Genomic DNA, 55,413 nt, shown 5'->3' on the forward strand with positions numbered 1-55,413 from the left:
GCCTTGGCGAAGCTTCTTCCAGCCTATGAGGTCGCCCTCGGGAAGAATGCGAGTGCGAGCGACGGTTAGTTCTGCGTCCTTCGCACCAGACAGGTACGCACCAGACAGGTTCGCACCAGACAGGTACGCACCAGACAGGTTCGCACCAGACAGGTTCGCACCAGACAGGTACGCACCAGACAGGTGCGCCAGGGACAGGTTCGCACCAGACAGGTTCGCACCAGACAGGTACGCACCAGACAGGTTCGCACCAGACAGGTTCGCACCAGACAGGTACGCACCAGACAGGTACGCACCAGACAGGTCCGCACCGGACAGGTTCGCACCAGACAGGTACGCACCAGACAGGTCCGCCCGGGACTCAACAGCCTTCTTTACCGCAAAACCAAGCTGTAACGAGTACGACTTTCCCGCAAATTCCGCATCGATCTCGCAGGAGAACTGCACGGCACCGGTAAAGCGATTCTTGATTTCAAACTTCGCCATTGTCGTTTCCTTAGAAGTGGTGCCGTGGGCTCAGTGCCCCGTAGCAATCGCAATAAGCACAGCGGTTGCCACAAGGCCGAGGTACAGCCATTCGGCCTTGGTCATCGGCTTGCGGGCATTCGCGTGTGCGCGGACGCGGGCGATGTAGTCGTCGTAGTCGGGGGTCATGCGTTGTTGTCCTCGTCCAGCGAAACCCATGCGTCTCCGCCTGTCGCGTCGGCTATGGCGCGATTCATCTCTCGGTGAAGCTCGTCGTACTTGGCAACGCTCTCCGGACTCAGCATCCCGTACCCTTCCGGATTGACCACATCCCACAGGTGCCCATAGAGGTTGTTGAACTTGATGCACAACTCAAGAAGCCGTGGCGCCTGCGCGACGACTAACGCGTTATGCTTGCGAAGTGAGCCTGACGAAATGATTGTCTTGTCGCCCTCCACATCCTCAACATCAGCCTCGATGAGTGCGCACCAGCAATCCGGAGAAGCGCACTCAACGACATGCCAAGGTCCAGGGGTGTGTGCCATAGGCGGCATTCCGGCGCTCATGCTGCAACCCTCATCACCACGCGCCGCAGGCAGACAGACCAACCCGCAGGGCAGTCCTCCCAAGATCCGGGGATCGTGCGGTACTCCGTAATCCCGTTCACAACACGGCAGATGCGAATGCACGGGGCGGGGAACTGGATGACGTTGCTCATAGGCGACCCTCCTTCCTTGCTTGCTGGTAGTCTTTCTCGGCCCGCTCATTGATGAATGTCGGGAGCCATTCGTGCATGACGTTCATGGCCTGAACACGGTCGCCAGCGCGGTAGTACTTGGCGATCTGGAAGCGAGTGCGTGGGTCAGCCAGGGCGCCTGCGAGTTCTTCCAGCACGACGTCATCGTCAGCCAGCAACGCGCGCTCCCTGTTGTCAATCCATTCCATGCGGGCTTCTTTTTCGTCCTCAGCGTCGAGACGATCTCTCTCCAAAAAGTCGATGTAGTCAGGTAGCGCGGCCATCACAGAAGCCCTCCACACCAGCCAAGGAATCCGAGGAAAAGGAATGCGGTTGCGATTGAGAGAGTGGTTTTCACGACGCACCACCGACGCGGGCGAGGGCGGCAGGCTCGAACAAGTCGAACGGATGCCCACTGATATGCTCAAACCTGTCGCTACCGAGCTTCCGCGTGATCGTGTATCCGTTGTAAGCCTCGGTTTCCCAGCCGACCAGATAAACGACTTCACCCTTAAAGTGACGGTAAGCGATAGCGGAGCTACGTCCGAATGCGTCGCCATTTTCAAGGCTTGCTTTCAACGTAAGAGGCAGGCCAAAAGCCAGCACATCCACCTTCTGCGTCTCGGTGCTCATCGGGCCGTCTCCTTCGCGTTCTTCTCGCGAAGTGCGTCGAGGCCCGAAGCGATCGTCGCGACAAGCTCGGCGTCGCCCGGGGTCAGATCGAACTCCAGCGGCGCGTCCGGGGACTTCACCTGGACGATCTCGTGGCCGGTAATGAGGGGTGCGTGGTTCATGGTCTGCTCCCTGCCGGGGTGTTCCGGCGACAGGGACAGGTTACGAAATGTCGTAGCTCGTGTCAACGATATTTCGTAAATATTTTTCGCAGTGGATGGATTCCAGCCTGCGGGGCGGTCAGAAGGGCTGGGGAGGACGCCCTCTTATGGGGTTCGAACGTGCTCTGAGTTAACGATGTAAGCCGCCACCATCAATTGGTTGGCGAGCTGGTAGTTGTATTCTTGATAGGCTTTGTGGGCGGCCTGAATAGTGGTTTCGACGCCATCCCTTCTAGCCCGGTCAAGAATCGGTGCCTGTTCAGCGGAAATTCTATAGGAGGCGGCCAGATGGGTTGCTTCCGAGCCATCAAGTCCGGATGCCACCCAGATCTTGGACAGGGTGTCCTGCCACCAGGCTTGCGCTTCAATCGCTTGCAGTTCGGCCCGGTTAGCTCTGGCTGAAAGAATGGCATTTTGCAGCTCAGCCTCTTGAAGCGCTCCCTGCATCCACAATTGCTGACTTCGAGCATCCTGACCTCCACTAGCTGCTCGACCAATCGCGGCGCCGGCTTCACTCCATCCGGATCTAGTTTGTGCAGTCGCAGTAGCACATACAGTGAAGGCCAAAAGCAAAGCTATAGCAGGTCGCATGATCAACCCTCCCAGCTGCCGATCCAGCGGACCCTACCCACAATCGTGATCGGATTCCGCTTATTACTCATAGCCCTAGCGCTGCGCCAGTTATGGTCCCCCGCAGGATTATCAGCCCTGAAAAACACCATGTCATCCACGATCTCGCAGCGCTTCACGTTGTACTCCGTGTTTGCGGCGCCTTGGAGAGCGATCACGAAAAGGTCACCGTCCGAGGGGGTGGTGTCGCTGGTATCGAACAGGATGGCATCCCCCTCTCGGATGCGGGGGAGCATGGAATCCCCCTTGCCATAGAGCACGGCCAGCCTGTCAGGCCGTAGCCGCTTCCTGGCGAGCGAGTCGGCCCGAAACTTGAGGTTGTGGGTTTCGGCGTAATCCAGCGCCTCGCGGCCAGTACCCAAGCCTACCGCCATGGCATAACCCTTAATGTCCGCCCAGCCCTCGTCGCCTGACGCCGAGGTGGCCTCCTGCGGGCCTTTGCCCGATTCCAGGTACTCCGTCCTCACTCCGAGGCGAGAGGCTATCTTGTGCAGGACCGTGGTGGTCTTCGCTTTGCCGGATTCAAGGTCAGAGAGCGAGCTATAGGCAAGCCCAGCAGCCTTCGCTAGGTCTGCCCTAGATATGCGCTGTTCTTCGCGCAACCGCCTGATTCTGCCGCCAATCGTTTCCATACCAGGATGAGAACGAAATTTCGTTACGATATGTCGTTGACAAGGAGTTACGATATCTCGTAATCTTGGCTTATGAAGACAGCCTGGTCCCAGAAAATCAGCGAGCTGAACTCCCTCGGGATGACCTATGCCGATATCGGCGTCGCCTGTGGAGCACCCCCGTCCACCATTGGAAGTCTGGCTAGCGGTGCAGCTAAGTCCCCCCGTGGCGATCTTGCCATCCGGCTTCATGAGCTTCATGCCTCAAAGACCTCCGGCAAGCCCAAGCGGAAGGCGGCCTGATATGGACGAGAAGTCCTTCTGGCGTCTCTGGGATGCGCTTACGAGGCCGGAGGATCGGCTTCGTCGGCTGATGGACGCCCGTGCAGCACATGAAGCCAAGCTTGGGCTTGTTTCCGTAGACCCTCGGCCAGCCATTGAACTTGATGTTCTGGACGAGCTTTTTCGAATCCGTGATCTGCCGCAAGCGCAATCTGGCGCTCGATCAGACTTGAAAACACCACCCGGAAATACTCCGGGTTCGGATGCGTCGCTATGAAAGCCCTGACTACGCTGTCCAGGGCCATGCCCGTAAGCATCGTTTCCATCGTCGAACGCTCCAGTTCGTCGAGTCTCTGTTCCGTTTCCATGAAGCCCTCCGGTGAGTTTGCTGGTTGCTTGGCAGTGCCAGTTTGCCACCGGTAGGGCTTCGCCTACCTCAATTTTCTTCAATCCCACACGAGTACCCCTCAAAGGATCCACCGATGTACCTGGACCGTCGATTCAAACGGATTCGCGACCCCCTCTACCTCAACGACGTTGAGCTTGCCGATGGAAAGAAGCTGGCAAAGCTCATCGGTAAGGAGTGGGGCGAACTCAAGCGCGAACTGATTAACCAGGGTGTGCGCCGCTTGCTCCAAGAGCGCGGCGAAAAGATTACGTCGGAGTCCTATGCACTCTAAAGCGCCCAACCCGGCGCTGTTTGAGGCCCCTCTTAAGGCGGATGACCTTGGTGGATATGACGCGCTTGGCCGATTGGTCGCAGCAGCGAGTCTCCATGGTTGTTCACCGACTGAAATGGCCGAAAAGGCCGCTGTAGCCGAGCTTTCGTACCAGCTTGGCGTGACCGAACAATCTGCCCTGACGATTTTGAGGGGCCTCAAGAAGCACGGGGAGAGGTGATGAACGCAGTGCTCAACCAAGGCCGTACAGGCCGAGACGCAGGCATGGCTCGCGCTACTGCTCATGCTGACCACCGCAATGCCGGATGGTCCGACCGGGCCTATCTCAAGGCGCGCAAGTTCCTCCATCGGATCAAGCGGACCTTTACCGCCGAGCAGATCCGCGCCTGGGCCTACAGGAACGGTCTTGAAGAACCGACCGACGACCGCGCCTGGGGATCGATCCTGACGCGCCTGTCTCGCGAGGGGCACATCCGCAAGGTGAATTACACGCAAGCAGAGGGCAAGGCGTGCCACATGCACCCGGTCACGCTGTGGAAGGTCGTGGAGTAAGCATGGACTGGTTCCGCCTCTACGCCGAGTTCTCGACGGACCCTAAGGTCCAGATGATGAGCGAGGCCATGCAACGGCGTCTCGTGATGCTGTTTTGCCTAAGGACAGCAGGAATCATCCCCACGACAGACGACGCTGAGGTTGCGTTTGCGCTGCGTGTATCGGAGGAAGACCTCGCGAAGACGAAGGAGCTTTTCGTCTCTAAAGGCTTCATCGATGAGATCTGGGACCTGATGAACTGGGACAAGCGCCAGTTTTCCTCGGACTCAAGCAACGAGCGCGTCAAGAAGTACCGTGAGAAGCGTAAGGCAATGGGCCTTACTAGTAACGGTTACACGAAACACATTGAAACAGTGATGGTACGTGACGGTGGTTGCTGCGTGTACTGCGGGTCGGACAAGAACCTGTGTATCGATCACGCCTATCCGGTAGCCAGGGGTGGCAATGACGACATCGAGAACCTTGTCGCCGCATGCAAGTCGTGTAACAGCGGGAAGGCCGGCAGGACGCCATATGAAGCCGGAATGTCGTTCCTAAACAAGCGCACGGAGGCCATCTGGAACCACTGGATTAAGTGTAACGGTTTCAGTAACGCCCTAGAACAGATACAGAACAGAACAGATACAGAACAGAAAGAGCAAAAGCTTTCTGCTCGGCACGATTCTCGTGCCAAGCCAGTCGATGAGTCTCCTGTGGTGATTTCGATCCCGCTCAACGACTCCACCGAGTTCCCGATCACGGAGCGGCAGGTTGCCGAGTTCGAGGGCCTATATCCCGCAGTCGATGTGCGCCAGGAGTTCCGCGGCATGCGGGCTTGGTCGCTTAGCAACCCGACGAAGCGGAAGACCCGTAGCGGCGCCCTGAAGTTCGCGAATGCCTGGCTGTCGAAGGCGCAGAACGAGGCGCCGCAGCCTAGCCAACGAGGATCGCCGCCCCGTGGGCCAACCAGCAAGACCGGCGAGGCAGTGATGAAACTTCAAGGGGTAATCAATGGAAACCAACTGGATCGAAACCGAGATCGCCAAGGGCTTGCAGGGCCTGTTGTGCTTGAGCTTGGATCGCCAGCCGGCGCTTGAGCTGATCGAAGGCACGCTGGCGATGTGGTGCAAGGTTGTAACCAATGGCCGCATCTTTGACGAACGCCGTGATCCCCCTCGGTTCCGCGCTGCGTTCCTGACGCTGGCAGGACGTCGCACTTGGCCCGTACCCCAGGATTTCATCGAGGCGCTGCCTAGCAACGTCACGCCCATTCACAAGCCAAAACTTCTCGACGACGAGAGGACGAAGAAGGCGCGCCTTGTGGCCTTTGACGAAATCCGCAAGACGCTCGGCATCAAGAAGCCCGAAGGAGACGATGCCGCATGAGCCCGACAGCCACCACCATTTACACCATCTATTCCGCGCTTGAGCGCGGCCCGATGTCAGTGATGCAGCTTCGCGAGCTGACGGGTAAGGGAGACAACTACGTCCGCTCCTGTCTTTTGACCCTTTCGGACGAGGGCAAGGTGCGACGTGGCGAGAAGACCCGCGCTCGGCGCATGGGTCCGCCCACGTACCTGTGGGAACGCGTGTCGTGATCCTGTCCAACCTCCTAACCCGAGCCCTGATCTGCATCCGCCACGGCCACGAGTGGGCCAAGGCGCACCGCAAGGACGGCTCGTCCTATCTCCGCTGCTTGGGGTGCAATGAGGTGCGGTCATGAGCAGGTTCTACGTTGGGCAGAGGGTGCGGGTTATCCGCGTTCGAGACCCCGATCCCGAGTGCCAAGCCGTTTTAGGGGCCGAAGGTGTCGTTAATGCCTTGAATGTTGAAAATAAAATGGACGAATGGGGGAATGTGGGAGTGACCATCGATGGCGACTCCGGGTGGTGCTTCCTCCCGAGTGATCTTGAACCCGCCACCGACGCAAACGACAAGATCGAATGGAGTGAGTGCATCTGGCAACCGGAGCACGTGGGGGAAGGAGCATGACCGCCCAAGCCGTTGTCCTGCGCCCCGAGAATGCGCGCTCCCGCATGGCCTTCGTGTGGAAGAAGGCTTGCGAATACCTGCAACTGGACAAGCCGGTCATGGTGACCGTGGACGAGTTTAAGACACGGAGAAGTCTTGAACAGAACCGGAAGTTGAACGCCATGTGCGGTGACTTGGCCGAACAGGTCGAATGGCACGGGCAGATGCTTTCTAAGGACGACTGGCGGCACATGTTCGTCGCTGCGTACCGGAAAGAGCAGAGGGTGGTACCCGGCTTCGACGGAGGGTTCATCGTCCTCGGTGCCAGTTCCCGAGGGCTCACGGTGCCGGAGTGCATGGACGTGATCGAGATGATGTTCGCCTTTGGTGCTGAGCGACAAGTCAAGTGGAGCGATCCCAATGGTTGACGTAATCGTCTTGCTAATCGATGGCAGCATCCTCGGCTATGTCTTCGCCTCGTGGCATTGGGCGAAGCGAGTGGAGAAGGCGCATATGACTATCGCTGAACTTCGCGAGGATGTGGCTCGCGAGAAGTTACTACGCAGACTTCAGGGATCGGAGCAAGTATGACCACCGCAGCCGAACGCAAGCACATGGGCCGCGTGGCTCAACTCTCCTGCGGGCTGTGCGGAGCCCATGGTGTGGAAGTCCACCACATCCGGGCAGGGCAGGGCGGCGCACAGCGTGCCAGCCACTTCCTGACCGTTCCCGTCTGCCCGTCCTGCCACCGCGGGCCCCAAGGCATCCACGGCGACAAGACCATGCTGAAGATCAAGAAGTGGACGGAGCTTGATTTGCTCGCGGACACGCTGGCGAGGTTGGCTGCGTGACGTGGATGGACCGGCTAGTACACATGATCGTCAATTCGGCTCTAGCGAGCCATAACCGAGGAAACACCATGAACCTTGCAAACGCGAACGAAGCAATCCCGCAAATCACGCAGAATTCCCCGGCAGAATCCTCCCTGATTCGACTTTCGGGGATGCTGGAGAACGTCGAAGGCACCGTTGCTCGTCTGGAGCAGCGTCTTCTCCCCATCCTTTCGTCAGGGCTGAAGGGGGACGCGTCGGCCAAGCCCCAGGCGGTAGGAGCAAGCCCCATCGTCGATAACATCCTTCGGGCAGGTGACCGCGTGACGGATATCGACGAACGTATCGGCCAACTCCTTGACCGGCTGACGGTCTGATCCATGATCGTCGTCGAGCTTCCCATCAAGACGGTAGGCGGACTCAACGCCCGCGAGCATTGGCGTAAGCGAGCGGCTAGGGTGAAGGCCGAGCGTCATGCTGCATGGTTCATGCTTGGCCGCCTTGGTTCACCGCCAGTCCTGCCGGTAATTGTGACCATGACGAGGAAGTCAGCCGGGGTGCTCGACGACGACAACTTACAAGGCGCCATGAAGGCCATAAGGGATGGCATAGCTGACTACCTGTACGTGCCAGACAACGACCCTCGTATCCAGTGGCGCTACGCCCAGGAGCGGTGCAAGCGCGGCCAGTTCGGCGTCCGGATCGAAGTGGAGGCCATTTCATGAAATACGGGACCGCCCCCAACAAAGAAACCGGCGTTGAGGGTAAGCCGGATTCGGAACTCCATGACCTTGAGAAGTCCCTCGCCAGGGAGATCCCGGCAGCGCAGGGCCTGCTTGCCAGGGTGCGTAAGGAAATCAGACGGAGGAAGCGCCGTGGTTGAGTGGAGCACGCGGCCGATGAAGCTTCTATGCATTCTGCCCTCCCCATGCAAAGCGATGGAGAACGTAGGGGGCTTCCTCATCGTCAAGTGTGAGAACGGCCACGACTACATCGTGACGCCCCAAGGCGAATTCCGGGACATAACCGGAAGCGTTCGAACTTACCGGGAGATGGCCTGTGGATGACATCGAAGACCGCGAAGTAGAGGCCTACGTAGAGGCTTCGGTATGCCTTGAACGTACCTCCAAGGCCGCTATACGTCCTCATACGCGACCCAATCGAACGGTGCACCGCCAGTTTGAGCGCGGTTTCCGCCCGGTGGGTCAATTCAGCGAAGACGAAGGCGATATGACGGTACTGGCCCTATCCATCCTGAGGCGTATGCGGAAGAACCGGCACACGACGGGGGCGGGTAGCTATCTCTTGGGTGACGAAGACAAGCACGTCTATGTCGTCGCCGAAGGTAACAGCACCGGCATGGGCTTCGTGAACCGCCATGAGTCGTGGACGGTGGGCCGTTATTGCGCCGGCTTGCGCGGTGCCTTCCCCCTGGCCGAACAGCTTATCGGCGACCTTCAGGAGCATTTCCGCGGCTTCGTGGTCGCTAAACCGGAGATTGCGGCATGAATGGCATCACTAAGCATCCTCGATTCCATGATTCATGGCTCATCCCTGGCGCCTTGCCACCAACTGTTATTCGACCGGCCCCGGGTGGGCAATGGCTGGCCCAGGTGGAGGTGACCTCTGACTACAACATCGGGGCTATCGGCGACTCTCCAAAGGATGCATTTCTGAACATGCATGCCGCTTACTTCGATTGGCTTATGGAGCAGGGCGCTAACTCGGAGGCGGCATGAGCGGATCCATGGAATTCTTCTGGCGCGACATCCAGACCATCAAGGGCGCCGTCCGTGCTGCCCTGGCGTTGCCTCATGTGGACATCGGTGAGCTTCGGGAGGTAGAGCGTTCTCACGCGTACACCGTGCCGAATGACGACATGAGCGACCGTCTGCGCGAACACATGACCGCTCAGGCTGAGGCCGCTCCTAGGCTAACCATTAAGGACGCCCGAGCCATCCGTACCCAGCAGTGGCACGCAAAGCCGCCCAGCATCGCGGAACTGTTCGCGCTTCCCATTCTGTCGCAGGTGGCGATGTGAGCGCGGGCATGAGCTTGGCTGGCTGGCTTCTCGGGGCCGCCCTGAGCGGAAGGATGGAGGAGGAAGCAAAAGCCGCCTTGGATGCCAATGCCGCATTAGCCTCTTCATTCCCAACAGTTGATCAGGCCGACGCCATCGAAGGCTACCGGCAGGTGGGGCCGTGCTGATGTCCCCGCGCTGGTGGGAAAAAATCTTTGGGGCCATTGGCGAGGCTGTCATGGAGGCCAATGAGAGGCGTGATGTGTCAGTGAGCCTAGCCTGCCATCGCCAGGGCGCCCACGGGCCGCTCGATGGCAGGCAGCATTTCCGCTGGAGCCACGTAACTCAGGCTTGGAGGCAAGTCCCGTCTCCGCTGGATTGGTACTACATGAGCCTGGCTTACTGCCTATGACCGAGAAGAAGCCCAAGGGTCGCCCTCGTGAGTTCAAGCCCGAGTACATCGAGCAGGGCAGGAAACTTGCCGAAATGGGCGCCACTGATCGAGAGGTTGCCGATTTCTTCGGGGTGAGGGAGAGGACGATCTACCGGTGGCAGCACGACTTCCCTGAGTTTTGTCACGCCTTAAAGCTGGGCAAGGACGTGGCAGACGACCGGGTAGAGAAATCCCTATACCGACGCGCCATTGGCTATACGCACGATGCCGTGAAGATCCTCCAGTTCCAGGGGCAGGAGGTGATTGTCCCGTATGAGGAGCACCACGCCCCGGATACCACCGCCTGCATCTTCTGGCTGAAGAACCGCCGTCGTGCTGAGTGGCGGGATAAGGTTGATCACGAGCATTCGGGCGGCATCAAGGTATCCAAGACCGTCGAACTGACAGACGAGCAACTGGCCGCTATTGCCGCCAGCGGGGGCGCCAATGGCTGACGGCTCGACTATCACGCCGGCCGAGGCAGCGCGGGAACTCCTGCGCCGTCGTCGTGCTCGTGAGTCGCTGGTCGGATACAGCCAAGCCATCACGATTCCTGGTGCGCCGGTCAGTGACGATCCTGACGAATGGCTGTTTAAGCCCGTAGAGTCGTCGGTAGCGAAGCACCACATCGTGACCATGGAGGCCATCGATAGGTGCATTCGCACGGACTACGGCCGCCTGATGATCTTTGAGCCCCCGGGCTCGGCCAAATCCACCTATGCGAGCGTGGTGGGCACAACCTACGCCATGGGGAAGTACCCCGGCCTTCGCTGCCTGATGACGAGCTACGCGGCCACGCCGATCATTCGGCACAGCAAGCGGGCTCGGCAGATTGCCAGTAGCCCGGAATTCAGTGGCATCTTCGGTGCTCAGGTAGTGGGTGGCAGCAACGCCGCTGACGAATGGGAACTGACCAATGGCTCGGGCATGTTCGCCGCTGGCCTCATGGGCGGCCTGACGTCCAGCCGTTGCGACCTTGGCATCATCGATGACCCGGTAGCTGGCCGCGAGGAAGCCGAGTCCGAGACGATCCGGAAGAAGACCCGGGCGGCCTATGACGATGACTTTCTGACGCGTCTCAAGCCAAAGGCGTCCATCATCATCATCCAGACCCGCTGGGCTCAGGAAGACTTGGCCGGCAGCATCCTGCCTGAGGACTACGACGGCCGTAGCGGCCCCGTCGAATGCCGGGACGGGCAGGTATGGGAAGTCCTGAACATCCCCGCGCAGTGTGAGCGCCTGGACGATCCCGTGGGGCGCCAGATTGGTGAGTACCTGTGGCCTGAGTGGTTCAGTGAGCGCCACTGGAACATGTACAAGGCCAACGCCCGCACGTGGTCGTCCCTGTACCAGCAGCGACCCGTGCCGGACGAAGGCATCCACTTCAAGCGGGAGAACTTCAAGCGCTTCCGTGACAGCGAGACGCCGGAGAGCCTGCGCAAGTACCTGACGAGCGACTTTGCCACCAAGGAGAACGCAGGCGACTACACCGCCCACGTGGTCTTCGGTATGGACGAGGACGCCGATATATTCATCCTAAGCGGCTTCAACGAGCAGGTTGAGACGGACAAGGGCGTATCCGCGGCTATCGACCTCGTGAAGCTACACAAGCCGCAGCTATGGCTTGGCGAGTCCGGCGTGATTGAGTCGGCCATCGGGCCCGAGGTGAAGCGCCAGATGCGCCGCAGGCAGACCTACGCGGCCCGTGAACTTCTTCCAAGCATTGCCGACAAGGTAGCCCGCAGCCGTGGCTTCGCCGCCCGTGTGAGTGCTGGAACGGTGTGGGTCAAAGAGGGTGAGTTCGGCGACGTGCTCATCGAGCAACTGATCGCCTTCCCCGCCGGTCGCTATGACGACCTCGTTGACTGCTGCTCACTGATCGGCCGAGCCCTAGACCAACTCATGGACGCCGAGCCGCCGAAGAAAGACCGAGAGAAACCCGTCATCCCCTTTAGCCGCGAACACATCGAAGCGTCCGAGCGCCTGAGCGCCAGGGAAGCCCGCGAACGACAGAGGTACTACCGCCCATGAATGCCGACAAGCAAGCCGAACTCGTGAGTTTGACGACCACCCTTATGGTTGCCCAAAGCGCTGACAGAGAATCAGACAGGGCTATATCGCGTGCCATGCACCAAAAGGATGAAACGCGCGAAGCATTGCGACAGGCGGAATGGGCACTGTCCGCCTTCTATGCCGAGAACCGCCCATGAGCGTCACGACGAACGAAATGCAGGCGATGAGCCTTGGCATGGCTGCTGCCGAAGTGGGCGATCCTGCCGCGCAGAGCTATGCTCAGGAGGAGGCGGACGCCAAGGCTTGGCTGCGGCGTATCGAGGAAGCGCGGAAGTTCGACGAGGGAGCCCGCAAGCAATACGCGCTTGACCGGAAGTACGCCAAGCGGCGGAAGGGCGGGTTTGAGGTAGACGTACCCATCGCTGGTACCTACGTGGACATCATGAAGTCCTTCCTCTACGCCCGTGATCCGGATGTGGATGTGATGCCCGCTGAATCGACCGAGCCGCCGCCCGATGACGAGCTGGTCAGGATGGCGAAGCAGGCCATCGCGGACGACCCGATGACGGGTAGTCACGTCCAGCAAGCCGCCCAGGCTGCGTTCGACGAGTCGGCGCAGAAGAAAAACGCCATCGTGCAGGCTGTTGCTCCGGCCGCTGCCAAAGCGCTATCTGGCGGCTCCATCCCCAGCCAATTGCCTCAGCTTCCGGACATTGACCCCGACAAGGATGCCGAGGCGGCCGCGCGCGCCACCATGGACCAGCTTGTCCGCAAGAAGGTCAAGGAACTCGGTCAGCCTTACCAGCAGCGGCGTGACGACGCAAAGCAGTTCGGCCAGACGCTACAGATCGTCATTTCGAAGCTGTGGAAGAAGGGCAAGCTGAAGGCCAAGGCCAAGCCGAACGTGGGGTCTGGCCTGACCATCGGCATCGGCTGGCTTAAGGCGACGTGGCAGGAGCGCATGGGGAAAGACCCCATCGTCGAGGCTCAGATCAACGACCTCCAAGACAACCTGCAACGGCTCGCGGCATCGAAACAGGAATTGGACGAAGGCGCACCGAACCCAGATGAACTGAAGGCCGACATCCAGCGCCAGATCCTCGGGCTACAGGCCCAGGTCGAGGTGATGATCGCGCGGGGCTTCGCCATTGATTTCGTGCAGGGCGAGGATATTCAGGTCGCGCCGGAATGCGGGGCGATGACCTCCTATCTGGACTCGCCGTGGATCGCGCACCGCACCTTCAAGTCCATCAAGGAAGCCAAGGCCGAGTTTCCGAAGATCGCGGAGAAGATCAAATCCGCCGCGACGTATGGACAGGTGAAGCCCTGCGACCCGAACGTCACACCTGACCCGGCCAACACGACCGTATCAGCCAATGAGGCCGACTCCTTCCGCACGGGTGGCGGCGCTACGACCCAGGTGGCTGACGGTACGGCAGTGTGCATCTGGGAGGTTTGGGATAAGGACTCGAACACCATACTGACTCTCGTGGAGGGCGTGAACTGCTACGCCCGCGATCCCTATCCGCCGAACCCTGGCACGTCCCGGTTCTACCCCTTCTTCCAGTTCGTCATCGGGGAGGTGGATGGCGAGCGCCACCCGGAATCACTCATTAACCGCTCCGCGCCGCTGCTGGACGAGTACGACCGTGTTCGCTCGGGTTATGCCGAGCATCGTCGCCGGGTGAAGCCGAAAACCGCCTTCGACTCCACCAACCTCGCCCCAGACGAGGTTGCGAAGATCGAGGCTGGCGGAACGCAGGAGATGATTGGGCTGAAGCCTCAGAGACCGGGCACGCCTATGTCCGACGTTCTATATCCCGTCGCCTACGCGCAGATCGACACCGCGCTCTACGACACCGGCGTCATCCGCGCCGAACTGGAAATGATATGGGGCATTCAGGAGGCCCTGTCGTCCAGCATCCGCACCGCGAAGACGGCGACCGAGGCCGAGATTCAGCAGACCGGCACCAACGCCCGCACGGGGTACATGCGGGACGGCCTGGACACAATGCTTGGCGAACTTGCCGAGTACACGGCGGAAGTCGCTGTGCAGAAGCTCGACGCGAACGACGTCAAGGATATGGCCGGTCCATGGGCCTTCTGGCCCGAGGGCATGAAGGTCGAAGACCTTGGCGCGCTGGTAAGTGTCGATATCCGAGCTGGATCCAGTGGCAAGCCCGACACGACACGTCAGCGTCAGGCGTGGGCCACGGTCATGCCGGTACTCCAGAACGCCATCATGCAGGTCGGCCAGCTTCGCGGCTCGTCGCCGCAGGACATTGCCGACTCCCTTGAGGCGCTGATCGAAGAAACCCTGTCGCGTACCGGTGACCGCTTGGATGCCGCCCGCTTCCTGCCGCCCGCGCCCGATCCGGATGACCAAGCCATGCCGGCACAACCTGGGCCGGTACCGCCACCCATGAACCTTTCCGCTCCGGCTATGCCGGCGCCCACCGAACCGACCGAGGATGTGAGCTATGGATGAGACGACGATCACCCCTGAAGTAACCCCGGCGACCGAGACGCCAATCACGGAAACGCCAGCGGTTGAGTCCGCCCCGGCTGCTGAAGCGCCGGTAGACATCGATACCGCCGCCCTTGCGGCATTCGATAAGGGCGTCACTGAACTAGCTGCACCGAAGACCGATGAAGCGCCCAAGACGGCCGCTGACGTAGCCGCCGAGGCTGCTGCCGCGAAGACGGACGATCCGAAAGCCGCTGCGCCTCCTGCCGCAGGCGGTGCGCCTCTCGCGGTCGATCACGCGAAGAGCGACACCAAAGCCGACCCAACGAAACTTGCGACAAAGGTCGAAGTACAGCCCGACCCGGAAACCGATGCCGCCGTGACCGAACTTGGCCTCAAGGGCAAGGCCGAACTCCGCTTCCGCGAGATGGCGAGCACCATCAAGACCCAGGCCCAGGAGTTGGAGCCGCTTCGCGCTGCCGCCGACCGAGGCCAGCAGTGGGAAAACATGGTGCTGGAGACGAAGGCGACGCCGGAACAGTTCGGCCAGTCCCTCGGCTACCTCGCCTATATCAACTCCGGCGATCCGGCGAAGATGGGGCAGGCGTTCGACTTCCTGCTCGGCGAGCTTCAGACGCTCGGCAAGAACATCGGCCGCGAGGTTCCGGGGCTGGTCGATCCCATCGCCGACCATCCGGACTTGGCCCAGGCGGTGACGTTCGGCGAAATGACGCGCGCCGCCGCACTTGAACTGGCCCAGCGCCGCACTGTCGAGAAGCGCGGTATCGAGCACCAGACGGTCACCAGCCAGCAGGCGACGCAGAAGGCTGAATTCGACAAGGGCATGGCCGACGTCACGGCGCTCAGCGAGAAGCTGAAAGCCGGAGACCCGGCATTCATGGACAAGCTGAAAGTCCTGGCGCCACTGCTTGATCAGGTGCGGCAGACGGTGGCACCGTCGTTGTGGGTCGCCACCATTGAGGATATCTACAAGCGCATTCAAGTGTCGGCGCCCGTAGTGGCACCTCCGGCACCGGCCCGTCCGCCTGTCGGCGCCATGCCGCTTCGCGCTACCGGCGCAGGCGCGCCGATGGCCCGCTCGCTGAAGGATGCAAGCGAAATGGATGCCTTTGAAATGGGTCTGCAAAGCGTAGGTCGCTGATGCCTTGACAGTAACTCGCGGTGTGGCACGTTGCCTTCGTGGCATCGCCACACCGCGAAGCTGAAAGCCGGAGTCGCGCCCGGTAGCGCTGCACTGAGAGTCGCGCCCTCGAACGCGGAGAGAACAGCCCATCAGGGCTCCTTTCCATTTCGAGGAAGCATTCCCATGCCCGTCAACGCAGCGCAGCTTGCCGCAGGCGCGAACTACCAGATGCAGTCGTATGCGGCCAACGACCCCATCGATCAGGTCAACACCGACAAGCCGTTCATGAAGTGGCTTCTTGCCAACAAGCAGGAGTCGGTCTTCGGTAACGGCGTGTTCAACGAAAAGGTTCGGATCAGCAACGATTCGAACTACCAGAACTACTCCGGCGACGATCAGGTCACCTACAACCGAAAGGATGTGGTGCGCCTCGCCCCGTTCCAGCATTACGAGGCCCATGACGGCTTCGGACTCAACGAAACCGAACTCGCCGACAACGGCATCATCCTGACCGATGACCGCGAGGCAGTGCCGACCGAGGCCGAGAAGGTTCAGATCGTGAACCTGATCAAGACCAACCGTATGGCGCTCAAGGACGGTTTTCAGGAGAACTGGGATCTCGAAGTGCACCGTGATGGCACGCAGTCCGCCAAGGCCGTTCCGGGCCTGGACTTGCTGGTCAGCACCACGCCGGCTGTCGGCACCATCGGCGGCATCGACGCCTCCACCTCGCTGTACTGGCGCAACAACGCCGATCTCAACATCAACACCGGCACCACCGGCACGCTGACGTCCGAGATGGAGAAGATGTGGCGGGCCTGCACGACCTACGGCGGCATGATCCCGGACTTCATCGTTTGCGGCGCGGCGTTCTACGACGCCTACCGTAAGGACGCGAATCTCCAGACGAACCGGCAGATCATCGTCAATGGCCGCAGCGGCCCGGATGCCGACGCTTCGACGGATAACGTCTACTTCAAGGGACGTCTCGTGGTTTGGGACCCGACCTTCGAGAAGCTGGACGCGATCCTCGGTGCGATCACCTATCCCTGGACGAAGCGCTGCTACTTCCTGAATTCCAAGACCCTGAAGCTGCGTCCGTTCAAGGGCCGCTGGATGATCGATCGCACCCCGGCGCGTATGTACGACCGCTACACGCATTACTTCGGCGTGACGGCGGACTACGGCCTGACCATCAACAAGCGCAACGCGAACGCGGTGCTTTCCATCGCTTAACCCACGTGGCGGGTGGCTCCGGTCACCCGCCAGGAGAATGACATGCCGAATGCAATGACCATCCAGATGCCGGCCGATACCAGCATCGTTAGCTTGGGCAAGACGCCTCTGCTTGGCGGCCAGGGTCGAAACGGCCTCGCTCACGTTGCCACTCCCGCCGCAGGCGTGATGCTCCAGGGCCACGATGCCCCGGGCAATAGCGCACCCGCCAGCGGCGACGCGGGTTGGTACAACCTTCTCACCATGACCACGACATCGGCCAAGGTGCAGGAGATCACCCTGCCGCGCTGGATTCGCCGTGGCGCGGCGGGCGGCACCGATCCCATCACGTTGGAGGGCGTGCAGTAATGGCTACCGACACCCAGAACAGTGGCAATCCGTCGAACCCCTCGGATGAAATCGCCAACCTTCCGCCGCCGCCCACAGTCAAGGTCGATCACGCCGACGACGAGGAAACGGTCACCTTGACCCAGCTGGTCGTGATCATCGACCGCGACGCCAGCCTCAAGCTGCCGGCGACCATCTTCGACTACGAGCTTCCGATTTTGGAGGCCATCTACGGCGAGGATCAGGTCTACGTGGACTCTGAAGAAGACGTCGAAGTCCCGGTGATGACCGCCAACGAAGCCCACGAAGCCCTGCGTCGGAAGTATTCCCAGCACGTCAACGAGGTGCTGGCGATCTATCCGCGCCCGGCCACGCTGGGCAAGGCGACGGGCCTGGAAGTCGTGGACGAAGGCAACCGCGGCAAGCTCTCGCAGTCCGCAGTGACCGACCACAAGAAGGAAGCCGCGAAGACGGCGACCAAGAAGACCGCCAAGAAGACCGCCAAGAAGACCGCAGCGCGCAAGTGACCCAGCGCGCTTGAACGGGCGCCCCGGTGCAATGCCGGGGCGCTTCCATATCAGGAGCCGTCATGGCCGACACCATCGAGCTTAACTGCGACTGCGAGGACGATTACCCGTCCGAGACGTTAGCCGACATTCGCAAGTACCTGATGGTTCGGCTTGGCTTCGCCGCCATGCTCGCCAGTCCTCCGCCGGGCATGGTGGACCTTTTGAACTCCTTCGCCATCGAAGCGCAGGACTTGCTCTACCGGCGCTACTCGGTCCTGCGTACCAAGCGCTGGTTCACGTGGAACATGACGGCGGGTACGAGGTTCTACGACTTCGACGCCAATGCTGACGTGTGCGCGAAGAAGCTAGACCCGCGGAAGATTTCATGGGTCGGCGTATCGCAAGGTGATGATGTCTGGCGCCCGCTGGTGCAGGGCATCAACCCGACCATGTACTCCAGCCGCATTCAGTCCATCCCGCAATTCTTCGACGTCCGGCAGTGCATCGAGGTATGGCCCGCACCTTCGGATGACACGTGGCGGCTGCGGGTGAAGGGTGATTTCGGACTCGGGGCGTTCTCGGTTGACTCGGACACCACCACGATTGACCCGGATGCGATCAAGCTCCACGCCCTGGCTTACGCGAAGGCCCACTATGGGCAACCGGACGCGGCGAACTACATGACAGCCTTGGCGACGCTTCTGGGCGACCTGACGGCCGCGTCTCATGGCGTGCGCCGCTACATCCCAGGCGATGTTCCTCTACCCAATGCTGTGCCGCCCAAGCTCGTCGGGGGCTATCAGCCGTGAGGAATGTCACCCTCTCGGCGGTGAAGGCAGGCATGACGCGGCTTCGCGACAAGGGCGGAGCGTCTCCTGAATCGCTGTACGAGCTAACCAATGGGTACGTTGATGCGTCCCGGTCGCCAACGATCCGACCTGGGACGAGCGTTGACGCTACCCTTCCGGCCGGAACCAAGGGCCTGTGCGCCTTCCAAGGAAAGCTGCACGTCTTTGCTACTACGCGGATTGTCCCGAGCAATCCCAAATACGTGGTCAACATCCTCAAGCATCCTGATGCCTCCTACACGGGCGGTATCAAGAAGATCCACTTTGCAAAGCCGTTCCTTGGCTTCCTCTATGTGGTCGCAGAGTTCGACGACGCCAGCGTGTGGCACTACTGGCTCCAGGCTCCGCCTGTGTGGAAGCCCAACACGATCTATGGGCTCGCGCAGCTCGTCTCACCGTCAACGCCTAACGGCTTCTACTACCGCTCCAACTCCGCGAGCAAGGCCCCCGTCTGGACGCCGAACACGCCGAAGGCACTCGGCAACGTAGTGCAGCCGACCACGCCCAACGGCTGGGAATATGTCGTGACCGAAGTGACCGGAACGCCTACGACGGGAGCCACAGAGCCATCCTGGCCCATGAGCGAAGGCGCCCAGGTCTTCGAAGGAACCGATACGACAACCGTTCCTTCCGATGAGCTTTCCGGCGGCGGCTCGACCGGCGGCAACACGCCAAGCCAGGAAGTGAAAGATCGCTATGGGAGTGGTGACTAACCATGGCTGACAAGTGGGTAGCTGGGAAAACCTACGTTCCGGGTGCGCTGGTCCGGCCGACCAAGCAGCCGAACGTCACGAGCGGACAACCCGCCAACGCGTCGTTTGAGAGTGGGTCTGCAAGCTGGACTCTGCCGAACGGGTACACGGTCACAACCGGGGCCCACTATGAGGGGTCCCATGCCCTTCAGTACGACGGTACAGGACAGGCTAGTGCGACCAACACCGATAAGCGGCCGGTCACGCCAGGTCAGCGGATTACCGCGTCCTGCATGGTGCAACAGGGTGCCTCGTCGTCAGGCAAGGCGGGAGCAGCAATGCTCCTTCTCTGGTACGACAAGGACGGCAATTCCATCGGCTACAAGTCCGGCAACGAAATCAACAAGGGAAGTGGCGGCGACTGGCAGAAGTCGTCCGTTACCGATGTGGCGCCAGATGGGGCGGCGTTCGTCGCTGTAGGCATCTCGTGTGCGAAGAACAGCGGACATTCCATGTGGGTGGACGCGGTGTCGTGGGACTACAGCTACTTTGTCCCCGCGGCTGGACTGGTCTACAAGGCGGTGCAGCCCGCGCCGGGAAAGAGCGCGGCAACCGAGCCGAACTGGCCGCCGGTCCTAGGACAGCAGGTCATCGACAACGATGTCATCTGGGAAGCTGTATCCGCCTCCCAGATCGTCTGGACTGCGCGTCCCGTGAACAAGAGCGGGGCAGTGGAGCCGATCTGGCCGACCTCTACCGGAGGGACGGTGCACGACGGCACCATCGACTGGGAAGCGACCACGCCGCGCATCACCGACCCGAATTGCCCTCAGACGAAGATCGTTGCCATTGCCGCCAGCAAGGTCTACGCAGGTGACGACGACATCATCCGTTACAGCGCGACCGTGAATCCTCTGGACTGGTCGACCGCTGACGATGCGGGATATCTGCCATACGGACTCCAGACCTACGGGTCTAACCCGGTCATGGCCTTGGGGCTCTATCGCTCCAACCTCACGGCCTTTAACTCCGAAGGCTTCCAGATGTGGCAGGTAGACGAAGATCCCGCGTCTATCGCGCTCTTGGACGCTTTGCCTGTCGGCTCGACTCAGCACCTCGCGCTGTCTCCCGTTGCGAACGACCTGTTCTTCCTGTCCTCCCAGGGGGTCAGAACAATGGGCATTGCGGCTGGTGCGACGAACTTGAAGGCGGGAGACGTCGGCATTCCCATCGACCAACTCGTACAGGAGGCCATCAATGCGGGCATGGTTATTCCTCTGGCGACGTATGTCCCGAGTCTGGGCCAATACTGGCTCGCGTTCTCGAACTACAACCCCGACAACCTCATGCTGCGCCTCACGGGCACCTTGGCGGCCGGCAAGCTTAGTACGCCGTATTCCTCGGGCCTGACGGCGCTTGGCGGGACACCGCCCTACGTGTTGTGGGAAATCACTGAGGGCTTCCTTCCGACCGGACTAACCATCAACTCATCCACCGGACTCATCACCGGGACGCCCACCTAATGACTGACGAAAACATCCTCCGTGCGTCCATTCGAGGGAAGGTAGTCAGTTGGTATCCGCTGGACGGCAATCTCAACGATGTTGCTGGCGGCAACGACCTGGACATCGGCCTTGGCGTGGCGGGCTTCGCTCCCGGGAAGCAGGGGCAGATGCTTCTTAAAAACAGCAGGGCGGCCGGCCTTTTGACAAATCCTTTCCCGTTGACGACGAGCAACGCTCTGTCCATTGGCGGATGGGTCTACTACGACGGGACGCCGTCCGCATTGAATCTGTTTGGAATCTCGTTCGACTTCTCATCGAAAAACACAGCGTTCGCGATGGCAATAACCACAGGGGGTGATGTCCATCCTGGTTCATACCCAAACTCAGATGATGAGCAGTATTTCGTAGAAGCGCCTGCGCTAACCGTTCGCCAGTGCCCGGTAACGGTCAGGGTGACGGACAGCGCAGGGAATAAAGCCACGTCCGAGCAAGTTCTGAGGATTGGTGGCTACGCTCCCACAAACGGATTCTATTTCGTCGTCGCGAGGTTCATTGGAGAAACCATCGATGTCTTCGTCGACGGCTTGCTGGCCGGTACGTCCACACCGCCCATGCCTGATCCGCGGACCGACCTAATCAGCTACTTCCAGATAGGCCAGCAATTTGGTGGCGTGAACACAAACTGCGGCCTTGATGAACTGTTCTTTTGCCAAGCGCCGCTGACCGAGGAAGAGATCCTTTGGCTCTACAACGATGGAAATGGCCGTAGTTACGTCGAACTAGGGGGCTCCTGACATGGACAGCACGGTATTCGTCTACACCATGAGCCAGATAGGAAGCGTCGGCGCGTGGTCACGCTACGTCTTCCCCTTTCCCATCGACGACTTCACGCAGCTTGCTGATGACCTCTACATCCGGTCCGGTGACGACATCCTGAAGGTCGATGCCAATGAGGTAACGGACTACGCGGGCGATCCTCGCGAACAGCCGTTTACCGGGGTAATCCAGTGGCCCTGGCTAGACTTCGGCGCGCCCGGAGTCACGAAGCAGCTTGTCGGCTTTGACATTGTGGGGAGCGGGGAAACGTCTGTCCAAGTGGGATACGACCAGTCGGCCAAAGGGATATTCACAGCTCCCTTTACTGTCCCGGCGGATTCTGTTCCCGGGATGATGATTCCGCTCCCCATCATGGCTCCCAGCATGAGCTTTAAGCTCACGTACGAGGGTGGCGCCAAGTGGCAGTTCAATGCCTTGAACGTAACCCTCAACGATATGAGGCTTGGCGCATGATTTTCCCGACGCGCCCAGGCTCCAACGTCGTTCCCTGCACCCTCCTGCACTTGCTCTATCTGTGCGAGCGAATGCGGGAGGACGAACGCGCTCAGTATGTGGCCCTGAGCGGGGCGCGGGAGTTTGTCCCCGAGGTGGCAGCGGTCGGGTTTTACAACACCCCAGGACTCAAGTTCACCGTCCTCGGTCCTGACCTGTTCCCCGCGGCTGCGGGTGGTGCCGAGGAAATCGGGCCTGGGGTATGGCAGACGTGGATGGTCGGAAGTCCTGACGGCTGGGCCAAGACGTGGCGCTCGTTGACCAAGGCGGCCAGCTGGATGATCGGCGGCCTTCTAGAGCAGGACGGCGTGCGTCGGGTGCAGGCCACCTGTCTTTGCGCACGGTCCGCGGCGTCGAGGTGGTTCGAGCGATCGCTCGGGATGCAGCCCGAGGGCATCTGGCGGAAGTACGGCCGGAACGGTGAAGACGTAGCGATTTTTGCTCGCGTGGTGGAGGGCTGACGATGGGCGGTGGCGGTAATGACGCAGCCAAGGAAGCCAACCGGGCCGAGGCCCAGCGGCAGAAGAACATTGCGCAGTCAACGGCGCAGATCAACACGATATTTAACGACCCGGGGCGCACGGCTCAGTACGACAAGCTGGCCGGCGACACCACCGCGTTCTATAGGACCGACCTCGACAAGCAGCAGGCTGACGCAACCCGCGGCCTGAAGTTCGCGCTCGCCCGGTCCGGCCAAATCGGTGGAAGTGTTCAGGCCGACAAGAACACCCAGCTTGGAGAGGACTACCTTAAGGGCGTAATCAAGGCGAGCCGTCTTGGGCAACAGGCCGGGGCCAATCTCAGGGCGCAGGACGAGACGTCCCGGGCGAACCTTATCGCCATGGCTCAAAACGGCCTTGATGCGACTACGGCGACGCAGAATGCGGCGACGGCACTTCGCAGCAATCTTGAGTCGGGCATGTCCACGGCCACCGCAAATACGTTTGGCGATGCCTTCGGTGACTTCGCCAACATCTATAAGCAAAGCCAGGACGCCGCAGCGCTGCGCTCGGGCCAGAAGTACGCCTACAACACCCTCTACCAACCCGGATTCGGATACGGAGGCAGGCCGTGAACGATTTAGCCGAATTGCCTTCCGCGCCGACGCTGGAACAGATCCATAAGCTGGAAGAATTCCTGCGCACCCAGCCAAAGGACGACTGCGCTACGGGTCACTACTTCGCCGATGGCGTCTATGGTCGCGCGCTGCTCATCCCAGCCGGCACGTGCCTCACGGGGAAGATGCATCGGCAACGCCACCTCAATTTCCTCATGCAAGGGACCATCCGTGTATGGACGGAGCAGGGCATGAAGGACTTGGAGGCGCCGCAGATCATCGTGTCCGAGCCTGGGACAAAGCGGGTGGGCTTTGCCTACACCGACGTGATTTGGGTGACCGTCCACGCCACCGACAAGACCGACCCCGACGAGATCGAGGCGGACGTCATCATTCCTGAGCACTGCGGCGTATTGCCCGGGGAGGCCGCTTGAGTTGGTATGCAGTTGGTGCGCTGGTTATTTCCACCGCGTACAAAGTCCATTCCGATCAGCAGGTAGCCCACCGGCAGGATCAGTCGCTTGCCCAGCAGATACGCACTCAGTCGGCCCACCAGCAGGATGCTGATGCGGCCGTCGCCGACCTCATCAACAAGACGGCGCAGTCGGGCGACCAGGGGCAGCAGAAATCGCTACTTGGCAGCTTCATGCAGCAGATTCAGGACGCCCGCGGGAACGCCACGGGTGGCTTGAATCAGGTGGGTAATGTGTCAGATGCCTACAAGGCATCGGGTGCAGATGCGGCACTTGGTATCGCTGGATACGGGCAGAAGGTCGCTGACCTTACGAGCAGGATCGATGCCCCGACGTTGCAGCGTCAGGACGAGCAGGCCGACCGGTTACGCTTCGGATCGGAACTCGGCGGAATCAGCCGAGACGCGGCGGGCGATGACTTCCTCGCGAAGCTCCGCTTGCAGCGCATCCGTCCCAATCCGTGGGGCAATGCGGCGGCGGATGCGCTTGGTGCCTACGGAAGTGCCAGTCTTTCGGGGCAAATGGCAGGATACGGCTCAGCATCTAGTGGCGGTAGCAAGCCCGGTTGGTGGGACCCAAGTGGCAAATCTGGTTGGGGTGGAATCTGATGGCTAGTAGCGGGTGGGCAAAATTCGGTTCAGCTTTGGGTGGTGACGAGGCAAGCCAGCTAGCCGCCTATGACAAAGGCGCCACGGGCGTCGCGCGCTTGGAGGGGCTGCTCTCGGAAGCAAGGCTAAAGCGCGACAAGGAGACTGGTCTTGCTGGCATTAATTCCGATTCGGTTTCCGCTGCGCTAAGCGACCCCGCTCAAGCTCCCGCGCTTCTCGCGGCCATGTTCCATGGAGACGTGGACCCGCGTCAGCTGAGTGGATACCAGAAGGATAGCCTGGACACCACCATCAAGCAGGATGCGTACGGGCGTGTTCAGAATCACGCGAGCGTCGCCGACGTCAATCCGCTCCTTGCAGTCCTGCAAGGTAAGCCCGTAGAGATATCCAAGGTTCAGGGCGATGTAGCTTTCAACCCCTACGCGACGACCGATCAGAACACGTTCGATCCGACGCAGGTTGGTTTGGCCGAAATCATGAAGCAGGGGGCGCAGGCGGATGCGTCCCGCGCGTCGGCTGCCAACAGTTATGCATCCGCTGCAAAGACCCGTGGTGAAATCGCCGATGCGAACTCGCCGGCAACTGGTGGTGGGAAGGCATCAGACTGGGTTGTGCAAACGGACGCTGCCGGAAACATATGGCGCATCAACAAGAAGACTGGCGCGTCTTCTCAGGTTGTGGCGCCCGGTGGCGCGCCAATCCAGAACAAGCAGGCATTCGCTGCTCAGCAGGCTACGCAGCAGGCTGAGGGTACGGAACAGTCGTTCAACACGGCTCTCGACACCCTTAAGGATCTACAGAGCGCCAAGGGACTGGATGCAGCAGTGGGCTTTTCCAGCCTTCTACCCACTCGTCCTGGCAGCGACGCGGCGGACTTTGAAGCCAAGCTTGATTCCTTCAAGGCGCAGACCTTCCTGCCGATGGTGCAGAACCTCCGCGGTCTTGGCGCCCTGTCCGATGCCGAGGGGTCTAAGTTGTCAGCAGCGGTTGGCTCGCTCAGTACGAAGCAGAGCGAAGATCAGTTCAAGTCGTCGTTGAAGACCATCCGGACCACCCTCATGGCAGCGCAAGAAAGGGCCCGAAAGAATACACAGAGCGTCGGCAATATCGCAGCGGGTAGGCCGGCCTCACAACCAGCCACCACTCCGCAGGCAGCTCCGGTACAAGCGCCGCGCGCTTCGCCGCCAACGCCTCTACGGGCGGTAAACCCTGCGACTGGACACGCCGTTGTTTGGAACGGCACTGCATGGGTGGATGAATAATGGCTGACACCATCCCGCCGCCGCCCGGATATGTGATCCAAGGTGCCACGCCTTCGCTGCCCCCACCTCCACCTGGCTATGTGGTGCAGGCAACGACGCCAGCTTTCGGCGCTGCTGATGTCCCATTGGCTGATGATTACCTGCACCCGGAGGCCATGGCGCCCGAGCGTGTCAGGACACTCGGCGATGCCATAACGGGCGTTACCGGCACACCTGAGGAATGGGAGCGCACTGCCGCATTAGCCGGACGAAGCCTCGTTAAGGGCGTTGCGTCCGTCCCCGACCTCGTACTGGCGCCCGCCGCCGGGCTGGTTAATGCCGGGCTGGACAAGCTAGGAGTTGACCCGAAATACCATCAGGCTACGTTAAACGATGTCATCGATGCCGGCTGGAATGAAGCCGGCCTACCGACTCCTGCTAACGCCCAGGAGCGCTTTGTGGATCGGGTGGAGCAGGGGCTTGGCGGTGTTGCGGGGGGCGCTGGGATTATTGGCCAGGGCCTGTCCGCGACTGGTTCGCCAATCGCCCGGGAGGTTGGCAAGGCGTTCACTGGGAATATGGGCGCTCAGGCCGCAGCAGCGGTAGCCGGCTCAGCTGCCTCTAGCGGACTTCACGAAGGGGGGGCTTCCCCTGCGTGGGAACTTGCTGGCGCAGTAGCTGGCGGTTTAACTCCGGCTGCTGTAGGCGGCGTAGTGCAAGGTTCAAGGGCCGCTACCTCAGCATTGCTTGGTCAGGCGGATACTCAGACTACTGCACTCGCAGAGCGTGCCCGAGAGCTAGGCATTCCGCTCAAGGTGTCGCAGGTAGCGGACTCGCGGTTCGGGAAAACCTTGGACTCGGTTGCCAAAGGCGTTCCCTTCTCTGGCGCTGGTAAATTCAGCGAAGCGCAACAGGCAGCGTTCAACCGCGCGGTGAGCCGGACCATTGGCGAGGATGTAGACAAGATCACACCGGAAGTCTTCGACCGTGCACTGACCAGAGTGGGCGGTGAGTATGACCGGCTAGCCGAAGCCACCAAGGTGCCACTTGGCCCGGACCTTGGGCGGACGATCACCGATATCGCCAACGAGGCGAAAGACTTCCTCGGCCCGCAGGCGCAGAACCTTGTGCTTAATCTCAAGCAGCGCTTAGTGGATCAATCTGTCAACGGTGTATTGCCAGGGCAAGCCTTTCAGAGCATCGACAGCGCGCTGGGCAAGATAGCCGCTGCGGGTGGAGAAAACTCCTACATCATGGGCAAGTTGCAGGAAGCGCTCAGGGATGCAGCAGAGGCTTCCTTGGCGCCCGCTGATGCGCAAGCCTTGGCTGCTGCAAGGCAGCAATACCGTGACCTGAAAACGATTGAGCCTTTGGTTGCTTCGACTGGCGCGTCTGCCGGTAACATCAACCCAGCGGCCTTGCAGGGTCGCGTGACCGCAACAAAAGCAGGCAAGGCGAGTATGGCCCGTGGGAACAGGGGCGACCTTGGCGACCTTGCTTCTGTGGGTCAGCGATTTATCAAGGAACCGCCCAATTCGTTCACCGCAGACCGCCAACAGGCAATGAGCGCGCTAAAGACATTTGGTGGTGCGGTGCTAGGCGGCGGGGCTGGTAGCGCGCTCGGCCCGTACGGCGCTATGGCAGGTGCACTCTTGACTGGTGGAAGTGCTGTTGGCGCGGCTCGCCTGTCGCAGCGTATCAATCAGAGCCAAACCCTGCTCGACGCCATGCTTGGCCGTGGAGTTGCGATTGATCCGTTACGTAGGGGTATCGCTAGTTCGGCAAATCCGTCTTTGGTTGAGCTAATGCAAGGATCGGGAAACTAGCCGCCAAAATCCATCTTTCGGCGCATCTTAACTACCTCAACGTCCACACCTAGCGCTCGCGCTGTGGCTCGATCCTGAAAATACTGAAGAAGCCTAAGCTCAAATGGCATGGGCTTTTTGCTCGCGAAACTTGCCAAGCCGACAACGATAGCCTTCAAGATCATGAAGGCTATGGTCAATGCGACTAACCCGCCCATTATCAGTAGGAAGAGTAGGAAGTTGTCCATATCAGCCCTTCCTCGCCCCTGGATGGTTGAACGAAGCCGGCTCGGCGGGGTTCCAAGCCAAAGCCTCATCAAGCATCTTGTCGAATTTTTCCTGCTCCTTTCGATCAAACTTTATTGAGCCGACCTTTAGGCCGATGTCTGTGACCAAACGTAGAGTTTGCCGCTGAATCCTGGCGGATTCCTCAACATAGGCGTTTAGGCGTGCACGTACCTCAATGAGTTCGAACCGGGCATCTTGGAGCGAGCGCTTCATCTCAATGAACTCGGAGACAGCCGCCCCCAGCATGGTGATTCCCACGAAGATCGCAATGCCAGTTAGGAAGACCATTCCTAAGTCCTATCCGTTATTCCCCATGCTCCAGAGCATACTACCGTGCCTTGAACGTTGCCCGCCATGGCCTACAACGGGGCAATGAATATGAAGCCCTCCAATGCCGCCCTGATCCTGGCAAAAGCCAGTGAGGGATTACGACTCGTCGCCTACCCGGATCCGGCCACGGGTGGCGCCCCTTGGACCATTGGCTATGGCAGTACGACGGGCGTCAAAGAGGGAGACGTGATCACCCTCGATCAGGCCGAGGCGAGGCTAGACCGCGACCTCCTGAACGCCGCCGCAGTGGTTAACCAAAAGGTCCGCGTCCCCTTGTCGCAGAACCAGTTCGATGCCCTTGTGGATTTCGTGTTCAACCTTGGCGCGAAGAACTTTTCTGGCTCGACACTCCTGCGAAAGCTTAATGCTGGCGATTACGAAGGTGCCGCGTCGGAATTCCCCAGGTGGACTCATGCCTCTGGACGGACCATGCCAGGCCTGGTCATTCGCCGCGCCAAGGAGCGCGCCATGTTCGAGGGCAGGGCATGACGGTGGCTACCAAGCGCGTTCTTCTCCAGCATCCAGCCTATCGCTCACTTCGTGAGGCGGCGAAGAACATCCAATGCGCCGCTGACGTGAAGGACGTGCCGGACAAGGCGCTTGAACTGCTTCAGAACGCCAGGGCAAATGTCACAAGTTCCATGGATACCCTCATGGAGCGCGACCCTCTGAAACACCGCTTGGGGATGATCTGCCTGATGCTTCAGGAATCGACGTCCTACAAGGTCGATAAGATCGAAGGCCAGATGATCGAAGTGGTCGATGTGACGGACGACTACATGTTCAGTTGGGCGATTCGTGAACTCCACCAGTTGCCGGTGAAGTTTCGCTCATGAACGTCCTGCCGCGTGGGTCGGTCAGTTCCCTAAGGGGCGGCCTCGCCATCATCGTCGTGACCATGTTCGTCGTCACCCTGACCATGCTTTTTAGCCATGAGGTTCCGGACAAGAGCCGGGAAATGGTGAGCATGTTCGTCGGCGCGCAGATTGGCTACGTCAAGGACATCCTCTCGTACTACTTCCCCAGCCTGAATAGTGCTCGCACGACAACCAAGGCGGCTGAGCAATGACCAAGGTAATGCTTTACCTAGCACTCGTTGCTGCCATCTTCGGCGCGGGCTACTACGTCGCTCACTTGGTAGGTGAGCGCGACCTCGCAGCCGCCACAAGCGCTTGGGATAAGACGCGAGCCGACCTCGCAGATAAGCGGGCCAACGCCGAGGAAGCCCAGCGTCGGGCAGAGCAGGGTCAGGCGGAAGCCATTCTAAAAGCCGCTGAGAACTACGAAAAGGGTAAAGCTGATGCCAAACAAGACGCAGACAATACCGTGGCTGCTATGCGCGCTGGCAATATCCGGCTGCGCGACCAGTGGGCAACCTGCCAAGTCACCACCGCTGCTGCAGTGTCGGCTTCCGCCGGTGGACAGCGCGCTGATGGAGAAGACCGACTACGTGCAGATGGTGTCGGACGAATTCTTCGAGCCGTCGGCCAGTGCCAAGCCCAGCGTGACGCCCTCCAAGAAGCCTTGATAGGCGAAAGGGCGGCGCTCGGACAATGAAGAACGTCAAGGTTCCTCTGTTCGGTAACCCTGGTAAGTCGGCGACGATTGATGCCGAGGCGACCAATGGCGCCACGGTTGGGAAGAACCTGTTCAATTCGGACGGATCGCTAGTCACCGCCGCGCAATTATCGGGCGGAACAGCGGCCCCTAATGCGTCCAGTGATCTGGGCACATCCGATGATCTAGACGAGGGGGGTTACAACCTCTACTTCACCGATAGGCGCGCTCAAGATGCCGTAGGTTCAATCCTGGCAGAGTCGGACGACGTTGAATTCATCTACGTCCCCGGCGTCTCCATCGAGGCCAACTTAAAGCCCACTGGCGTCACCGCTGGCGAGTATGGCGATGGTGCGCAGTTCCTAATCGTCAGCGTTGACGAAGATGGCCGGATAGACGCCATCTCGACGAGGCCGCTCATCGCAGGAAACGGCATCACATTGGATGTCGATCCAGATACAGGCGCCGTGACTATTTCCGTCACCGACTTCAACCTCAACGCCCGAATCACCGAGGATGGCGATAACCGCGTCACCCGAAACGGTGATTTCCGAGCCTCACGATAGGGCCGATCATGGCAAACGTAACCATCAATGACCTCCCGGCGAAAAGCGGTGCACTGGCCGGAACCGAACAGGTCGAAATTGACGACGGATCAAGCAAGTCGGTCACGGTCGGGCAGATCGGGGATCTGGCGAAGCTGGTCCCGGTTCGGCCATATACGACGACATCGGACACCTTCGTGCTTGCCGATGCGGGCGGTGCGGTCCATGGCGCCAATGCTTCGGCCATCACCCAGACGATCCCAACGAACGCGAGCGTGGCCTTTCCCGTGGGCACGACCATCCTCGTTCGGCAGACGGGCGCGGGAGCGATCACGGTCACCCCGGACAGCGGCGTCACCTTGCGTAACGGGCAGGCGACCGCCAAGACCGCAGGCCAGTACAAGGGCTCGATCGCTCTGCACAAGATCGGCACCGACGAGTGGTATCTAGACGGCAGCGTGGCGGCCTCCTGATGATTGGTCCAGCATTCATTGGTGCCGTCAGTGGCGAATCATCGACTACGCCATCCGTATTGTGGACCCCTGCTAACCTTTCGACGGCGGCAAAGATTTGGCTCAAGGAAACGGGTCTTGTTGACGCCGGAGGCGGGGCTATAAGCCAATGGACGGATGAGTCCGGTAGTGGATGGGACTTTACTCAGAGCACCTCGGCGTCCAGGCCCGTCATTGTTCCGAATGCGTTGAACGGCAAGTCCGTGGCGATATTCGACGGCAGTAACGATGTCCTCGTTGGCGTGACGTCGGCCAATGCCCTGTACCGAGCGAAGACCTACGGTTGGGCCATGCACCTGTTCAAGAAGACAGCCTCTGGATCGGCCGTAGATCGGGCTATGTTCGCGGCTCGCTATCCTGGCGTCGGCTGGTATACAACCTATGTTGGATCAAGTCGGGGCTCCACCACGCCGGTTCTGCTTGCACGCCGCTTGAGCGGTGATTCCGCGTCCTTCTTCGACGGAACCTCTCTGTCGGTCGGCTGGCACATGCTGATGGGCGTGGTGAATTGGGGCGCGGGCACTGGACAGCTTTACGTTGATGGCTCGTTGATGGCCAGTGCAAACCCATTCACTTCGACGGGTACAACCTCCAACATAGCCGCCAATGAGATAACCCTTGGCGCGGGATCGAGCACGGGGCTCTATGCCGACGTGAGCATCGGCGAGCATCTGGCAGGAGATGCGACCCTCAGTACCGGGGATATCGACAAACTCTTCGGCTATATGGCTTGGAAATGGGGCCTTCAGTCGCTGCTACCCGTGGGCCATCCCTACAAGTCGGCGCCTCCTACGGTCTGAGATTCCATGGCTCTACCCTCACCCCATGATCATCTGGGAGCGAGTAGGTAGCCGCCTTGACGCCCGGTATGCGAACCAGGGCGGCACCTTCGCGTCCGTGACCTGCGAGGAAGGGCAGTGGTGGGTGACGTGGTGGGTCGGCCCTGTAGGGCGATACAGGGCGCCCTCTGAGGCTAAGGCGGTGGCGTGGGTCGAGAGGTTCGCCAAGCCCCGCCTGTTCGACCTTGGACGGGCTGCGGCAAGTCCAAGTGTCGGGCCGTACAGAACGCGCCAGGAACTGCCCGAGAACACGCCGGAGCAGCAGGCCCGGTTTGACGCCTTCTCGGCCAAGTACGTGCCGCCTAAGAGGCCGAATAGGAAGCGCAGGTAGGTCCGGAAAGTTAGCCTCTCGGGCTAACTCGGCAAAGGTCGATATAGGTGCTTTCGGGCTGACCCCGAACTGACCCCGGCCATCCGATAAGTGCCTGTTTTCACATGTAGGGTAAGGACGACTAGGGCAAGCCTTAGTCATTGATTTTGCCCGTCTTCCCTAACCTTGACATGGTAGGGGTCACAAGTTCGATCCTTGTACCGCCCACCACTCCTCCTTTGGACGAGTGGCACGAAGACCGCAGAAAGGAGCCCTCGGCTCCTTTTTTTGTGCCCGTCTCACCGTAGGCTAAACTCGCCGCTTTCATGACGGAGCGTTGCCGGTGGCCTACCTTCTGACCAAGTCCCTGCACATCGTGTTCGTCATCGCGTGGATGGCGACGGTGTTCTACCTGCCGCGAATCCTCGTGAACATCGCCGAGGCCGGCGACGAGCCCGCGGTGAAAGCCCGGCTCGAGCTCATGGGCCGCCGGCTTTACAAGTTCGGGCACAACATGTTCGGCATCGCCTTCCTGTTCGGTCTCGTACTGTGGCTTTATTTCCACGTCAGCGGCGGTTGGCTGCACGCGAAGCTGGCGCTGGTGGTGCTGATGCTGGCGTATTTCATCTGGAATGGGCGCTTGCTGAAGCGCAGCATGGCCGGAGGTGCCTTGCCCTCGTCGAAGACGCTGCGCATCTTGAACGAACTGCCCGTGCTGGTGCTGATCGCGATCGTCTTCCTCGTCGTGGCGAAGCCGTTCTAAGCTCGCCAGTCGCGTCCTGCGAGACGCGGATCGGCGATGATTCCCATCGGCACCCTCCGCCCTGGAGCCATTCGTTGAGCGACGTGGACGACATCGCGCCGGGCCTCATGGTCCTGCACGGCAACCGACTCGAGGAGTTGCGCGACGTGCTGGTCGGCTGGCTGGCGCGCACACCGCTGCGCCCGCTGGAAGACGAGCGGGTGCTCGTGCAGTCCAACGGCATCGCGCAGTGGTTCCGCATGGCGCTGGCGCGCGGTCGCGACGAAGGGGGGCTGGGCATCGCCGCCGCCGTCGACGTGGAGTTGCCGGGCCGCTTCCTCTGGGATGCTTATCGAGCCGTCCTCGGCCGCGACGCCGTGCCGCCGGAATCGCCGTTCGACAAATCGCGGCTGGTCTGGCGCCTGATGCGCCTGTTGCCCGCCGTGGCGAACGAATCCGGTTTTGAGCCGCTGGCCGCGTTCCTGGGGGACGGCAAGGACGCGCGGAAGCGCCATCAATTGGCCGAGCGCCTGGCCGACCTCTACGACCAGTACCAGGTGTATCGCGCCGACTGGCTCGAGGACTGGGCGGCCGGGCACGACATCGTTCGCGATGCACGCGGCGGCGCACCAGCGCTGGCCGCCGCCGACCGCTGGCAGTCCGATCTGTGGCGACGCCTGCTGGGCGATGTGGGCGGCGAGCAGGCGTACGGGCACCGCGCCGCCGTCCACGAGCGTTTCCTTGCCGCCGTGGCCGCCGCGGGCGAACGCCCGAAGGGGCTTCCGCGGCGGATCGTGGTCTTCGGCATGTCGTCGCTGCCGAGGCAGACGCTCGAGGCCCTGTCCGCCCTCGGTCGCTGGTCGCAGGTGTTGCTCGTGGTGATGAATCCCTGCCGGCATTACTGGGCGGACATCGTCGACGACCGCGAACTGCTCCGCGCGGAGCGGCGGCGCCAGCAGGCGAAGCCGGGCATGCCGGCGTTGCCGTCGGACGAAGACATGCACCTGTATGCGCATCCGCTCCTCGCGGCGTGGGGCAAACAGGGCCGTGATTACATTCGGCTGCTCGACGAATTCGACCATCCGGAAACGTATCGCGAGCGCTTTACCGCCTGGGAGCAGCGCATCGACCTCTTCGCGGAGCCGCGCGAGGACACGTTGCTGGGCCAGGTGCAGGGCGCAATCCTCGACCTGGAACCCCTCCCGACGTCACGCCGCAATCTGGCGCCGGGTGACACGTCCATCGCCTTCCACGTGACGCACGGCCCGCAACGCGAGGTGGAGGTGCTGCACGACCAGTTGCTGGCGCGCTTCGAGGAAGCGTCGCGCAGGGGCGATCCGATCCTTCCGCGCGACGTGATCGTCATGGTGCCCGACATCGAGACGTACGGTCCCCACATCGACGCCGTGTTCGGACGGGTGCCGCGCGACGATGCACGCTTCATTCCCTACAGCATCGCCGATCGCACCGCGCGCGGTACCGCGCCGATGGTGATGGCGCTGGACATGCTGCTGTCGCTTCCGGAGTCGCGCTTCGGCATGGGCGACATGGCCGACCTGCTCGAGGTGCCCGCCGTGCGCGAGCGCTTCGGCCTCGGCGAGGACGACCTGCCGTTGCTCCACCGCTGGATCGAAGGCGCGGGTGTCCGCTGGGGCTTGGACGCGGCACAGCGGTCCTCCCTCGGCTTGCCGGGCCTTGAACAGAACACGTGGATGTTCGGCCTGCGGCGCATGTTGCTCGGTTACGCGGCGGGGCAGGGCGAAGCCTGGGGCGATATCGAACCCTACGGCGAAGTGGGCGGGCTCGACGCGAGCCTGGTCGGCCCGCTGGCCGACCTCCTCGAGGCCCTCGGCAACCATGGGAGGCAACTGGCGGAACCGGCATCGCCCGGCGTCTGGGGCGAGCGCCTGCGCGCGCTGCTGCGCGACCTGTTCGCGCCGCAGGACCCGGACGATCGGATCCTGCATGAGCGCCTGCTCGACGCGCTGGAAACCTGGGAGCGCGCGTGCGCGGAGGCATCGTTCGCGGAAGCCTTGCCGGTGGAAGTCGTCCGCGAGGCGTGGCTTGCGCCGTTTGACGAAGGCGGCCTGTCGAAACGGTTCCTCGCCGGCGCCGTGAGCTTCGGCACGTTGATGCCGATGCGTGCCATCCCCTTCCGCATCGTCTGCCTGCTGGGCATGAACGACGGCGACTACCCGCGCGCGCGCCCACCCATGGACTTCGACCTCATGGCGCGCAGCGGCGCGTGGCGGCCCGGCGACCGCTCGCGTCGCGAGGACGACCGCTACCTGTTCCTCGAGGCGCTGCTCTCCGCTCGCGACGCCTTGCACATCGGCTGGGTCGGGCGCAGTGCGCGCGACAACGCCGCGCTGGCGCCGTCGGTTCTGGTCGGGCAGTTGCGCGATTACCTTGCCGCGGGCTGGGAAGCGGCGGACGGCGGTGAGGCGCTGGATGCCCTGACGGTCGCGCATCCGCTGCAACCCTTCAGTGGCGCTTATTTCCAGGAAGGCGATCTACGCCTCTTTACCTACGCGGGCGAATGGCACGTCGCCCACGAGGCACGCGCCGATCATCGCGACGCGGCGCTCGATCCGTTGCTCGTGGAGCGACCGCTGCCGATCGCGACGTTGCGGCGATTCCTTCGCCATCCCGTCCGTGAATTCTTCAACAGCCGTCTCGGCGTACGCTTCGATGCGGCGGAGGTCGCTAGCGACGACAACGAACCATTCTCGCTCGGTGGTCTCGACCGCTTCGGCATGGTCGACATGCTGCTGCGCGCGGCACTGCGGGGCGAAGGCGATCCCGTTATCGCTATCGAAAACGCGAGTGCGCGGCTGCAACGCAGCGGCGTGTTACCCATGGGCGGATTTGCCGACATGGCCCGGCATGCCTTGGAGGAAGCGGCGCTCGCCGTGCACACGCGTTACGTGGCGGAGCGTGCACGGTGGCCCGCGGAGGCGGGCAAGCGTGAACTCAGCGTGGCGGTCGACGGCCTCGTCGTCGAAGACTGGCTGGCCGGGTTGCGTTCGGATGACGAGGGTCGGCTGGTGTCGCTCCGCGCCTCGCCAACGGCGGTCATCGACAAGGACGGACATCCCGTGGCGCACCGGCTGATCGAACCGTGGGTCGAGCACCTCGTCGCGCAGGCCGCGGGTATCCACGTCGAAACGCGCTATGTCGGTCCCGACGGCACCATCGTCATGCCTCCGTTGAATGGCGAGATCGCGCGGGGCTACCTGCTTCGTGTCGTGCAGATGTGGCGCGAAGGCATGCGCCGCCCGCTGCCCGTCGCCTTGCGCACGGCCCTGGCATGGCTCGGGGAGGATGAATACAAGGCGGAAGCGGCTGCGCGCACGGCATACGGTCCTGCCGCGCCCGGCACACGTGTGCCGGGTGAGGTCGATAACGACGCCTACCTGCGCCGGGCGTTTCCGCAGTTCGCCGCGCTGCTCGGGAACGGGTTCGTGGACTGGTTGCCTGCCTATGCCGATTTCCTCGGCGTCCTGCGCGTGGAGGCGGCATGAGTCCATCGATCGTTCCCCTGCACCCGGTGACGATGCCGCTGGATGGCGTGCGGCTCATCGAGGCGAGTGCGGGCACCGGGAAGACCTGGACTATCGCGGCGCTTTACGTGCGCGCAGTCCTTGGCCACGGTTTGCCCCAGCCGTTGCTCCCGCCGCAGTTGCTCGTGGTCACCTTTACCGAAGCGGCCACGCAAGAATTGCGTGAACGCATCCGCGCCCGCCTCGTCGACGCGTCGCGTGCTTTTCGCGCTTCCGCTTCCGGTGAGCCCTTCCTCGCGGAGCTCGTCGCCGCTTATCCGCCGGAAGCCCATCCCGGCTGCGCGCGACGGCTGGAGCTGGCCGCGCAATGGATGGACGAGGCCGCCATCTTTACCATCCATGGCTGGAGCCAGCGCATGCTCACGCAGCATGCCTTCGGTAGCGGCCATGCGTTTGCGCTCACGCTGGAGCCGGACGAAAGCGAACTGCTCGCCGACTGCGTGCGCGACTACTGGCGCCAGGCGTTCTACCCGCTGGCGCCACGCCAGGCGGAAGCGGTCCTCCAGGAATGGCGGTCGCCCGACGACCTCCTGCGTTCGCTGAAGCCGCTGTTCCACGGCGGCGAAGTGACGCTTCGCGTCGAAGGGCAGGTCCTCGACGCCGTGACGGACCCGCATTCCCTGCTGGCGGCGCGCGAGGCCTGGGAGGTAGGAAACGAGCGCCTGCTCGCGGAGGCGGCCGCGGCGTGGCGTGACGACATCGATCGGATCGAGGCACTGCTCACCGATGCCTCGGTCTCCAAGGTGCTCAACAACAGCCGCTACCGCCCCGACCGCATGCCCGGTTACCTCCTGCCGCTACGCCGCTGGGCGTTCGGCGGGGAAGCGACGGCGGAGGAACTGCAACGCTTCACGGCAACCCGGCTCGCCGAGTGCACCAGCAAGGGAAAGGCGCGTCCTGAGCATCCTGCCTTCGCCGCGCTGGACGCGTGGGAAGCGGGCAACGAAGGCAAGGTCGAGATTCGCCACGCGCTTCTGGTCGACGCCCTGGCTCGCGTGCGAGAACGTTTCGCCCTGCAGAAGCGCAAGCGCGCGCAGATCGGTTTCGACGACTTGTTGCAGCGCCTCGACGCCGCGCTCGGCGGCCCGGCGGGAGACAGTCTGGCGGAGACGATCCGCCGGCAATTCCCGCTCGCGCTGATCGACGAGTTCCAGGACACCGATCCCATCCAGTACCGGATATTCAGCCGTGTCTACGCCAATGCGCCCGAGGTGGGACTGCTGCTGATCGGCGATCCGAAACAGGCCATTTATGCCTTCCGCGGCGCGGACATCCACACCTACCTGTCCGCCCGCGAACAGGCACTCGCACCGCATTACAGCCTGGACACCAACTTCCGTTCCACCCAGGGCATGGTGGAGGCCGTCAATGCGGTGTTCCTGCATGGCGAGCGGCATCCGCATGGCGCCTTCCACTTTCCGCAACGTGGCCTGCCGTTCGTGGCCGTCGGGGCGAAGGGCAGGTCGGAGCGTTTTATGGTCGATCGCCAGGAGCAGCCGGCACTGCGGATCTGGTTGCTCGACGACGAGGTACCCGTCGGCGTGCGCCACTATCGCGAGCAGATGGCGGAGGCCTGCGCCAGCGAGATCGTGCGCTTGCTCGAAGGTGCCACGCGCGGCGACACGGGCTTCATGGACGAGAGTGCGGACGTGGTGCCGCTCAGACCCGCCGACATCGCGGTCCTCGTGCGCAGCCGATCCGAGGCCGCGCAGGTGCGCGCGGCGTTGGCGTCGCGTCGTGTGCGCAGCGTTTTCCTATCTGATCGCGATTCCGTCCTGGAGAGTGTCGAGGCATACGACGTGCTGGCCTGGCTGCGGGCCGTGGCGTCGCCCGCCTCGGACACGGCGATGCGGGCCGCGCTCGCGACACGCACGCTCGACCTGGGATACGCCGAGCTCGAGCGCCTTAATGTCGACGAGGCCCACTGGGAACGGCGCGGGCAGCTGTTCATGGACCTGCGTCACGTGTGGCAGCAGTCGGGCGTGCTCGCGATGTTGCACTCGCTGCTGCACCGCTTCGACCTTCCCGCGCGCCTGCTTGGCCGGACCGGTGGCGAGCGGGCATTGACGAACGTGCTCCACCTTGCCGAACTCCTGCAGCATGCGGCCTCGACGCTCGACGGGGAGCAGGCGCTGATCCGCCACCTGGCGGAGCGCATCGCCGACACCGCCAGTCACCACGGTGACGACCAGCTCGTGCGGCTGGAGAGCGACGACGACGTGGTGAAGGTGGTGACGATCCATAAATCGAAAGGCCTCGAATACCCGGTGGTGTTCCTGCCTTTCGTCTGCGCCAGTGGCGGCACGCATCCGGGGCAGGCGACTTATCGCTACCACGACGGCACCGGCAGCCAGCTGGAATTGGTGAGCAAGTCGAAGGGCGGCGAGGCATCGGAGCGCGCGAAGGAAGCGGCCGACCTGGCCGAGCTGCAGGAAGACCTGCGCCTGCTCTACGTGGCGATGACCCGTGCCCGGCATGCCTGCTATGTCGGCGTGGCGCCGGTCTGCCATAACAACTCGCGCACGCCGCAGGTCCACCGTAGCGCCTTCGGTCACTTGCTCGGCGGTGGAGGCGAGATCGCCAACGGTGCGGTGGCAGGCCTGCTGCGCGAGCTCGCGGACGGCGTGCCGTCGATCCGCGTGGAGTACATGCCGCCGCCGGATGAGCACCATTACGTGCCACCCGAACGCGATGTCGTCCCCCGGCCCGCGCGCGAGCCCGCGATCGCGCGCGCCGAGCCCTGGCGCATCGCCAGCTACAGTGGCCTGCGCTATGCCGACGACCTCGCGGCACCGGAAACGGCCACCGACGATGTCATCGTCGAATACGCCACCGAACCGGCCGCGCCCGCACCGTCGCTTGCCGGCATCCATGCCTTCGCGCGTGGCGCCGAAGCCGGTACCTTCCTGCACGACCTGCTCGAGTGGATCGCGGACGAAGGCTTCGCCACGATCGCCAACGATCGCGAGCGCCTGCGCGACGTCGTGGCCCGTCGCTGCGAGCGGCGGGGCTGGAGTGCCTTCATCGACCTCCTGACCGACTGGCTCCTCGCACTGTTGCGTACGCCGATGGCGCTGCCAGACGGAAAGCGTGTCGCGTTCGCGGAACTGGACGACCCGTCGCGCTATCGTGCGGAACTCGAATTCCTGTTCGAGTCTCGCCGCGTGGACACCCTGGCCCTCGACCGCATCGTGCGGGAGCACACGCTGGGTGGCGAGCCACGGCCCCACCTGGCGGCCGACACCATCAACGGCATGCTCAAGGGCTTCATCGACCTGATCGTCGAGCACGAGGGCCGGTGGTACGTCGTCGACTACAAGTCGAACTGGCTCGGCGAGGACGAACGCGCGTACACGCCTGTGGCCATGCGCCGGTCGATCCTCGACGCGCGCTATGAGTTGCAATACGCGCTGTACCTGCTGGCCTTGCATCGCCAGCTGCGTAGCCGGCTCGGCGGCGCCTACGATTACGACACCCATGTGGGTGGCGCCGTCTATCTCTACCTGCGCGGCATCGACGGACGCGGCCATGGCGTGCACGTGGAGCGCCCGCCGAAGGCGATGATCGTCGCCATGGACAGTTTGTTCGAGGGAGTCGCCGCATGAGCGCCGTCAGCGATGCATGGCTCGACCACGCCCTTGCCGACGGTCGGATCGGCGCCATGGACCGTGCCTTCGCCCGCTTCCTGCGCGAGCTGGATCCGGCGGTCGATCCGCGCGTCCAGGTCGCCGCCGCCCTCCTGAGCCACGAATTGGGCGAGGGGCATATCTGCATGTCCCTGGACACCTTGCGCGACCGCGAGCCGGACGCCGGCGAACCCGCGGACTATCTGCTCTCATCGCGCGTAGTGGCCGATCCCGCCGGCGATCCGTCCGCGCCGCTCGTGCTGGAACACGGGCTTCTCTACATGCGCCGCTTCTGGCGCGATGAATCGCGCGTGGCGCAGGCTATTCGCGACCGGCTGGGCGACCGCGCCATCGGCGCGGACCTCGCCGCCGAGCTTGCTCGGCTGTTCCCGGCGGATGGCCTCCATCCCGACTGGCAGAAGATCGCCTGCGCCATCGCCGCGCGTTCGGGGTTCTCCGTCATCACCGGCGGTCCCGGCACGGGCAAGACCACGACGGTCGTGCGCTTGCTGGGGCTGTTGCAGACGCTCGCGTTGCGCGACGGCGGACGCCGTCTGCGCATCCGCCTGGCCGCGCCCACCGGCAAGGCAGCCGCGCGGCTCAATGCCTCCATCGCCGGGCAGGTCGCGCAGTTGCGGGTCGACCCGGAGGTGAAGCAGGCCATTCCCGCGGAAGTCACGACGCTGCACCGCCTGCTCGGCAGCCGTCCCGACACGCGCGCCTTCCGTCACAACGCGGAGAACCCACTGCATCTCGACGTACTCGTCGTGGACGAGGCCTCGATGATCGATCTCGAGATGATGGCTGCCACGCTCGATGCCTTGCCTCCCGGCGCGCGCCTCGTGTTGCTGGGCGACAAGGACCAGTTGTCTTCCGTGGAGGCGGGAGCAGTGCTCGGCGATCTGTGCGCTCGCGCGGAAGCGGGGCATTACGCCCCGGCGACGAGGGACTGGATCCGGCAGGTCTGCGGCGACGATGTGTCGCCATGGACCGACGATGCCGGCACCGCAAGCGCGGCGCTCGACCAGCGCGTGGTCATGCTGCGGCATAGCCGTCGCTTCGGCAGCGACAGCGGTATCGGCGCACTCGCCGCCGCGATCAACGACGGCGATGCGGGCAGGGCGGCTGCGGCGTTTGCATCCTTCGACGACGTGGCGCTCGGCGCACCGTCGCCCGCCGCCATCGCCGCGTTGGCCATCGACGGCCGCGACGGTGCCCCCGGCTATCGCCACTACCTCGACTGGATCGAGCGCGAGCGCCCCGCGGTCGGAGCGAGCGACGAAGACATCGCCGAATGGGGCCGCGGTGCCCTTCGTGCGCACTCGGCGTTCCAGTTACTTTGCGCCACGAGGCTGGGCGACCATGGCGTGCTCGCGCAGAACGCGCGCATCGCGCAGGGCCTGCTCGATCGCGGACTGATCGAAGCCACGGGAGGCTGGTATGAAGGCCGCCCGGTGATCCTCACACGGAACGATTACGCACTGGGTCTCATGAATGGCGACGTCGGCGTGACGCTATGGGTGCCGGACGAGGAGGGCCGCATGGCCTTGCGTGTGGCATTCGCGGTGATGGACGAGCGAGGCGGCGAACGCATCCGCTTCGTGGTGCCGAGTCGACTGGCCGCGGTGGAAACGGTGTACGCGATGACGGTGCACAAGTCGCAAGGTTCCGAATTCGAGCACACGGCGTTGGCGCTGCCGCCGGAGCCTTCGCCGGTATTGACGCGTGAGCTGGTGTACACGGGCGTGACGCGTGCGCGGCGTTGGTTCACGTTGCTGGCGGTGCCGGGCATCCTCGATTACGCGGTGAAGCGAAAAACTCAGCGAGCCTCGGGCTTGCTGCGCCGGCTGCTCTGAGCCGCACACCGGCCTGCTCCGGTGGGAGCCGACCCTGTCGGCGATCCCACGGCAGCGGGCCAAGTTACGGTGACCACATCGCCGACAGGATCGACTCCAACCAGGCACTCGCTACCAGTGGACGTTTGCCCAGCGTGTCGATGAAGTCGAACATCCAGGCTTAAAGCAGTGAGCAATCATGACGGCGATACCGTTTCGTGCCGGAACTGCCGTAATTCATCCGACATATACCGGTTCCTTCGCAAGGAGAATAGCCTGTATCTCGTAGCGCCGAGCGGTGCTTTCGCGGTCGCACACGGAAGAGTTCACGGAGTACGTCATGGACGCAACAGGCAAGCTACTGCTGTCTAGAATGGTTGGTGTTGATGCGCCGATAAGGTTCCGCGGGCGGGAGTTAAGGCTCGGTCACGGGAAGCTGAAGTCGATCGATTGGGACGCAGGGATCCTTGAGTACACTGAGATCGAATACAACGCGGACCGCAAGGTGCCTGTTGATGACATCACTTTTATCGGTGCGCCCGGAGAGCCCGAAGACTATGAGGTAGGCTCCGCCAGGGCCCCAGGGTACATTCCCGCAACCTCAATGCGTAGTGGCTCGGTAAACCCTCTGTCTGGAAGGCTGGAACATACTGCCCCTTTGTCGCTCTTGTCGGCGAATGGCGGGCAGGGGCCGGAGGTAAACCTGTCAATATCGTATTGTCCCGGGGCCACCGCCGCGTTAGGCAACTGGGCGCCATGCCTGAGCTACATGTGGGTACAAAAGACGGCTGTCGGTCACGTCGGTAGTCTCGCCACTTATGACGGTGGCCTCGATAGCATTGTGACGTTCGGTAACTCTGGGCCAGGGGCGGCTATGGGAGCGCTGGCCAACGCCGGTGTACGGATATTTCCTGTCGGCGACGACCTGTTCAGGGGTCTCAAGCTGACGCGCAAGGAAGGTACCGTCGAAGTCTTGACTCCGCTGTTCGATTACGGCGATGGATACGATTGGAGGCCAATGCTGGCCGAAGCTGTCCTGCAACAGTACAGGCACGGGTATTTCATGCTGCCTACGGAGATCATCACACCCGAAGGACGTTCAGTGACGCTGCAATGGCGTCTCGAGAAGGGAAGAGATGCGGGTCATCCGCACTCTGATGGTGAAGCGAAGCCCCATCGTCCGCACCTCGTATCGATTTCTGACGAGACCGGTGTGTTAATCAAGGCCATCACCGGAACCGATGGCACGACGAGCGGCTTCGAGATCCTGCCCGGTACACCCGAGGCTTGTACGCACAGCTTCGCCATCCAGGACGGGAAGCTTCAGAAGATTACGACAACTGCGGGAAATCTCGTCAGCACTCAGGCATTCCGCTACGAGATGTCGGGTGGCGTTGAGCACATTGCCGAGATTGCCAATGCCACCGTCGTGACGAAGGACAAGATCGAGCAAGTCATTGAAGGCTTGAAGCGAACCCTGGCCTATAAAGATGGTCGCGTACAGACGATGAGTGTCAAGGTGGGTGCACAAGGTGCCACCTATACCACCGATTATGCCTACGACGTTGGCGCGGGTGGGCAGGTTACCTCGGTTACGGAAGGTTCCGCGGTCACCAAACATTCCTACGACTCAGCAGGTCAGTTGCTCAAGACGGAGCTTGCCGATGGGCCGTTCAGTCGGACCTCGGCGTATGCGACTGTTTACGACGAGAAAACCAGGAACAGCACCTGCACGACCACGACGACGCTCTGCAAGGCCGTGCTCAATAAGGATGGAAAGGAGGAGAAGGTCCAGCGCGTGGAAGAGTCGGTACAGGTACTTGACTCCTTCGGCAACCTCATCAAACAAACGATCGACGGCGTTACGACGGAATGGACGTACTTTCGAGGTGAAGCCAAGGTTGAGCACACGACCGAGGAGCGAATTGTGCATGTTGTTCCCGGACACTTGAGCGCCGACCTAATGATCGCCACAGAAATCGACAAACTGCTCTTTAAGATCCCACCTTTTAGCGCGGTCATGGGGCTCAACGCGGCCATGGGGTTCAATAAGCGAACGGTTTTCACGGGGCGGGTCGAAGATCATTTAGTGACACAGGAACCGTGGGCGACGCGGGACGGCCGAGCACGCTTCAATCTCCCAATCGACGTCGAGTGCGCAGGCAATCCGAACTACGCCACCGTCCATGTCGAGTCCGAGAAGGTATACACCCTTGAAAATGGCAAGCGCACGGACCTGCGCTGGACGTTCTACGGTTACACCCCTTTTGCGGTAGCCGGCACGGCCGCACGCGGCCCCTGGATGAAGCCCTCGGTCAAGTTGACGATCCATCGCCCTACGTCCGCCGACGGCATCAAGCTTGATAAGTGGCCCGAAGGGACGATGGAGTTGGAGCGTACCGCTTACCACACCGACAGCAAAAGCATCGCCTTTGGTCGTGCCAGCATGACCACGCGTTGTCTCTTGGATGCCAAGGGCAAGGAGGTGCCCTTGTCCGTTCATAAGGCGACTATCGAGTACGAGGTGTCGGACGCCAACCTGGTCACCACCATCACCACTGAGTCGCCGGTGAAAGTCGTGGAAGGTTCGACGCAGACCGTGAAGGAAGTACTGAAGCGCGGCTCGTCCATCCTGACAGGGCGGTTGCTGCGAACGGAAGATCACCTGGGCGTGGTGACGGAGTGCACCTACGATGCGGCGGGACAGCTGATCAAGCAGGTGGAAGATGCGCAGGACGTGGACGCTAGCATGACGGTGAGCCTTGCGTACGCGGCGAGCGCGAAGGGCTGGCAAACGACCACGACTCTGCCCAACGGCGAGCAGTCCCGCGAAAGCGTGGACTTTTTAGGGCGTCCGACCGATTCCGAGTATCGCGTCAATGACGTGAGTACATGGCTGCTGGTGTCGACGAGCACCTACGATCTACGGGGCCGGAAAGCCAGCGAAACCGAGATCGACTACCAGTTGAAGTTCGACGCCGCGACCGGCAAGGGCACGGGCACGAAACTGTGTGAGCTGCAGCGGAAGCTGAGCTACGACGGCTGGGGCGGCATTGCAAAAGTTGAAACCGTGGGCGGGCCGACGCAGTACATCGAGAACGATCCTGTCGCCATGCAGGTTACCCGGTGGCAGGCAACGGGGAAATACGTGGGTCCGAAATTCACAGAGTGGATGGACCAGCATGGAAGGGTGACCAAATCCCAATGTGCGAGCGGGGCCGTGACGATGGCGACGTCCTACGAGTTCGACGTCTTTGGGCAACTCATCACCGAGCGCCCCGCGGTGGGCCCTTTCACGTCCTACAGCTATGACGTGATCGGCAGGCCAATCAGTACCAAGCTCATGGGTGGCGCGTCTGAAATGCTCAGGGGGTACGCGTTCGCTTATCCCAGGCATAGCCTCGAATCGCAAGTCTGTCGTATTGCAGCGTTGCGGCCCAATGGCACGGGCTTTGATGAATACGAACTTGGTAGCCGCACGTTTGATGGCCTGGGACGGATGACCGAATGCAGCATCGGTGGTCACCAGCAAACGTTCACCTACCAAGGGGGTGAGTTCATCGGCATGGGGACGTCCGTGGTGAAGAACGCCCGGGATCTATCCAGATCGACGGTGGACGTTCAGCACGATCGGCTGACCGGTGAGGTAAAGGAGTCGTCTTCATTGTCGCTCGGCGCCTACGTGCCAGTCGACCTGTCGTTGACGAGTACCGTCTCATTGCGCGGCCGCCTGCTCAAGGACAACGCGGGCGGCGTCGACATGACGACCCATTCCTATGACGGGGCGGGCCGGCTGAGCAGTTCCATCAGCGAGAAGGTTCAGCGGCACTTGACCTATGACGAGGGAGGGCGGCTCTCCAGCGAAACCGTGACGCACACCGGCAGCAAACATAGCATGTCCATTACCTATACCTACGATCGCTTGGATCGCGAGACCGAGCGGAACTACGTGCTGACGGGTCTGCCAAACTTGACGCTGCGCCGGACCTTCAACGCGACCGGGCAGCTGGCAAGTGCCGAAACCTTGCAGGACAGCAAGTCCGTCCGTCTTGAAAAGTACTCGTATGCCAAGGACGGCCGCCTTGCTGACTACACGTGTACGGGAAGCGAGAAACCGGTCGACCAGGGCGGCAAGACTCTCGATGGACAGGTCTTTACCTATGACGCGTTGGGAAACATCAAAGAGGTCCAGAGCACGTTTGCCGGAGGCAAGAACACTTCGACCTATAACTACGATGCCAAGGATGCCACCCAGTTACGAAGCGTGACGCATTCGTCATCGGTTACGGCGCCACCTCCCTCCAGTATGACGCGTTGGGCCGGTTGTCCGGAGATAACTCCCATACATACTATTACGACGGTTGGGGTCGACTCGCTGAGGCCAAGCCCAAGGACGGCAAGGCGTATACGCAGTTCTATGACTATCACTATGACGACGCCGGTCGCATCGTCGGGAAAACTAATGCGACGGATACAACTGAAAGGTTTCATTACAGCGGGCCATACGTCCGATCGGCGTATGCGCTGTTCCCGCAAGAGGGCACCTACTGGTGGCGCCGGCTCTGGCTGATGAACGAGAGTGACGCCTGCGTATGTCAATCATCTGTAACCGGCGATACCAACTCGGGCCCGGAGTCGACAAGTACCAGCTTTGAGATAAAGGATGCCCGCGGATCGCTGGTGGCCAGGTACGATTTGACTGGCAAGAAGTTGAGCCATTTCTCCTATACGCCCTATGGCTATCGCCCGCTCGACCGTGAGTTCGCCAACTGGATCGGGTTCACGGGCGAAACCGTGGATCATGTCGCCGGCGATTACCACCTCGGCGGATACAGGGTCTACGATCCGGCGCTAGGGTGCTTCCAGATGCCGGACAATGTCAGTCCCTTCGATGAGGGAGGGCCCAACGCTTATGCCTACTGCTCGGGCGACCCTGTCAACTTCGCCGACCCAAGTGGACACATGGAGGTTCTTCAGCGGTACAGCGTAGTGACGCATGAGCCACTTTTTTTCGACCCAGTGTTCCAGGCCACAGTGTTCGGGGTCGCTGGCGTCATGCTTGCCCCCTTCACCGGTGGAGGCTCTTTCGCCCTGGGTGCATTCATGACGGGTCTCGCGGCGGTTTCGGCTGGGTTCGGCATCGCCGCGGCGGCGTTGCGGGAATCGGACCCCGATTTGGCCCGGGCTTTCGACTGGGCCTCTCTGGGAACGGGTTTGGCAAGCGGTGGCGCTGGGTTTTTCAAGTCTGCAGCGAACACGGGAGTGGCAAGGCTTGGCATGCGAGCCGCGAATGCGAGGAGCTTGACTTACCGGCTCGCGAGTGCAGGACGCGTGGCTTCGCACGGCGATGAGGCGGCGGTCGCGGCCAACTTCGCTCGCAGCAGTGGGCCCGTTAGGTTAGGGGGGCACATGCGCGACTTTGAGCATGTGCGCAGTGATATTTATACATTTGTCGACGACTACAAGAAAGGCACGATGAATCGCCTGAACATCATCGCTCACGGAGCCAACTTGAGCACAGAGGAGCGGCTTGCTAATGCGAATACCGTTGTTGCCCTCACGTTGGGTAAGAAAAACGTAGTCGGCGTTACCGCAGATCAGCTGTTGACGCTGTTACAAAGCAAGGGTATTCAGCCGAGTTCCTACAGCCATGTGCGGATGGCGATCTGCTATGGAGGGCATGGAGGAGATAGATCATTTGCCGCGCAGTTTCAGAAATTGATAAACGTCCCGGTAAAGGCATACAAAAATTCAGTAACGGTTAACTTCCCCAGTACGTTGATGGGGCTGAAGTACGACAGTTTTACAGCGACGGAACGAACGCTATGGCCGCAGGTTCTGGCGGGAGGTAGCGATTTCCGCGTCTACAAGACCAATCCCTACAATTTCAACCCGACGGGCTTGAAACCTGCGGAGGCAGCGGCCGAACGTACAAGGGCTATTACTTATGCGAAGAATCCGTACGCGCCTGTATATTTTCCATAACGGCGGTGCCGTGTGGCTGGCTGAACGCCATCGTGAAGTTAGGCATTAGCTGCAGCTTTCATACTGGCTAGGGAGTCCGAGAGTCCATATCGCGAATGATTGGCGGCATCAATTCATTGCCGCTAATGTGCTCCATAATCGTTGTCGCAGTTGGCAGATTTAGTCTTGCAAACAGAACCCTCTGTACCAAGCCGCAAACCTCGCCAACCCCTCATCGATCGACGTCGACGGCGCGTAACCCACATCCCGCCGTAACGCCGACACATCCGCCCATGTATCCGGCACGTCGCCGGGTTGCATCGGCAGCAGGCGCTTCTCCACCGTTCGCCCGAGGTGCTTCTCGAGCGTGGCGATGAAGTCGAGCAACTGCACCGGCTCATCGTTGCCGATGTTGTACACGCGATAGGGCGCGGCGGAGGTGCCCGCATTCGGTGCGACCGGGTCGTATGCAGGATCGGGCGCCGCCGGATGGTCCAGCGTCCGGATGACGCCCTCGACGATATCGTCGATATAGGTGAAGTCGCGGCTGTGCTGGCCGTGGTTGTACACGTCGATCGGCTCGCCGCGGACGATCCGGTTGGCGAACAGGATCGGGGACATGTCGGGTCGTCCCCAGGGACCGTAGACGGTAAAGAAGCGCAACCCCGTCGTTGGCAGGCCGAAGAGATGGCTATACGTATGTGCCATCAGCTCGTTCGATTTCTTCGTCGCCGCGTAGAGGCTGACCGGATGGTCCACAGGATCTTCCACGGCAAACGGCATCTTCCGGTTCGCCCCATAGACGGAACTGGAGGACGCATAGACGAGGTGGCCGACCTGATGGTGGCGGCAGGCCTCGAGCACGTTGACGAAGCCGACGAGGTTGCTCTGCACGTAGGCGCGCGGATGGGTCAGCGAATAGCGCACGCCCGCCTGGGCCGCGAGGTGCACGACGCGCTCGGGCTGGAAATCGGCAAAGGCGCGGTCGACCGCCGTCTGCTCGGCCAGATCCGCCCGGACGTGCGTATACGCCGCATGCGGCGTGAAGCGCGCGAGGCGGGCGTCCTTCAGCGTCGGATCGTAGTAATCGTTGTGGTTGTCGAAGCCGAGCACGGTGTCGCCGCGGGCGAGCAGGCGCTCCGCCAGGGCGGAGCCGACGAATCCGGCGGTGCCGGTGACCAGGATGCGCATGGTGGAGGCCGGGGGAGTGGGCGAGTGCGCTAGTTTAGCGTCGGCCGATTGACATGGCAGCGACCCTGATCTAGTTTTCGCCCGATATCCCTGCGACGAAGGTGGCCCGCGGCAACGCCGGCCGAGTGTGCGACATGCGGACTACGCGCTTCCCAACCTGAGCCCCCGCCACGTCTTCGTCATCCGAAGGGCGCCTGGCGCCCTTTTTGTTTTCCGGAACCATCCATGATCCAGATCACGCTCCCCGACGGCAGCCAGCGCCCGTTCGAACATCCCGTCTCCGTGCAGGACGTCGCCGCCTCCATTGGCGCCGGCCTCGCCAAGGCCACCCTCGCCGGCAAGGTCGACGGCAAGCTGGTCGACGCCAGTTACACCATCGACCGTGACGCGGCGCTCGAGATCGTCACCGAGAAGAGCCCCGAGGCACTGGATATCCTCCGCCACTCGACGGCCCATTTGCTGGGCCAGGCCGTGCAGCGCCTTTTCCCTGGCGCGCAGGTGACCATCGGTCCGGTGATCGACAACGGCTTCTACTACGACTTCGCGTACGAGCGCCCCTTCACGCCCGACGACCTCGACGCCATCCAGGCCGAGATGGAGAAGATCGTGAAGGAGCAGATCCCCGTCACGCGCTCGGTGAAGACGCGCGACGAAGCCATTCGCTTCTTCCGCGACATGGGCGAGGAATACAAGGCGCAGATCATCGAGGGCATTCCGGCGAACGAGGAACTCTCGCTCTACACGCAAGGCGACTTCACCGACCTCTGCCGTGGACCGCACGTGTCCAACACGGGCAAGCTGCGCGCGTTCAAGCTCATGAAGGTGGCCGGCGCCTATTGGCGCGGCGATTCCAACAACGCCATGCTCACCCGCATCTACGGCACCGCCTGGCTGAACGACAAGGACCTCAAGGCGTACCTGCTCCAGCTGGAGGAAGCCGAGAAGCGCGACCATCGCCGCATCGGCAAGCAGCTCGACCTGTTCCACCAGCAGGAAGAAGCGCCGGGCATGGTGTTCTGGCACCCGAAGGGCTGGGCGATCTGGCAGGCCGTGGAGCAGTACGTCCGCGGCGTGTACCGCAAGAGCGGCTACCAGGAAGTGCGTGGCCCGCAGATCATGGACGTCAGCCTCTGGAAGAAGTCCGGTCATTGGGACAACTACCAGGAGAACATGTTCTTCACCGAATCGGAGAAGCGCACCTACGCGCTGAAGCCGATGAACTGTCCCGGCCACGTGCAGATCTTCAACACCAGCCTGCACAGCTACCGCGACCTGCCGGTCCGCTATGGCGAGTTCGGCGGCTGCCATCGCAACGAGCCGTCGGGCGCACTGCACGGCATCATGCGCGTGCGCGCCTTCACCCAGGACGACGGCCACATCTTCTGTACCCCAGCCCAGATCGAGGGCGAGGTCGCGGCCTTCCACGCGCAGGCCATGAAGGTCTACGAGGATTTCGGCTTCAGCGACATCGCCATGAAGATCGCCCTGCGCCCGGACAAGCGCATTGGCTCGGACGAGGTCTGGGACAAGGCCGAGCACGCGCTCCGGGCAGCGCTGTCCGCGGCCGGCGTGACCTGGGAAGAGCTCCCGGGCGAGGGCGCCTTTTACGGCCCGAAGATCGAGTACCACATGAAGGACTCCATCGGCCGCGCCTGGCAGGTGGGCACGATGCAGGTCGATTTCATGATGCCCGAGCGCCTGGGCGCCGAGTACGTGGACGAGCACAGCCAGCGCCAGCACCCGGTCATGCTGCACCGGGCCATCGTGGGCTCCATGGAGCGCTTCATCGGCATCCTGATCGAGCACCATGCCGGCTTGCTTCCGACGTGGCTCGCCCCCATTCAGGCGGTGGCCTTCAGCATCACGGACGCGCAGGCCGATTACGTGCGTGAAGTCGTGCAAACCCTTGTCGGACAAGGGTTCAGGGTGGACGCCGATTTGCGCAATGAAAAAGTCGGATATAAAATCCGCGAGCATACGTTGCAGAAGGTTCCCTATCTCATCGTGGTCGGAGACCGCGAGCGGGAAACGGGTACCATCTCAGTACGTACCCGCGGGGGCGAAGACCTCGGCAGCATGCCGCTGGCGGACTTCGTCCAACGTTTGGAAGCCGAAACCCGCCGCTAAGGCCGCGGGTTCGGTATTGGGATCATTCTTCTGGAGGATAGCGGTATCGCTACGACCGATAACAAGGGCAATCGCAAGAACAACGACATTCGCGTACCGCGGGTTCGCGTGCTGGGCGTCGAAGGTGAGCAGCTGGGCATCATGGAGACCCGTGATGCGATCCGCGCCGCCGAGGAGCTGGGCATGGATCTCGTCGAAATCCAGCCGAACGGCGATCCGCCGGTCTGCCGCATCATGGATTACGGCAAGTTCAAGTTCGAGGCCCAGAAGAAGGCCCAGGCCGCCAAGAAGAAGCAAAAGCAGGTCGAAATCAAGGAAGTGAAGTTCCGTCCGGTCACGGACGTGGGCGATTACGACATCAAGCTGCGCAAGATGCGCGAGTTCCTCGAGGAAGGCGACAAGGTCAAGGTCACGATCCGCTTCCGCGGCCGCGAGATGTCCCACCAGGACCTCGGCCAGAACCTCGCCCGCAAGATCCAGGCCGATATCGGCGAGGAAGGCGTGGTCGAGCAGTTCCCCCGCCTGGAAGGCCGCCAGATGGTCATGATGATCGGGCCGAAGAAAAAGGTCTGATCCCAAAGGGCGCCGCGAGGCGCCCTTTGTACACATAGCCTTAAGATTCATGTATCATCGCCGGCTCGGTCCGAATGGATGGGCCGAACCACCGTACCCGGCAGGAAGGAAAGTGCAGGCCCCTCAAGGTCTTGCCGCCGGATCAGTCAGCAACCGAATACGGAGCATTCCGATGCCCAAGATCAAGACCAACCGGGCGGCCGCGAAGCGTTTTCGCAAGACCGCATCCGGCAAGTTCAAGGCCGGTCACGCCTTCAAGTCGCATATCCTGACCAAGAAGTCGACCAAGCGTAAGCGCGGCCTGCGCGCTCCCAACCACGTCAAAGCGTGCGACACCAAGGGTGTAGCTCGCATGTTGCCGTATCTCTAAGGGAGGCTGAACCATGGCTCGTGTTAAGCGTGGCGTTACCGCCCGTCGTCGTCACAAGAAGATCATCGGCCGTGCCAAGGGCTACTACAACGCCCGCCGCAAGGTATTCCGCGTAGCCAACCAGGCCGTCATCAAGGCCGGTCAGTACGCCTACATCGGCCGTAAGCAGCGCAAGCGCCAGTTCCGCGCGCTGTGGATCGTCCGTATCAATGCCGCCGCCCGCCAGTTCGGGCTGTCGTACAGCCGCCTGATCAACGGGCTGGCCAAGGCCAACATCTCGGTCGACCGCAAGGTCCTCGCCGACCTGGCCGTGCATGACATCAAGGCGTTTGGCGCGATCGCAGAGAAGGCCAAGGCCAGTCTGGCTGCGTAATCCGCTTTACCGCGCGCGGTAGCGATACTGCGCGATGATGGATGACGTGGGGAGAAGGCCTTGCCTTCTCCCCATTCTTTTTTCCGTGCCAGGAAAAGTCAGGAAAACCGATGGAATCGATCGAGCATATCGACGCGTCCCTGCGGGACATCGAAGCTGCCCCCTCGCTCGAGGCGCTGGACGCCGTGCGCGTGGCCCTGCTGGGCAAGAACGGCGCCGTCACCGCCGCCCTCAAGGCCCTTGGCCAACTCTCCGGCGACGAGCGCAAGGCGCGCGGTGCCGAGGTCAATCGCGCCAAGGAGCGCCTCGCTGACGCCATCGCGCTGCGCAAGCAGACGCTGGAGCAGGCCGAGCTGGATCGTCGCCTCGCGTCCGAGCGTATCGACGTCACCCTGCCGGGCCGCGACGGCGAATATGGCGGCATCCATCCAATCACCCGCGCCCTCGAGCGCATTGCCGACATCTTCGGTCGCCTCGGCTACCAACGTGCCGACGGTCCGGAGATCGAAGACGACTGGCACAACTTCGAGGCGCTGAACTTCCCGCCGCACCATCCGGCCCGCGCCATGCACGACACCTTTTACTTCGGTGACGGCCGCCTGCTGCGCACGCATACGTCGCCGGTGCAGATCCGTTCGATGCAGGGACGGCAGCCGCCGATTCGCATCATCGCGCCGGGCAAGGTCTACCGCAGCGATTCCGACCAGACGCATTCGCCGATGTTCCACCAGATCGAGGGCCTGCTGGTCGACGAGACCTCCAGCTTCGCCGACCTGAAGGGCACGCTCGCCGAGTTCGTGCGGGCGTTCTTCGAGCGCGACTTCGAAATGCGCTTCCGCCCGAGCTACTTCCCCTTCACCGAGCCCTCGGCCGAGGTCGACATCCGCTGGGATGCCGAGGACGGCAGCACGCGCTGGCTCGAAGTGCTCGGTTGCGGCATGGTCCACCCGACCGTGCTGGCCAACTGCGGCATCGATCCGGAGCGCTATACGGGCTTCGCCTTCGGCCTGGGCGTGGAGCGTTTCGCCATGCTCCGCTACGGCGTGGGCGACCTGCGCGCCTTCTTCGAAAACGACCTGCGCTTCCTGCGCCAGTTCGCCTGATCGATCCCCAGTCCAACGAGTCGCTCCCATGAAATTCTCTGAAAACTGGCTGCGCGAACTGGTCGCCATCGACGCCGATCACGCGGCGCTGGTCCACGCGCTCACGATGTCCGGCCTGGAAGTCGAAGACGTCACGCCTCTGGGCGAGGGCCTGGACGGCGTCGTCGTCGCCGAGATCGTCGAAGCCGTGAAGCATCCGGAGGCGGACCGCCTCCAGGTCTGCAAGGTGGACGCCGGGCAGGGCGCGTTGCTGCAGATCGTCTGTGGCGCGCCCAATGCGCGCGTCGGCATTCGCGTGCCGCTGGCGACCGTGGGCGCCACGTTGCCCGGCGGTATCCAGATCAAGGCGGCGAAACTGCGCGGCGTCGAATCGAACGGCATGCTCTGTTCCGCGAAGGAACTCGGCATCGACGCCGACGCATCCGGCCTGCTCGAGTTGCCGGCAGACGCGCCGGTGGGCAAGCCGCTCGCCGAGTACCTCGGCCTGCCCGATGCCACCATCGAGCTGAAGGTCACGCCCAATCGTCCCGACGTGCTCGGCCTGAACGGCCTTGCCCACGACGTGGCGGCGTTGTTCGGCAGCCGCGTGCAGGCGGTGGGCGAGGTCGATGCGCCGATCAACTCCAGCCTGTCGCGCCAGGTGCGGCTCGAAGCCGGCGCGGATGCACCGCGCTACCTTGGACGCGTCATCGAGGGCGTCGACGCCACGGCACGCTCGCCGTTGTGGCTCGCCGAGCGCCTTCGTCGCTCCGGCATTCGTCCGATCAGCGCCATCGTCGACATCACCCAGTACGTGATGCTGGAGCTCGGTCACCCGCTGCACGCGTTCGACAACGACACGCTGTCGGGCGCCATTCGCGTGCGCCACGCCATTGATGGCGAGACGCTGAAGCTGCTCGACGGCAACGACGCGAAGCTCGATGCGTCGTTCGTCGTCATTGCCGACGAGGATCGTGCCCTGGCCGTGGGCGGCATCATGGGCGGCTTCGCATCGCGCGTCACCGACAGCACCCGTAACGTCTTCCTCGAAGCCGCGCATTTCGCGCCGGCGGCGATCATGGGTCGCGCGCGCAAACTCGGCCTGCACACCGATGCGTCGCACCGCTACGAGCGCGGCGTGGATCCGGCCCTGCCGAAACGCGCCCTGGAGCGGGCGACGGAACTGCTGCTGCAGCTCGCGGGGGGCAAGGCCGGACCCATCACGGTCGCCGAGCGCCCCGAAGACCTCCGCGAGCACGCGCCGGTCCTGCTCCGTCATGCGCGCCTGCGTCGCGTGCTGGGCATCGACGTGGCCGCTGGCGAAGTCACCCGCATCTTCACCGCCTTGGGCATGGGTGTGGCCGAGGTCGCTGACGGCTGGCGGATCACGCCGCCGAGCAGCCGTTTCGACATCGAGCGCGAGGAAGACCTGATCGAGGAAGTCGCCCGCATCCATGGGTACGAGCGCATTCCCACCCACGTCCCCGCCGGCGAGATCGCGCTGCGCGCGGAGCCCGAGGCACGCCTCACCGAGATGGCCTTGCGCGACCAGTTGGCGGCGCGCGGCTATTACGAGGCAGTGACCCTGTCGTTCGTCAACGCCGAACTGCTGAAGACCTGGGGCCTCGACCGGGACAGCGTGCCACTGGCGAACCCGCTGTCCGCCGACCTGGCGGTCATGCGCACGTCGCTGCTGCCCGGCCTGGTCGAGGCGCTGCGCCACAACCGTGCCCGCCAGCAGGAACGTGTCCGCCTGTTCGAGGTAGCCCGCAGCTACCACGCCACCGGTGGTGCGCCGGACGAGGTGGGCCGTGTAGCCCTCGTCGCTTCCGGTACCGCAAGGGCGGAGCAATGGGGTGAAGCCTCGCGCACCGTCGACTTCTTCGATCTCAAGGGCGACCTCGACGCGCTCATCGCCCACACCGGCGAGCCGCAACGTTGGTCGGTGGACGCCGGGGACCTGCCGTCGTGGCTGCATCCGGGTCGCGGTGCCCGCGTCCTGCGCGATGGGCAGCCGGCCGGATTCCTGGGCGCTCTCCATCCGGCGCTCGCCAAGGCGCTGGACCTTGGCCCGGACGTCCACGTGATGGAACTGGCGCTCGAGCCGATCCTCGCCCGTCGCCTCCCGAGCGCCGGCCGCGTCGCGCGCTTCCCCGTGGTTCGCCGCGACATCGCCGTCGAGCTGCCCGAGGACGTCTCCTGGGCCGCCGTGGAGGCCGCCGTGCGTGGCGCGCTGGGCGAGGTCCTGAAGGAGGTCCGGCTGTTCGACCGCTATGCGGGGAAGGGGATCGATGAAGGTCGAAAGAGTCT

General features: G+C 62.3%; 62 protein-coding genes (1 of these 62 only partly in view). 51 read left to right on the forward strand and 11 right to left on the reverse strand.

Annotated elements, in window-relative coordinates; translation table 11 throughout:
• The 9 genes from ACQKIE_RS00005 to ACQKIE_RS00045 form a co-directional block, all read right to left on the reverse strand.
• Positions 1–486, reverse strand: a 486-nt coding sequence (locus ACQKIE_RS00005; RefSeq protein WP_427454834.1) for a pentapeptide repeat-containing protein, incomplete at its 3' end; no start/stop codon positions are given.
• Positions 487–516: 30 nt separating this feature from the next.
• On the reverse strand, positions 517–654 hold the full coding sequence (locus tag ACQKIE_RS00010; protein ID WP_427454835.1) for a hypothetical protein: 138 nt from the start codon (positions 652–654) through the stop codon (positions 517–519).
• Entirely contained in the window at positions 651–1,031 is a 381-nt protein-coding gene (locus tag ACQKIE_RS00015) for a hypothetical protein (RefSeq protein WP_427454836.1), read from the reverse strand. Before ACQKIE_RS00015 ends, ACQKIE_RS00010 begins: the two co-directional genes overlap by 4 nt.
• Positions 1,032–1,179: 148 nt before the next feature.
• Positions 1,180–1,485, reverse strand: a complete 306-nt coding sequence (locus ACQKIE_RS00020) for a hypothetical protein (protein WP_427454837.1) — start codon at positions 1,483–1,485, stop codon at positions 1,180–1,182.
• A 70-nt stretch (positions 1,486–1,555) separates the two neighbouring features.
• Positions 1,556–1,834: a hypothetical protein gene (locus ACQKIE_RS00025; RefSeq protein WP_427454838.1), complete on the reverse strand. Its 279-nt coding sequence runs from the start codon at positions 1,832–1,834 to the stop codon at positions 1,556–1,558.
• Positions 1,831–1,995, reverse strand: coding sequence for a hypothetical protein (locus ACQKIE_RS00030; RefSeq protein WP_427454839.1), 165 nt, complete (start codon positions 1,993–1,995; stop codon positions 1,831–1,833). Before ACQKIE_RS00030 ends, ACQKIE_RS00025 begins: the two co-directional genes overlap by 4 nt.
• Before the next feature lie 144 nt (positions 1,996–2,139).
• Entirely contained in the window at positions 2,140–2,481 is a 342-nt protein-coding gene (locus ACQKIE_RS00035; protein ID WP_427454840.1) for a hypothetical protein, read from the reverse strand.
• Between the two features lie 146 nt (positions 2,482–2,627).
• Positions 2,628–3,296: an XRE family transcriptional regulator gene (locus ACQKIE_RS00040; protein WP_427456744.1), complete on the reverse strand. Its 669-nt coding sequence runs from the start codon at positions 3,294–3,296 to the stop codon at positions 2,628–2,630.
• Between the two features lie 320 nt (positions 3,297–3,616).
• Complete coding sequence (locus ACQKIE_RS00045) at positions 3,617–3,925, reverse strand: hypothetical protein (RefSeq protein ID WP_427454841.1); 309 nt, start codon at positions 3,923–3,925, stop codon at positions 3,617–3,619.
• 114 nt (positions 3,926–4,039) lie between these two features.
• On the opposite strand from ACQKIE_RS00045, the gene ACQKIE_RS00050 reads away from it, so the two are divergent.
• The 32 genes from ACQKIE_RS00050 (at position 4,040) to ACQKIE_RS00205 (ending at position 27,297) form a co-directional block, all read left to right on the forward strand.
• Entirely contained in the window at positions 4,040–4,237 is a 198-nt protein-coding gene (locus ACQKIE_RS00050; RefSeq protein WP_427454842.1) for a hypothetical protein, read from the forward strand.
• A gap of 219 nt (positions 4,238–4,456) precedes the next feature.
• Positions 4,457–4,789, forward strand: coding sequence for a hypothetical protein (locus tag ACQKIE_RS00055; protein WP_427454843.1), 333 nt, complete (start codon positions 4,457–4,459; stop codon positions 4,787–4,789).
• Positions 4,790–4,791: 2 nt separating this feature from the next.
• The gene (locus ACQKIE_RS00060; RefSeq protein ID WP_427454844.1) at positions 4,792–5,865 is read left to right on the forward strand and encodes an HNH endonuclease; all 1,074 of its coding nucleotides are present in this window, start codon (positions 4,792–4,794) and stop codon (positions 5,863–5,865) included.
• Positions 5,780–6,154, forward strand: a complete 375-nt coding sequence (locus ACQKIE_RS00065) for a hypothetical protein (protein ID WP_427454845.1) — start codon at positions 5,780–5,782, stop codon at positions 6,152–6,154. Before ACQKIE_RS00060 ends, ACQKIE_RS00065 begins: the two co-directional genes overlap by 86 nt.
• Positions 6,151–6,366, forward strand: coding sequence for a hypothetical protein (locus ACQKIE_RS00070; protein WP_427454846.1), 216 nt, complete (start codon positions 6,151–6,153; stop codon positions 6,364–6,366). The genes ACQKIE_RS00065 and ACQKIE_RS00070 overlap by 4 nt, the downstream gene beginning before the upstream one ends.
• Positions 6,367–6,487: 121 nt before the next feature.
• A complete protein-coding gene (locus ACQKIE_RS00075) occupies positions 6,488–6,760 on the forward strand; it encodes a hypothetical protein (RefSeq protein ID WP_427454847.1) in 273 nt (90 codons plus the stop codon).
• The gene (locus ACQKIE_RS00080) at positions 6,757–7,167 is read left to right on the forward strand and encodes a recombination protein NinB (RefSeq protein ID WP_427454848.1); all 411 of its coding nucleotides are present in this window, start codon (positions 6,757–6,759) and stop codon (positions 7,165–7,167) included. Before ACQKIE_RS00075 ends, ACQKIE_RS00080 begins: the two co-directional genes overlap by 4 nt.
• 159 nt (positions 7,168–7,326) lie before the next feature.
• The gene (locus ACQKIE_RS00085; RefSeq protein ID WP_427454849.1) at positions 7,327–7,590 is read left to right on the forward strand and encodes a hypothetical protein; all 264 of its coding nucleotides are present in this window, start codon (positions 7,327–7,329) and stop codon (positions 7,588–7,590) included.
• Positions 7,591–7,658: 68 nt separating this feature from the next.
• Positions 7,659–7,946 carry a hypothetical protein gene (locus ACQKIE_RS00090; protein ID WP_427454850.1) on the forward strand — a complete coding sequence of 96 codons (288 nt, stop codon included), beginning with the start codon at positions 7,659–7,661 and terminating at the stop codon, positions 7,944–7,946.
• Positions 7,947–7,949: 3 nt separating this feature from the next.
• Entirely contained in the window at positions 7,950–8,294 is a 345-nt protein-coding gene (locus ACQKIE_RS00095) for a hypothetical protein (RefSeq protein ID WP_427454851.1), read from the forward strand.
• A 334-nt stretch (positions 8,295–8,628) separates the two neighbouring features.
• Positions 8,629–9,078, forward strand: coding sequence for a hypothetical protein (locus ACQKIE_RS00100; RefSeq protein WP_427454852.1), 450 nt, complete (start codon positions 8,629–8,631; stop codon positions 9,076–9,078).
• Entirely contained in the window at positions 9,075–9,308 is a 234-nt protein-coding gene (locus tag ACQKIE_RS00105; RefSeq protein WP_427454853.1) for a hypothetical protein, read from the forward strand. The genes ACQKIE_RS00100 and ACQKIE_RS00105 overlap by 4 nt, the downstream gene beginning before the upstream one ends.
• 8 nt (positions 9,309–9,316) lie before the next feature.
• On the forward strand, positions 9,317–9,610 hold the full coding sequence (locus ACQKIE_RS00110) for a hypothetical protein (RefSeq protein ID WP_427454854.1): 294 nt from the start codon (positions 9,317–9,319) through the stop codon (positions 9,608–9,610).
• 387 nt (positions 9,611–9,997) lie between these two features.
• The gene (locus tag ACQKIE_RS00115; RefSeq protein ID WP_427454855.1) at positions 9,998–10,477 is read left to right on the forward strand and encodes a terminase; all 480 of its coding nucleotides are present in this window, start codon (positions 9,998–10,000) and stop codon (positions 10,475–10,477) included.
• On the forward strand, positions 10,470–12,053 hold the full coding sequence (gene terL, locus ACQKIE_RS00120) for a phage terminase large subunit (RefSeq protein ID WP_427454856.1): 1,584 nt from the start codon (positions 10,470–10,472) through the stop codon (positions 12,051–12,053). The genes ACQKIE_RS00115 and terL overlap by 8 nt, the downstream gene beginning before the upstream one ends.
• Positions 12,050–12,232, forward strand: coding sequence for a hypothetical protein (locus ACQKIE_RS00125; protein ID WP_427454857.1), 183 nt, complete (start codon positions 12,050–12,052; stop codon positions 12,230–12,232). Before terL ends, ACQKIE_RS00125 begins: the two co-directional genes overlap by 4 nt.
• Positions 12,229–14,523 carry a hypothetical protein gene (locus tag ACQKIE_RS00130; protein ID WP_427454858.1) on the forward strand — a complete coding sequence of 765 codons (2,295 nt, stop codon included), beginning with the start codon at positions 12,229–12,231 and terminating at the stop codon, positions 14,521–14,523. The genes ACQKIE_RS00125 and ACQKIE_RS00130 overlap by 4 nt, the downstream gene beginning before the upstream one ends.
• Positions 14,516–15,664, forward strand: coding sequence for a hypothetical protein (locus tag ACQKIE_RS00135; RefSeq protein WP_427454859.1), 1,149 nt, complete (start codon positions 14,516–14,518; stop codon positions 15,662–15,664). The genes ACQKIE_RS00130 and ACQKIE_RS00135 overlap by 8 nt, the downstream gene beginning before the upstream one ends.
• 165 nt (positions 15,665–15,829) lie before the next feature.
• Positions 15,830–16,882, forward strand: a complete 1,053-nt coding sequence (locus ACQKIE_RS00140; protein ID WP_427454860.1) for a phage major capsid protein — start codon at positions 15,830–15,832, stop codon at positions 16,880–16,882.
• A 42-nt stretch (positions 16,883–16,924) separates the two neighbouring features.
• On the forward strand, positions 16,925–17,230 hold the full coding sequence (locus tag ACQKIE_RS00145; protein ID WP_427454861.1) for a hypothetical protein: 306 nt from the start codon (positions 16,925–16,927) through the stop codon (positions 17,228–17,230).
• Positions 17,230–17,736 carry a hypothetical protein gene (locus ACQKIE_RS00150; RefSeq protein ID WP_427454862.1) on the forward strand — a complete coding sequence of 169 codons (507 nt, stop codon included), beginning with the start codon at positions 17,230–17,232 and terminating at the stop codon, positions 17,734–17,736. Before ACQKIE_RS00145 ends, ACQKIE_RS00150 begins: the two co-directional genes overlap by 1 nt.
• 62 nt (positions 17,737–17,798) lie before the next feature.
• On the forward strand, positions 17,799–18,527 hold the full coding sequence (locus ACQKIE_RS00155; RefSeq protein ID WP_427454863.1) for a hypothetical protein: 729 nt from the start codon (positions 17,799–17,801) through the stop codon (positions 18,525–18,527).
• A 32-nt stretch (positions 18,528–18,559) separates the two neighbouring features.
• Positions 18,560–19,279 carry a hypothetical protein gene (locus ACQKIE_RS00160; RefSeq protein ID WP_427454864.1) on the forward strand — a complete coding sequence of 240 codons (720 nt, stop codon included), beginning with the start codon at positions 18,560–18,562 and terminating at the stop codon, positions 19,277–19,279.
• 317 nt (positions 19,280–19,596) lie between these two features.
• Positions 19,597–20,781 carry an Ig domain-containing protein gene (locus tag ACQKIE_RS00165; protein ID WP_427454865.1) on the forward strand — a complete coding sequence of 395 codons (1,185 nt, stop codon included), beginning with the start codon at positions 19,597–19,599 and terminating at the stop codon, positions 20,779–20,781.
• Complete coding sequence (locus tag ACQKIE_RS00170; protein ID WP_427454866.1) at positions 20,781–21,557, forward strand: hypothetical protein; 777 nt, start codon at positions 20,781–20,783, stop codon at positions 21,555–21,557. Before ACQKIE_RS00165 ends, ACQKIE_RS00170 begins: the two co-directional genes overlap by 1 nt.
• A gap of 1 nt (position 21,558) precedes the next feature.
• Positions 21,559–22,053, forward strand: coding sequence for a hypothetical protein (locus tag ACQKIE_RS00175; protein WP_427454867.1), 495 nt, complete (start codon positions 21,559–21,561; stop codon positions 22,051–22,053).
• A complete protein-coding gene (locus tag ACQKIE_RS00180) occupies positions 22,050–22,553 on the forward strand; it encodes a hypothetical protein (RefSeq protein WP_427454868.1) in 504 nt (167 codons plus the stop codon). The genes ACQKIE_RS00175 and ACQKIE_RS00180 overlap by 4 nt, the downstream gene beginning before the upstream one ends.
• Before the next feature lie 2 nt (positions 22,554–22,555).
• Positions 22,556–23,167 carry a hypothetical protein gene (locus ACQKIE_RS00185; protein ID WP_427454869.1) on the forward strand — a complete coding sequence of 204 codons (612 nt, stop codon included), beginning with the start codon at positions 22,556–22,558 and terminating at the stop codon, positions 23,165–23,167.
• Complete coding sequence (locus ACQKIE_RS00190) at positions 23,164–23,583, forward strand: hypothetical protein (protein WP_427454870.1); 420 nt, start codon at positions 23,164–23,166, stop codon at positions 23,581–23,583. The genes ACQKIE_RS00185 and ACQKIE_RS00190 overlap by 4 nt, the downstream gene beginning before the upstream one ends.
• Positions 23,580–24,230, forward strand: a complete 651-nt coding sequence (locus tag ACQKIE_RS00195; protein ID WP_427454871.1) for a hypothetical protein — start codon at positions 23,580–23,582, stop codon at positions 24,228–24,230. The genes ACQKIE_RS00190 and ACQKIE_RS00195 overlap by 4 nt, the downstream gene beginning before the upstream one ends.
• Positions 24,230–25,492: a hypothetical protein gene (locus tag ACQKIE_RS00200; protein ID WP_427454872.1), complete on the forward strand. Its 1,263-nt coding sequence runs from the start codon at positions 24,230–24,232 to the stop codon at positions 25,490–25,492. Before ACQKIE_RS00195 ends, ACQKIE_RS00200 begins: the two co-directional genes overlap by 1 nt.
• A complete protein-coding gene (locus ACQKIE_RS00205) occupies positions 25,492–27,297 on the forward strand; it encodes a hypothetical protein (protein ID WP_427454873.1) in 1,806 nt (601 codons plus the stop codon). Before ACQKIE_RS00200 ends, ACQKIE_RS00205 begins: the two co-directional genes overlap by 1 nt.
• 228 nt (positions 27,298–27,525) lie before the next feature.
• Here ACQKIE_RS00205 and ACQKIE_RS00210 read toward each other — a convergent pair whose 3' ends face one another.
• Positions 27,526–27,852 (reverse strand): hypothetical protein, encoded by a 327-nt coding sequence (locus tag ACQKIE_RS00210; RefSeq protein WP_427454874.1) that lies wholly within the window; start codon positions 27,850–27,852, stop codon positions 27,526–27,528.
• Positions 27,853–27,918: 66 nt separating this feature from the next.
• Between ACQKIE_RS00210 and ACQKIE_RS00215 the strand changes: the two genes are divergently transcribed.
• From ACQKIE_RS00215 to ACQKIE_RS00275, 13 genes are all read left to right on the forward strand, one after another.
• Positions 27,919–28,383, forward strand: a complete 465-nt coding sequence (locus tag ACQKIE_RS00215) for a lysozyme (protein WP_427454875.1) — start codon at positions 27,919–27,921, stop codon at positions 28,381–28,383.
• On the forward strand, positions 28,380–28,730 hold the full coding sequence (locus tag ACQKIE_RS00220) for a hypothetical protein (RefSeq protein ID WP_427454876.1): 351 nt from the start codon (positions 28,380–28,382) through the stop codon (positions 28,728–28,730). The genes ACQKIE_RS00215 and ACQKIE_RS00220 overlap by 4 nt, the downstream gene beginning before the upstream one ends.
• Positions 28,727–28,963, forward strand: coding sequence for a hypothetical protein (locus tag ACQKIE_RS00225; protein ID WP_427454877.1), 237 nt, complete (start codon positions 28,727–28,729; stop codon positions 28,961–28,963). The genes ACQKIE_RS00220 and ACQKIE_RS00225 overlap by 4 nt, the downstream gene beginning before the upstream one ends.
• Positions 28,960–29,451: an endopeptidase gene (locus ACQKIE_RS00230; RefSeq protein WP_427454878.1), complete on the forward strand. Its 492-nt coding sequence runs from the start codon at positions 28,960–28,962 to the stop codon at positions 29,449–29,451. The genes ACQKIE_RS00225 and ACQKIE_RS00230 overlap by 4 nt, the downstream gene beginning before the upstream one ends.
• Complete coding sequence (locus ACQKIE_RS00235) at positions 29,448–30,017, forward strand: hypothetical protein (RefSeq protein WP_427454879.1); 570 nt, start codon at positions 29,448–29,450, stop codon at positions 30,015–30,017. The genes ACQKIE_RS00230 and ACQKIE_RS00235 overlap by 4 nt, the downstream gene beginning before the upstream one ends.
• 8 nt (positions 30,018–30,025) lie before the next feature.
• Positions 30,026–30,469, forward strand: coding sequence for a hypothetical protein (locus tag ACQKIE_RS00240; RefSeq protein WP_427454880.1), 444 nt, complete (start codon positions 30,026–30,028; stop codon positions 30,467–30,469).
• Positions 30,469–31,308, forward strand: a complete 840-nt coding sequence (locus ACQKIE_RS00245) for a hypothetical protein (RefSeq protein ID WP_427454881.1) — start codon at positions 30,469–30,471, stop codon at positions 31,306–31,308. The genes ACQKIE_RS00240 and ACQKIE_RS00245 overlap by 1 nt, the downstream gene beginning before the upstream one ends.
• A 692-nt stretch (positions 31,309–32,000) precedes the next feature.
• Positions 32,001–32,420 carry a CopD family protein gene (locus ACQKIE_RS00250; protein ID WP_427454882.1) on the forward strand — a complete coding sequence of 140 codons (420 nt, stop codon included), beginning with the start codon at positions 32,001–32,003 and terminating at the stop codon, positions 32,418–32,420.
• Positions 32,421–32,503: 83 nt separating this feature from the next.
• On the forward strand, positions 32,504–35,923 hold the full coding sequence (recC, locus tag ACQKIE_RS00255; RefSeq protein WP_427456746.1) for an exodeoxyribonuclease V subunit gamma: 3,420 nt from the start codon (positions 32,504–32,506) through the stop codon (positions 35,921–35,923).
• Complete coding sequence (recB, locus tag ACQKIE_RS00260; protein ID WP_427454883.1) at positions 35,920–39,567, forward strand: exodeoxyribonuclease V subunit beta; 3,648 nt, start codon at positions 35,920–35,922, stop codon at positions 39,565–39,567. Before recC ends, recB begins: the two co-directional genes overlap by 4 nt.
• Positions 39,564–41,444 carry an exodeoxyribonuclease V subunit alpha gene (recD, locus tag ACQKIE_RS00265; protein WP_427454884.1) on the forward strand — a complete coding sequence of 627 codons (1,881 nt, stop codon included), beginning with the start codon at positions 39,564–39,566 and terminating at the stop codon, positions 41,442–41,444. The genes recB and recD overlap by 4 nt, the downstream gene beginning before the upstream one ends.
• 319 nt (positions 41,445–41,763) lie before the next feature.
• Entirely contained in the window at positions 41,764–45,993 is a 4,230-nt protein-coding gene (locus ACQKIE_RS00270) for an RHS repeat domain-containing protein (RefSeq protein WP_427454885.1), read from the forward strand.
• Positions 45,993–47,408: an RHS repeat-associated core domain-containing protein gene (locus ACQKIE_RS00275; protein ID WP_427454886.1), complete on the forward strand. Its 1,416-nt coding sequence runs from the start codon at positions 45,993–45,995 to the stop codon at positions 47,406–47,408. The genes ACQKIE_RS00270 and ACQKIE_RS00275 overlap by 1 nt, the downstream gene beginning before the upstream one ends.
• 159 nt (positions 47,409–47,567) lie before the next feature.
• Here the strand turns inward: ACQKIE_RS00275 and ACQKIE_RS00280 are convergent, their stop codons facing one another.
• The gene (locus ACQKIE_RS00280; RefSeq protein ID WP_427454887.1) at positions 47,568–48,578 is read right to left on the reverse strand and encodes an NAD-dependent epimerase; all 1,011 of its coding nucleotides are present in this window, start codon (positions 48,576–48,578) and stop codon (positions 47,568–47,570) included.
• Between the two features lie 225 nt (positions 48,579–48,803).
• Between ACQKIE_RS00280 and thrS the strand changes: the two genes are divergently transcribed.
• From thrS to pheT, 6 genes are all read left to right on the forward strand, one after another.
• Complete coding sequence (gene thrS / locus ACQKIE_RS00285; RefSeq protein ID WP_427454888.1) at positions 48,804–50,705, forward strand: threonine--tRNA ligase; 1,902 nt, start codon at positions 48,804–48,806, stop codon at positions 50,703–50,705.
• Positions 50,706–50,750: 45 nt separating this feature from the next.
• On the forward strand, positions 50,751–51,278 hold the full coding sequence (gene infC / locus ACQKIE_RS00290; protein WP_427456748.1) for a translation initiation factor IF-3: 528 nt from the start codon (positions 50,751–50,753) through the stop codon (positions 51,276–51,278).
• Positions 51,279–51,450: 172 nt separating this feature from the next.
• The gene (gene rpmI / locus ACQKIE_RS00295; protein WP_036114929.1) at positions 51,451–51,648 is read left to right on the forward strand and encodes a 50S ribosomal protein L35; all 198 of its coding nucleotides are present in this window, start codon (positions 51,451–51,453) and stop codon (positions 51,646–51,648) included.
• A gap of 13 nt (positions 51,649–51,661) precedes the next feature.
• Positions 51,662–52,021 (forward strand): 50S ribosomal protein L20, encoded by a 360-nt coding sequence (rplT, locus tag ACQKIE_RS00300; RefSeq protein ID WP_072322974.1) that lies wholly within the window; start codon positions 51,662–51,664, stop codon positions 52,019–52,021.
• Positions 52,022–52,131: 110 nt separating this feature from the next.
• Positions 52,132–53,124 (forward strand): phenylalanine--tRNA ligase subunit alpha, encoded by a 993-nt coding sequence (gene pheS, locus ACQKIE_RS00305; protein ID WP_427454889.1) that lies wholly within the window; start codon positions 52,132–52,134, stop codon positions 53,122–53,124.
• Between the two features lie 28 nt (positions 53,125–53,152).
• Positions 53,153–55,413: the 5' portion of a phenylalanine--tRNA ligase subunit beta gene (gene pheT / locus ACQKIE_RS00310; protein WP_427454890.1), read on the forward strand. Its footprint extends 121 nt past the window's final position; only the first 2,261 of its 2,382 coding nucleotides appear in the window; its start codon is at positions 53,153–53,155; its stop codon lies beyond the right edge, outside the window.

Source organism: Luteibacter sp. NPDC031894, from assembly GCF_050273135.1.
GTDB lineage: Bacteria > Pseudomonadota > Gammaproteobacteria > Xanthomonadales > Rhodanobacteraceae > Luteibacter.

Coding starts and splice junctions, on each gene's coding strand:
- ACQKIE_RS00270 (WP_427454885.1), top strand. CDS start 41,764: ATGGACGCAACAGGCAAGCTACTGCTGTCTAGAATGGTTGGTGTTGAT.
- ACQKIE_RS00130 (WP_427454858.1), top strand. CDS start 12,229: ATGAGCGTCACGACGAACGAAATGCAGGCGATGAGCCTTGGCATGGCT.
- ACQKIE_RS00150 (WP_427454862.1), top strand. CDS start 17,230: ATGGCTACCGACACCCAGAACAGTGGCAATCCGTCGAACCCCTCGGAT.
- ACQKIE_RS00045 (WP_427454841.1), bottom strand. CDS start 3,925: ATGGAAACGGAACAGAGACTCGACGAACTGGAGCGTTCGACGATGGAA.
- ACQKIE_RS00245 (WP_427454881.1), top strand. CDS start 30,469: ATGATTGGTCCAGCATTCATTGGTGCCGTCAGTGGCGAATCATCGACT.
- ACQKIE_RS00205 (WP_427454873.1), top strand. CDS start 25,492: ATGGCTGACACCATCCCGCCGCCGCCCGGATATGTGATCCAAGGTGCC.
- ACQKIE_RS00030 (WP_427454839.1), bottom strand. CDS start 1,995: ATGAACCACGCACCCCTCATTACCGGCCACGAGATCGTCCAGGTGAAG.
- ACQKIE_RS00185 (WP_427454869.1), top strand. CDS start 22,556: ATGGGCGGTGGCGGTAATGACGCAGCCAAGGAAGCCAACCGGGCCGAG.
- ACQKIE_RS00080 (WP_427454848.1), top strand. CDS start 6,757: ATGACCGCCCAAGCCGTTGTCCTGCGCCCCGAGAATGCGCGCTCCCGC.
- ACQKIE_RS00065 (WP_427454845.1), top strand. CDS start 5,780: ATGGAAACCAACTGGATCGAAACCGAGATCGCCAAGGGCTTGCAGGGC.
- ACQKIE_RS00125 (WP_427454857.1), top strand. CDS start 12,050: ATGAATGCCGACAAGCAAGCCGAACTCGTGAGTTTGACGACCACCCTT.
- ACQKIE_RS00160 (WP_427454864.1), top strand. CDS start 18,560: ATGACGCGGCTTCGCGACAAGGGCGGAGCGTCTCCTGAATCGCTGTAC.
- ACQKIE_RS00215 (WP_427454875.1), top strand. CDS start 27,919: ATGGCCTACAACGGGGCAATGAATATGAAGCCCTCCAATGCCGCCCTG.
- ACQKIE_RS00235 (WP_427454879.1), top strand. CDS start 29,448: ATGAAGAACGTCAAGGTTCCTCTGTTCGGTAACCCTGGTAAGTCGGCG.
- ACQKIE_RS00280 (WP_427454887.1), bottom strand. CDS start 48,578: ATGCGCATCCTGGTCACCGGCACCGCCGGATTCGTCGGCTCCGCCCTG.
- ACQKIE_RS00230 (WP_427454878.1), top strand. CDS start 28,960: ATGACCAAGGTAATGCTTTACCTAGCACTCGTTGCTGCCATCTTCGGC.
- ACQKIE_RS00240 (WP_427454880.1), top strand. CDS start 30,026: ATGGCAAACGTAACCATCAATGACCTCCCGGCGAAAAGCGGTGCACTG.
- ACQKIE_RS00275 (WP_427454886.1), top strand. CDS start 45,993: ATGAACGAGAGTGACGCCTGCGTATGTCAATCATCTGTAACCGGCGAT.
- ACQKIE_RS00020 (WP_427454837.1), bottom strand. CDS start 1,485: ATGGCCGCGCTACCTGACTACATCGACTTTTTGGAGAGAGATCGTCTC.
- ACQKIE_RS00155 (WP_427454863.1), top strand. CDS start 17,799: ATGGCCGACACCATCGAGCTTAACTGCGACTGCGAGGACGATTACCCG.
- ACQKIE_RS00025 (WP_427454838.1), bottom strand. CDS start 1,834: ATGAGCACCGAGACGCAGAAGGTGGATGTGCTGGCTTTTGGCCTGCCT.
- ACQKIE_RS00225 (WP_427454877.1), top strand. CDS start 28,727: ATGAACGTCCTGCCGCGTGGGTCGGTCAGTTCCCTAAGGGGCGGCCTC.
- ACQKIE_RS00070 (WP_427454846.1), top strand. CDS start 6,151: ATGAGCCCGACAGCCACCACCATTTACACCATCTATTCCGCGCTTGAG.
- ACQKIE_RS00145 (WP_427454861.1), top strand. CDS start 16,925: ATGCCGAATGCAATGACCATCCAGATGCCGGCCGATACCAGCATCGTT.
- ACQKIE_RS00060 (WP_427454844.1), top strand. CDS start 4,792: ATGGACTGGTTCCGCCTCTACGCCGAGTTCTCGACGGACCCTAAGGTC.
- ACQKIE_RS00015 (WP_427454836.1), bottom strand. CDS start 1,031: ATGAGCGCCGGAATGCCGCCTATGGCACACACCCCTGGACCTTGGCAT.
- ACQKIE_RS00110 (WP_427454854.1), top strand. CDS start 9,317: ATGGAATTCTTCTGGCGCGACATCCAGACCATCAAGGGCGCCGTCCGT.
- ACQKIE_RS00085 (WP_427454849.1), top strand. CDS start 7,327: ATGACCACCGCAGCCGAACGCAAGCACATGGGCCGCGTGGCTCAACTC.
- pheS (WP_427454889.1), top strand. CDS start 52,132: ATGGAATCGATCGAGCATATCGACGCGTCCCTGCGGGACATCGAAGCT.
- ACQKIE_RS00180 (WP_427454868.1), top strand. CDS start 22,050: ATGATTTTCCCGACGCGCCCAGGCTCCAACGTCGTTCCCTGCACCCTC.
- rplT (WP_072322974.1), top strand. CDS start 51,662: ATGGCTCGTGTTAAGCGTGGCGTTACCGCCCGTCGTCGTCACAAGAAG.
- rpmI (WP_036114929.1), top strand. CDS start 51,451: ATGCCCAAGATCAAGACCAACCGGGCGGCCGCGAAGCGTTTTCGCAAG.
- ACQKIE_RS00140 (WP_427454860.1), top strand. CDS start 15,830: ATGCCCGTCAACGCAGCGCAGCTTGCCGCAGGCGCGAACTACCAGATG.
- ACQKIE_RS00115 (WP_427454855.1), top strand. CDS start 9,998: ATGACCGAGAAGAAGCCCAAGGGTCGCCCTCGTGAGTTCAAGCCCGAG.
- ACQKIE_RS00035 (WP_427454840.1), bottom strand. CDS start 2,481: ATGCAGGGAGCGCTTCAAGAGGCTGAGCTGCAAAATGCCATTCTTTCA.
- ACQKIE_RS00050 (WP_427454842.1), top strand. CDS start 4,040: ATGTACCTGGACCGTCGATTCAAACGGATTCGCGACCCCCTCTACCTC.
- ACQKIE_RS00200 (WP_427454872.1), top strand. CDS start 24,230: ATGGCTAGTAGCGGGTGGGCAAAATTCGGTTCAGCTTTGGGTGGTGAC.
- ACQKIE_RS00210 (WP_427454874.1), bottom strand. CDS start 27,852: ATGGTCTTCCTAACTGGCATTGCGATCTTCGTGGGAATCACCATGCTG.
- ACQKIE_RS00165 (WP_427454865.1), top strand. CDS start 19,597: ATGCTCCTTCTCTGGTACGACAAGGACGGCAATTCCATCGGCTACAAG.
- thrS (WP_427454888.1), top strand. CDS start 48,804: ATGATCCAGATCACGCTCCCCGACGGCAGCCAGCGCCCGTTCGAACAT.
- recD (WP_427454884.1), top strand. CDS start 39,564: ATGAGCGCCGTCAGCGATGCATGGCTCGACCACGCCCTTGCCGACGGT.
- ACQKIE_RS00055 (WP_427454843.1), top strand. CDS start 4,457: ATGAACGCAGTGCTCAACCAAGGCCGTACAGGCCGAGACGCAGGCATG.
- ACQKIE_RS00095 (WP_427454851.1), top strand. CDS start 7,950: ATGATCGTCGTCGAGCTTCCCATCAAGACGGTAGGCGGACTCAACGCC.
- ACQKIE_RS00105 (WP_427454853.1), top strand. CDS start 9,075: ATGAATGGCATCACTAAGCATCCTCGATTCCATGATTCATGGCTCATC.
- terL (WP_427454856.1), top strand. CDS start 10,470: ATGGCTGACGGCTCGACTATCACGCCGGCCGAGGCAGCGCGGGAACTC.
- ACQKIE_RS00170 (WP_427454866.1), top strand. CDS start 20,781: ATGACTGACGAAAACATCCTCCGTGCGTCCATTCGAGGGAAGGTAGTC.
- ACQKIE_RS00220 (WP_427454876.1), top strand. CDS start 28,380: ATGACGGTGGCTACCAAGCGCGTTCTTCTCCAGCATCCAGCCTATCGC.
- ACQKIE_RS00010 (WP_427454835.1), bottom strand. CDS start 654: ATGACCCCCGACTACGACGACTACATCGCCCGCGTCCGCGCACACGCG.
- ACQKIE_RS00090 (WP_427454850.1), top strand. CDS start 7,659: ATGAACCTTGCAAACGCGAACGAAGCAATCCCGCAAATCACGCAGAAT.
- ACQKIE_RS00175 (WP_427454867.1), top strand. CDS start 21,559: ATGGACAGCACGGTATTCGTCTACACCATGAGCCAGATAGGAAGCGTC.
- recB (WP_427454883.1), top strand. CDS start 35,920: ATGAGTCCATCGATCGTTCCCCTGCACCCGGTGACGATGCCGCTGGAT.
- ACQKIE_RS00040 (WP_427456744.1), bottom strand. CDS start 3,296: ATGGAAACGATTGGCGGCAGAATCAGGCGGTTGCGCGAAGAACAGCGC.
- ACQKIE_RS00075 (WP_427454847.1), top strand. CDS start 6,488: ATGAGCAGGTTCTACGTTGGGCAGAGGGTGCGGGTTATCCGCGTTCGA.
- ACQKIE_RS00135 (WP_427454859.1), top strand. CDS start 14,516: ATGGATGAGACGACGATCACCCCTGAAGTAACCCCGGCGACCGAGACG.